The organism is Sulfitobacter guttiformis (assembly GCF_003610455.1).
GTDB classification, from domain to species: Bacteria; Pseudomonadota; Alphaproteobacteria; order Rhodobacterales; family Rhodobacteraceae; genus Sulfitobacter; species Sulfitobacter guttiformis.
Genome location: NZ_RAQK01000003.1, coordinates 1 through 56,909, shown reverse-complemented (window position 1 = coordinate 56,909; position 56,909 = coordinate 1). Strand labels below are relative to the sequence as shown.

Sequence of the window (56,909 nt, the reverse complement as noted above, 5' to 3'; positions counted from 1 at the left end):
CGGGTCGCTTTGCAGAATAAATGTATAGGCGGTACACCGCCGAGCAGTTATTATATTGAAAGCGCACAAAAACCGGCTGCCAACGAACGGTTTAGTCGTTGTTCATGGACGAACGACCCTGCAACGCGATCAATCTGCATTTGCGAAACGAAGTTCCGACCTGCGGTATTGGCAGGCCTGAAGTTTCCCCCTAGTCTACCGTGAAAGAGAGTCGCAACCCGACATATTCGGGCACGCGAGCCTGTTCGACTTGGGAGGGTCACCATGAAAAACGTTTGTTACCTGAGAAGGTGCGCAGCATGACAGGCATGACACAAGAAGCCGCTGCCGCGCATGTGATCGCGACCAATCCGACATTCGCTGTTGCCCCTACGGTGGTGCGCGGCGTGACATTCAAGGCCTTCCAGAATATTCCGGCGACGGTTCCAGCATTGATGGCTGCGGGAATGGCGCAGCATGCGGACGGTACGGCAGATTATTTGCTCTACGAGGGCGAGCGGTGGACCTTTGGCGCGTTCTGCGACGAGGTGCGGCGTGTGGCCAACGTGCTGCACACCAAGTTTGGCGTTGCAAAAGGTGACCGGGTTGCAATCGCAATGCGTAATTATCCCGAGTTGATGACGCTAGTACTGGCAATCTCTGCAACAGGGGCCACAGTCGTTTTTGTAAACGCCTGGTGGACCACCGAAGAGCTTGACTACGCCCTTGGTGACAGCGGTGCAAAGCTGGTTTTTGCAGATGGCCCGCGAATTGAGAGGTTGTTGCCGCTGGTTGACGACATGTCGCTGTCTCTGGTCGGTGTGCGGGATGGTGAAGGGATGGTTGATCTGTCCTATAGCGCGCTTCAAACATCCGCATCCGACACACCACTGGATGTGGTGATCGACACCGATGATGATTTCGCGGTGATGTATTCCTCCGGAACCACGGGCCACCCCAAGGGTGTTGTGCAAACCCACCGCAGCGCGGTGAGCGCGGTATTCAGCTGGCTCATGCAGGCAGTGATGGCGCCATTGGTTACGCCTCCCGCGCCGGGCGCACCTGCCCCCCTACGCCCTTCCGCACTTGTAGCGACGCCACTGTTCCACGTTACTGCAACGCATCCGTTGTTTTTACTCAGCCTGCCGGCGGGCGCGCACATCACTCTGATGCGCAAATGGGATGCGGCAGATGCGGTGCGCCTGATTCAGGAAGAGAAGATTACGCGGTTTCTCGGCGTTCCGACTCAATCGGCGGAACTGATGATGGCGGCGCGCGATGCGGGGGTGACGCTCGATACCCTCGATTATCTCGGCTCTGGCGGTGCCAAACGTCCCGCTGCCCAAGTAGCACAACTCGCCGATACATTTCCAAACGCGGGCATTGCCACCGGTTGGGGCATGACGGAAACAAACGCTCTTGGCATTGGAATGATCGGGGATGATTACGTGAACCGCCCCGAAAGTGCCGGTAAGCTTCACCCGCCGTTGCAGGAGCTTCGACTGCTAGATGATGCGGGCAATGACGTACCCCTTGGCGCTTTGGGCGAAATTACGGTCAAAAGTCCCGCCAATATGCGCTGTTATCTCAACAAACCCGAAGCGACAGCAGAGACGCTTCAGGACGGCTGGCTGCGTACCGGTGACCTCGCGGTGATGGATGCCGAAGGCTACGTTACCATTCTGGATCGTAAGAAAAATATTATCATTCGTGGTGGCGAAAACATCGCCTGTCTAGATGTCGAAGGCGCCTTGCACCGTTTGCCAGACGTGATCGAAGCCTGCGCGTTTTCGGTACCGGATGACCGTCTGGGCGAGGTTGTGGGCGCTTGCGTGCAACTACGTACCGGTGCAAGCCTAAGCGATGCCGAGATGGCCGCCGCCCTTGACGGGCATCTGGCCAAATTCAAAATACCTGTGCATTTGTGGACGCAACACACTGCCCTTTTGCGCGGTGCAACCGATAAACTTGACCGACGCGGTGTGCGCGCGGCCTGTCTGGAAAAAATAGAGGCAACAACATGACACCAACAATTCAGGAAACAAGCGATTATATCGCAGCGGCGGGAAAAGCGGCATGGCATGTGCCGGGCCTTGAGGCGAATGCACCAAAGCGCGAGATCAAGACCGTTGGCATCATCGGCGCAGGCACCATGGGCGGCGGGATCGCGATGAATTTCGCGACTGCCGGTTACAACGTCAAAATCGTCGAGACGACTCAGGAAGCGCTTGACCGTGGCCTCAAGGTCGTGCGTGGAAATTATCAGCGCTCTGCGGATAAGGGGCGGTTCCCGCAAGATGAGGTCGAGGCGCGGATGGACCGTTTTGACGGGCGACTGGAACTGGCCGATCTGGCCGACTGTGATCTGGTGATCGAGGCAGTGTTTGAAGACATGGACCTCAAGCGTAAGATTTTCACCGAGCTGGACCGCGTCTGCAAAGAGGGTGCAATATTGGCCACTAACACCTCGGCGCTGGACATCAATGAGATCGCAGCGATGACGCGTAGACCGCAAGACGTGATCGGCCTGCACTTTTTCTCCCCTGCCAATGTGATGAAACTGCTCGAGATCGTTCGCGCGGCCCATACCGCTGATGACGTTGTGGCGACATCCATGGATCTGGCGCAAAAGATCAACAAGATTGCCGCCCTTGTCGGGGTCTGCCCGGGCTTTGTGGGCAACCGCATTTTGTTCGCACGTCAAATTCAGGCGAATAAGCTGCTCGCCAAGGGTCTTATGCCTTGGGATGTAGACGCCGCACTTAACTCATTCGGCTTCAAAATGGGGCCATTCCAGATGAGCGATCTTGCCGGCCTTGATATCGGTTGGTCCAAAGGCGCGACAACCGAAAACCCGATCCGCGACATGCTGTGCGAAATGGACCGCCGCGGCCAGAAAACCCAAGCAGGCTACTATGACTATGACGAAAACCGTCGCCCCGTGCCGTCTGATGTGACGGCGGGCATTATCAAGAACGTGACAGGTGCCGAAGCTTCAAGCATGAGCGCCGACGAAATTATCGAGATCTGTATTTATCCGATGATCAATGAAGCGGTTAAGATTTTGGAAGAGAACAAAGCCCAGCGTCCGTCGGACATCGATGTGGTCTGGCTCAACGGCTATGGCTGGCCTGCAGATAAGGGCGGGCCAATGTTCTATGCTGATATGGTCGGTGCGCAGGCCATATTAGACCGTATGGAGGAATTAGGGGCAGATGATCCTGCTTTTAGTCCTGCCGAGACATTGCGCAAGCTGGCAGCTACAGGCGGCAAATTTACCGAGATTGATACCGGAGGGCTGAAGGTATGAGCTACGACTATATTACGACCGAAAAAAAGGGCCATATCCTGATTGTGACAATGAACCGCCCTGACGTTTACAACGCGGTACACATCGACATGCACAACGAGATGGCCGCCTGCTGGGATGCGTTTGCCGCCGACCAGGATCTGTGGGTTGCGATCCTGACAGGTGCCGGGGACAAGGCATTCTGTGCAGGCAATGACCTCAAGGCGACAGCAGCAGGCGGTGCACGGGCGACTATGACACCTACAGGTTTTGCCGGGCTGTCCTCACGCTTCGATCTGGAAAAGCCTATCGTCGCAGCAGTCAACGGATTTGCTATGGGTGGCGGATTCGAGACCGCCCTGTCTTGCGATATTATCCTCGCCTCCGAGACGGCCAAATTTGCCCTTCCCGAAGTTAAGGTAGGGTTTTTCGCCGCAGCTTCCGGCGTGCAGCGCCTGTCGCGCTATATCGGGCGGCTGGCTGCTCAGGAATTGATGCTAACGGGCCGGACGATAATGGCGGACGAAGCGCTGGCGATGGGATGTGTCAATGCGGTGCATCCTGCGGACCAGTTGATGGCAAAAGCGATGGAAAAAGCTGAGCAGCTTTGCTCGGTCTCCCCCTCGGCGGTCAAAGCGACCAAGCGGGTGCTGAACGATATGTATGCCCGCGACGGCATGCAGGACAGTATCGCCTATTCCCGCGAGGTCATCGCAGACCTCAGCAAAACCGAAGATTTCAAAGAGGGCGTTAACGCCTTTGTCGAGAAACGCAAACCGGAGTGGGTGAACAAGTAATCCCCCGGACGCAAACCAAATCAAAAGGAGACATCGTATGTCTGATACACCAATGGAAATGAACAATCTGGCAATGTCCGAAAAGGCAAAGCCGCTTCTGGCAGCAGTGATTAAGCACATCCGCGAAAATGTGGACCCGATGACGGACGAGTTTTTCCGTCTCGGAGAGGGCCGTGCAGACCGCTGGTCCTATGCACCTGGTCAGCTGGAGCTGCTGGAGGAAGCCAAGCAAAAGGCGCGCGATGCCGGTCTTTGGAACTTCTTTTTGCCAAACGCCGAAACCGGTGAGGGTCTCAGCAACCTCGATTACGCCTATATCGCCGCAGAGCTCGGCAAGAGCCCGCTGGCACCAGAGACCCTGAATTGTAACGCTCCCGATACGGGTAACATGGAAGTGCTGGAGCGCATCGGCACCCCAGAGCAGAAAGAACAGTGGCTCAAGCCGCTCCTCGCAGGCAAAATCCGCTCTGCTTTCGCAATGACAGAGCCTGATATGGCGTCCTCGGATGCCAAGAATATCTCGACCTCCGCGGTACTCGAGAATGGTGAGTGGGTCATCAACGGCGAGAAATACTATATTTCCGGTGCCGGCGATCCGCGCTGCAAGATCATGATCACCATGGTAAAAACATCTCCCGATGCAGAGCCGTTTCGCCAGCAATCCCAGATCCTTGTCCCTATCGACACCCCCGGCGTGGAGATTGTAGGGCCGATGCACGTATTCGGCCATGACGATGCGCCACACGGCCACATGCACATCAAATTCACCAACGTACGCGTACCGGAGGCGAACATTCTGTGGGGTGAGGGCAAGGGCTTCGAAATTTCCCAAGTCCGCCTTGGACCTGGCCGTATTCACCACTGCATGCGCTCAATCGGGGCTGCGGAAAAAGCGCTTGATCTGATGATTGAGCGTGGCTTGTCGCGCGAAGCGTTCGGCAAGAAGGTCATTGATCTGGGCAAGAACATGGAAACAATTTCCCGCGCCAAGATCGAGATCGAATCCATGCGTTTGCTGGTCCTCAAAGCAGCCAAAGCGATGGATGTGCTGGGGAACAAAGAGGCGCGTATCTGGGTCTCGATGATCAAGGCAAAAGTGCCGGAGCAGGTCTGTGACATTATTGATCAGGCGATGCAGGTGCACGGTGCAACGGGCATTTCCCAATGGTCGCCCCTGTCCGGCATGTATACAGCACAGCGCACCCTGCGCTATGCGGATGGTCCTGATGAAGTGCACCACCACGTGATCGCCCGTGCAGAAGTGAAGGATTACAAAGAAAGCAATTCCCGCACCCACGCTGCACGGAACGAGATTGCTACCGGCCGCTCGCGGAGCGGCGTATGAGTGAGCTGTTTGATCTGACCGGAAAGGTAGCACTTCTCACAGGCGCATCCAAAGGGATGGGCCTGGCGATGGCCACCGCATTGGCAGAACACGGTGCGACCGTCGTAATATCCGCGCGCAAGCAGGAACAACTGGACGAAGCCGCCAAGGGTATTAACGCCCTTGGCAAAGGCCGCGCCCATGCGGTTGCGTGTAATGTTGGATACAAAGAGCAGCTGCAACTGCTGGTCGACACCACGCATGATCTCGCAGGTCCTATCGATTGCGTGATCGGGAATGCGGGGGTTAACCCCTATTACGGGAAAACCTCCGAAATCCCCGATGAGGCCTATACGAAAACGATGGATGCGAATGTGCGCTCGAACCTTTGGCTTGCACAGATGGTAGCACCTGACATGGTGGCATCGGGCGGTGGCTCAATGGCGTTTACCTCTTCGATCGGAGCGTTCAAACCCTCGGTGATGCTGGGCACTTATGGCATGTCAAAGCTGGCGCTGATCGGTCTGGTACGTAACCTCGCCGCCGAGTTCGGACCAAATGGCATCCGCTTTAACGCGATCTGTCCCGGTCTGGTCAAGACAGAGTTTGCCCGCGAACTTTGGGATAATCCCGAAGTCGCAAATCGGATCGAGAACGAGATCCCTCTGCGTCGTTTGGGCGATCCTGAAGACTTTGCAGGGCTTGCCGTATTCCTCGCATCAGATGCGAGCAAATATATGACCGGTCAGGCGCTCACCGTCTGTGGCGGCTCGAATATGTGGACCTGAACGATGGAACTCAAAGATAAAATTATCGTCGTAACAGGAGCAGCATCGGGCATAGGGCGGGCGATGTGCCTGCGCTATGCCGAAGAAGGTGCCAAACATATCGCATGCGTTGACCGCGATATGGCTGGTGCCGAAGAAACAGCCAAAATGATGGGCGGGAAGGCCTATCATGTTGATGTTTCGGTCAAGGACCAGATTACCGACATGATCGACGCGGTCGAAGCAGATCTGGGTCCCATCGACCTTTTTTGCTCGAACGCAGGCATTTCGGTCGCAGGCGGCGTCGAGGTCGAGGATGATGCATGGCAGCGGATTTGGGAGATCAACGTGATGTCCCACGTTTGGGCTGCACGTCACCTCGTACCACTGATGTCCGCGCGCGGCGGTGGCTATCTTCTCAACACCGCATCAGCTGCGGGTTTGCTCAACCAGATCGGCAGCGCGCCATATGGCGTGACAAAACATGCGGCTGTTGGCTTGGCAGAATGGCTCGCACTCAGCTATGGCGACCTTGGCATCAAGGTGTCAGTGCTTTGCCCTCAGGCTGTGCGCACAGAAATGACGCGGGGCCATGAGGAACATGTAGCTGCGATTGACGGCATGATGGAGCCGGGCCCTGTTGCAGAGGCCTGCGTACAAACCATCCGCGCGGAATCGTTTCTTGTGCTCCCACACAAAGAAGTCGAGACCTACATGCGTAACAAAACAGACAACTATGACCGCTGGATCGGCGGCATGCGCAAACTCAACCGCCGCTTTGGCAGCTTTGACGATTAGGACCATAAGATGATTGGCTATACCACCATCGGCGTGAGCGACATGGAGCGCGCCAAAAAATTCTACTGCGATCTGTTTGCAGACAAAGGGGCGAAAGTCGTGATCGACGCGGGGCGGATCGCGTTTATCGGTACTAAACGCGGCGAGCCAATGCTGGCCGTTTGCGAACCGTACGACGGTGAAGCCTGCAATCCTGGCAATGGCGTTATGATCGCTTTCCCAATCGCGGAAAAAGAGGAAGCCGACCGCCTGCATGCCCGCGCGCTGGAGTTGGGCGCCACTTGTGACGGACCTCCGGGCCAGCGCATACCTGACCGGTTTTACGGCTCATACGTGCGGGACCCAGACGGCAACAAGCTGTGCTTCTTTATGTTTGGATAAATTCAATTCGCCGCATAGGTTGTGCGATCAATTGAGTTTACAGTAAAAATGAAGAATGAGCCGTCTATAGGGGCGGCTTATTTTTTCTTGAGGGGGCGCACGAGGCCTTCTTGGGCGACACTCGCAACCAAAGTACCATCAGCACTGTAGATCGAACCACGGTTGAAACCACGGGCCTTTCCAGTCCAAGGTGCATCCAGATCGTAAAGATGCCAATCACTGAATTGGATGGGGCCATGGAACCACATGGCATGATCAAGGCTGGCACTCATGACATTACCCTGAAACCATGTCAGCCCATGCGGGCGCAGGGACGAGCCAAGAAGGTTCATATCCGAGGCATAGGCGAGCAAGCAATGTTGCATTTGTGGCCCCTGCCCTTTGGCCGCCTCCATCCTAAACCACAAGTGATTACGATCAGACGCTTTTTCAGGCGTAAAAAAATCGCGGGGAGCTACTTCACGTAGTTCGATAGGGCGCTCGCGCATAAAATCATCGCGAAACCTCTCTGGGATCTTGTCAACATGGGCCTCCCGCAACTCGTCTCGGTTCGGCCATTCTTCGGGCGTGCCTACCTGCGGCATCTTATGCTGGAAGTCCCAGCCCTCTTCATCAATGTGGAATGATGCCGAGAGGTTGAAAATCTGTTTCCCATGCTGGATCGCGACGACACGGCGGGTGGTAAAACTTCCGCCATCACGAGCACGATCAACCTGATAAATCACTGGTATTTTCGGATCGCCAGGGCGTATGAAATACGCATGCAAACTGTGGCACAAACGGTCGGGAACCGTGCGGTACGCAGCCATCAATGCTTGGGCAATGACGTGCCCACCAAAGATGCGGGTCGTCGTCTCGCCGCCGTTGCCCATACCCCGAAACAGATCGACCTCCAGCTGTTCAATATCCAGAAGTTCCAGCAGTTGATCGGCGGCGGTGCTCATATCGGGGGCTTTCAGGTCGTGGCCCGTGCATCCGCATAGGCGATAAAAAAGTCAAAGCTGTCGGGGTTTGCCATGCTGTCACGGTTCACCACAGTTGCGGGGTCCCCTCCCAACAACAGCTTTTTTACCGGAACCTCAAGCTTTTTACCTGACAACGTTCGCGGAATTTGCACAACTTCGACGATTTCATTCGGGATAAAGCGGGCAGAAACACCTTTGCGGATCGCATCATTAATTTTTTGTTTAAGGGTTTCGTCAAAGCATATCCCTGACGCAGGGACCACAAACAGGGGCATGAAACTCTCACGGCCCAGAAACTCCAGATCGACAACGAGACTGTCCAGGATCTCATCAAGTCCCTCTACCGCCTGATAGATCTCGGCAGAGCCCAGACGCAGCCCCTTCCGGTTTATCGTAGCATCCGAGCGGCCATAAATTACGCTGGCGCCAGTTGCATCAATGCTGATCCAGTCACCGTGGCGCCAGATACCGGGATAGGTATCGTAGTAGCTCTCAAACAAACGAGTGCCGTCATCATCGCCCCAGAAATAGAGCGGCATGGAAGGCAACGGTTCAGTGCAAACCAGCTCTCCCACTTCGCCAATAAGTTCCTGTCCGAATGGATCATAGGCGCGCACGGCATTGCCCAAGGCGCGGCACTGCATTTCGCCTGCGCGCACGGGCATGCCAGGGTGGCCAAGAACAAACGCGCCAGCCAAATCGGTACCGCCTGAAATGGGCGCAAGCCAAACGTCGGCCTTCACGTCACGGTAAATCCAGTCATAGGCATCAGCGCTGAGCGGTGATCCGGTTGAGCCAAGTGAGCGCAGATGCGACAGATCGACGGCATCACGAGGTGTGATACCAGCCTTAAGACATCCCGCAAAAAATGCGGCACCTGCCCCAAGATAAGTCAGTTTTTCCTCGGCGGCAAAACGCCAGAGTGCCAACATGTCAGGATGGTTCGGCGCGCCGTCAAAAAGGCAAACGGTCGCCCCCTGACCCAGTGCCATCCATTGTGCATTCCACATGATCCAGCCAGACGACGTAAGCCAGCAAAAGCGGTCATCGCGGGTTATATCATGGTGGAGCGACTGCTTCGCGGCTTCTAGCACCACGCCGCCATGGCCATGTACGATTGGTTTTGGATTGCCCGTTGTGCCGGACGAATAGACGATCCAAAGCGGTTGGTCGAAAGGCACCTGCGTAGGAGTAAAACTTACGTCCTCGTGCAACAGACTGTCCCACTCAGCATGGCCTTCGGGCAGATTGCCCATAACCGGAAGGGTTACAAACTGCACCACGCTCGGCAGACCAGCGGTAATCTCGGCCAGCACCTCGCGGCGATCTACAGTTTTACCCAAATGGGTATAACCATCCTGCGAGATGAACACCTTTGGCGCAATCTGTTTGAACCGGTCGAGGATCGCAACATGACCCATATCCGGCGCACAAAGCGACCACGCCGCGCCAATGCTTGCAGTGGCGAGGAATGCAATAAGTGCAATTTCTGTATTGGGCAGTACCGCCACTACGCGGTCGCCCTGCGTGACACCCATCGCTTTCAGGTTATGTGCGACAGATGCGACTTGCGAGCGCAGTTCGCCCCATGAAAGCTCTTTGCGCCCCAACGTCTCGGACATACTTACGAGGGCGGGATGGTCCTCGCGCCCTTCGGCATGGCGCAGGATATTTTCAGCGTAATTGAGCATCGCACCGGGGCACCACTGCGCCCCGGGCATACTGCGTGAACCGAGGATTTTATCATACGAGACGCTCGCGCGGACGTTGAAAAAATCCCAGATCGACGCCCAAAAAGCATCGAGGTCTGTAACGCTCCACTCCCACATCTCGTTATAATCGGAAAATGTAAGGCCGCGGGTGTCGCGCACAAACCGCTCGAACGCCGCCATGGTCGATGCCTCGGCGCGCTCTGCCGTCGGTGTCCACAGAACACGGTTCACGTCAGCGCTCCGTGGATCAACGCTCTAAGCTGGGGGCGTGCGGGATAGGAACTACTCGGGATAAGCTGGGTGAAGAAAATCACCGACAGCTCGTTGACCGGATCAATCCAGAACGCGGTAGACGCCATGCCCCCCCAGCTAAAATCACCAATACTGCCCGGTGCACGGGCGCGACCTGGGTCCAGCATGATAGCGCCGCCAAGGCCAAAGCCCGTCCCCTCCATAGGTTGTTCAGCAAAGCTGCGCGGACCCATTGACGCAATATCGCCGCCCAGATGGTTGCGCATCATGAACGCCAGCGTTTTGGGACCGATAATACCGGCACCGCCTGTGCGCATCATCTCGGTGAACTTCAAATAATCATCGATTGTACCGACAAGACCACCGCCGCCAGACTGAATTTGCGGGTGCAAGAACGGAGATTTAGCGGACCCGTCCAATTCACGCAATGTCTCGGCACTTTTATCGACTTTACCAACAGAAAACGCGCTTCCAGCCAGCGGTGTATAGCAGGCGGCGAAACGGTCATGGGCATGCGCAGGTACCTTGAAACGTGTGTCGTTCATACCCAGCGGATCGAATATCTCGTCGATGAAAACCTGTTCGAGCGCTTTACCGGTAATGACCTCAATCACGCGGCCAAGGATATCGGTAGCAACCGAATATTCCCAACGCGTGCCCGGTGCAAAGGCCAGCGGCAGTACAGAGAGGCGGTCAGCCATCTCGGCCATCGTGCCTTTTGTACCACGAAACTCGATCTGCTGTTCTGCCATCGCCTTCCCCAAAACGCCGGGGTTGAACCCATAGCTAAGGCCGGAAGTATGGGTCAGAAGCTGGTGCAGTGTCGGCGTCTCACAGGCCTCGGTCTGGTCGATCGATGTGGCACCTGCACGCAAACAATGCATGTCTTTGAACGAAGGGATGAAATCCGATAAAGGCGCATCGAGGTGGATTAATCCACGCTCCGCCAGCATCATTAAAGCCACAGAAGTGACCGGCTTTGTCATGGAGTAAATGCGTGCAACCGTATCACGCTGCCATGGCAAGCCAGAGGCCACATCACGCAGGCCACAGTCATGGTAATACGCCTCGCGCCCACCTTGCGCGACAAGCACGGAGGCACCTGCAAAGCGGCGGTCATCCACATAGGATTGCATCCATCCAGCGATGCGGTTCAGGCGGTCCTTATCAAAGCCCGGCATTAGACTTCCAACCACTCCTTGCGCACGTCTTCACGTGCCTTCAGCTCTTTTGGCGTTCCCTCAAATACAACCTGACCGTGGCCCATAACATAAACGCGGTCCGCAATATCCATCGCGATCGACAGTTTTTGCTCCACCAGCAGGGTCGATATCCCCTTTTCGGCAATTGCTTTGAGAACTTCCGCGACCTTCTGCACCATTTGCGGGCTGAGACCTTCTGTCGGCTCGTCGATCATTACAAAATCCGGATCGCCCATCAGTGTGCGACACATGGTCAGCATTTGTTGCTCACCGCCCGACAGCACGCTTGCCTCGACGTCGGCACGGCGGTCAAGGTTTTCAAACATTTCGAACATCATTTGCATTGACCAGCGGCCTGCGCCGTCTTTTTGACCCGGTTTAAGGCCCAGTGTCAGGTTCTGGCGGGTTGTCAGGCCAGGAAAGATATCGCGGTTTTCCGGCACATAACCGATGCCCATATTCGCAATCTCATAGGCCTTCTTACCGGCAATCTCCTGCCCGCGAAACTTGACCGATCCCTTTGGTTGGACCTCGCCCATGATCGCTTTGCAGGTGGTGGAACGGCCCACCCCGTTGCGCCCCAGAAGGGCGACAATCTCGCCTTCCTGAACGTTCAGGTTCACACCCTGAAGGATGTGTGATTTGCCATAATAGGCGTGCATATCGGTGACTTCGATCATTAGTGCTCTGCCTCCAGTGCTGCGCCGAGATAGGCTTCTTGAACTTTTGCATCCGCGCGCACATCCGCTGGTGCGCCTGTGGCCAGAATCTCCCCGTAAACCAAAACGCTGATACGGTCGGCAAGGCCGAACACCACGCCCATGTCGTGCTCGACCATCACAAGGGTTTTGCCCGCGGTCACGCGCATTATGAGGTCCATGATGTAATCAGTTTCAGTGTTGGACATCCCCGCTGTCGGCTCGTCGAGCATGATGACATCGGCGCCGCCGGCAATCGTGATCCCGATTTCCAGCGCGCGCTGTTCGGCATAGCTAAGGGTACCTGCGGGCAGATTACGGCGGCCAAGGAGGTTGATCTCATCCAGAATGGCCTCGGCGCCCTCGGTCAGTTCCCGCTGGCGGTTCACCAAGTTCCAGAAGCTGTATTTATAACCCTGAGACCACAGTAAGGCGCAGCGAACATTCTCAAACACCGTCATATTCGCAAAAATATTGGTGATCTGGAACGATCGGCTCAACCCCTTCCGGTTGATCTGGTATGGCTCAAGTCCGGCAAGGTTTTCGCCATGTAATTTCACAGAACCCGATGTGGGCGCAAACCGTGCAGTGATCAAGTTGAAGAGCGTTGATTTACCTGCACCGTTAGGTCCGATAATCGCATGACGCTCGGCTTTGCCGATCGACAGGTCGATACCGCGAATAATCTCGGCTTTGCCAAAACTCTTTTTAAGGCCGATAAGTTCAAGGGCGGGTGTACTCATGACTGCGCCTTTCTTGCGGTATTCGCTTCGTTCCATGCATCTTTCAACGCAGGTGCTGTGGCGCGGGCTATGCCAAAGCCGATCAATGTGATTGCTCCAGCAATGATCCATGGCAACAGTGTGTGATTGTCAAAGGTCGTCCAGAATAACGTCATCTCATGATCGCCAACCGCTGCGTGCCGGTAATGGAACGTCATCTCGACCAGCGCGGCCAGCCCCAAAATCCCGATCGCTCCGGGCACCAGAGTTTTGATATACGGCACAACCAGCAGTCCCAGCTTTCCCAACCGCAGAGCAGGCAGGTGCATCATAATCAGCCCCGCAAGTCCGCCCGGAAAGAACATCACCGTCAGGACAAATAGCGTACCGGCATAAAATGCCCAAAGTTCTGTCGAAAGGCTCAGCACAGTTTGTAAAAGGGTGAAGGTAATTGCCCCAATAATCGGCCCGAAAAAGAACCCGACACCTCCGAGGAAGGTCACCAACAAAATGATACCCGATGAAACAGCATTTAGGTTCTCTTCGGTCAGGATCTCGTAGTTGATAGCGAAAAGGCCACCCGACACACCCGCAAAAAACCCTGATGCGACAAAGCTGTAATAGCGGACCCATCGTGCGGAATACCCCAAAAACTCTGCTCGTTCTGGATTGTCGCGCACGGCATTCGCCATCCGGCCTACCGGCGTGCGGCTCCATAGATACATTGATGCAGCAGATATAAGAACCCAAGCTGCGGTAAGGTAATAGACCTGCTCTTGCTGCAAGAACTGCTCACCAAAGAACGGCAGCGCGTCTGTACGATCACCCGATATACCGCCCTCACCCCCAAAGAATGCGACGAAGATCAGCGACGAGGCGGCAATCAGCTCGCCCAATCCCAGCGTGATCATAGCAAAGGTCGTACCCGCTGTGCGCGTCGAAAAGCTACCGATCAGTGCCGCGAACGCCATGCCGAACAATCCGCCAAAGAACGGCAGGATCACCAGCGGGATGGATGAGAAAAACTCGGAGGTGTTCATGATATGCATGCAGGCAAAACCGCCGACACCCGCATAGACCGCATGCCCGAAGGAGAGCATGCCACCCTGCCCCAGAAGCATGTTATACGCCAACGCAAACACAATTGTGATCGACATCTGGTTCATGATGGTCAGTGCGGAGTTATTGGAGAACACCTGCGGCAAGACGGCCAGCAACAGTGCTGCGAGTATCCAAGGCAGCACAGCAAACAGTACAGAGCCTGTAGGCGCCGACTGGGCAGTTTTGGACGGGTTTGTTTTTGTCTGACCGGTCATTGTGTACGCTTTCCGAACAGGCCTGCAGGGCGGAAGATAAGGATCAACACCATCAGGATATAGGGGAGGATATCTGCGATTTGCGGACTGGTCATACTCCAGAAATCACGAAACAGGCTTTCATCCATATTCTCCGGTCTGCTCAGACCGATGAAATTAAGGATACTCGATAGCTCGATGTTGTAGGCCTTGGCGAATGTCGTCATCCAACCGATCAGCAATGAGGCCGCAAGCGCACCCCAAAGCGAACCCAGCCCCCCAATCACGATCGTCACAAAGACAATCGGACCCAGAACAAAGGCCATACCGGGGAATGTACCCAACACCGGCCCCGCAATTACACCTGCGACACCTGCCAGCGCCGTACCCACGCCGAACACACCCATAAATATGAGCGGTACATTGTGGCCCAACGCCTCAACCGTGCGCGGATAACTCAGGGCGGCCTGAATGATCATGCCGACGCGGGTTTTGGTAAGGACATAAAGGAGACCGATGAAAATTCCGACCGAGATAAAGATCATAAATATCTTGTAGGCGGGAATGAAATTTCCGGAGATCGAGAAAGCCGTGAAATTGAGAATCTCTGGGATCGAATAGGGCAACTGGTTCTTACCCCAGACAAACTGCACCAACTCCTCGATCAGAAGGGCAAGGCCGAAGGTAAATATCAGCTCTGGCACGTGACCGTATTGGTGCACACGCCGCAACCCATACCGTTCTACCCCCGCACCCAAAACGCCTACAACCAGTGGTGCGATCAGGAGACCCATCCAAAAACCCAGCGCCATGCTGATCTGGTAGCCAAAATATGCACCAAGCATATAAAAGCTGGCATGGGCAAAGTTCAGAACGCCCATCATCGAGAAAATAAGGGTCAGGCCGGCAGATAGCATAAACAACAGCAGTCCAGTTACCAGCCCGTCGATCAGATTGACGAGAATGAGGTCCATGGGGCCCCTCCGAAACAAAAAGGATTAAGAGTTAATCGGCCCGTCCGCACAGTTGAACGGACGGGCCGGAAAAGCAGCGCTTATGGGCGCTTCATTTCACAGGTGCTCGCGATGTCAGCCGATGCCATTTCAACAGTCGACTCTACCAGAACGCCATATTCGGAGTTATCGAAGGTGTATGTGATGCCTTCGTTGGTGTGCGCAGCAATGTGCATATCTTGGATCAGCTGGTGATCGTCGGGACGCATCATCAGTTTACCACCCCACATGCTGTCATACTCCATCCCTTCCAGTGCATTCGCAACGGCAACAACATCGTCGGCGGTGCCTGCTTTTGTAATAGCAGCGGCAAGCATACCGATAGTGTTGGAGATACGCGTCTGGTCAATGTTGCCATCAGGGTACTTCACCTTGAACGCATCGTAATAGGCAGCCGCCTCTGGCGATGGCGGCGGGTTCACCTGACCTTCGGAGATAAGACGGATCACGCCTTTGCCGGATTCGCCAAACGCCGCAGTGATGCCTGAACCAGCTGCGTAGTAGGTATAGATCGGACCCGTAAAGCCGTTGTCGATGATCGACTTGCCCAGCCCGAGCATGTCCGAACCCCAGTTGCCGGTGATTACGGCATCTGCGCCAGAAGCAACGATTTTACGTGAATAGGGGGTGAAATCCTTTACCTTGCCGATTGGGTGCAGTTCGTTGCCGACGATTTCGATATCGGAACGCTTTTCGCCCAGCATCGAGACGGCTGCATCGCCTACGGCCTTACCGAAGGAATAGTCCTGACCAATGATGTAGACTTTTTTGATGTCATCATTTTCGGCGATCACGTCAGTGAGTGCGTCCATCTTGATGTCGGCGTTCGCGTCAAAACGGAAGTGCCAGAAGTTACACTTTTCGTTTGTCAGAACCGGGTCAACGGCGGCGTAGTTGAGGAACAGTACGCGGCTATCGGGGTTGCGGCTGTTGTGTTTCTCAATGGCCTCGGTCAGCGCGATTGCAACACCAGAGGAGTTACCCTGAACGATATAGCGCACACCTTGGTCAATCGCGACCTGCAACTGGATCAGCGATTCTTTCGGGCTGACTTTGTTGTCGAAACCGAGGACTTCCATCTGCGCGCCGTCAAGAAGACCACCCTTTTGGTTGACCATGTAGTCGGCAGCGAATTCGAACTGGTGCAGACCGTTTGTTCCGGTGCTGGCAAAGGGGCCGGACAACGGATCGATAAACGCGACCTTGATGTTTTCCGCAAACGCAGCGCTGGCGCCGACAATGAGTGACAGCGCGGAGACCGCACCGAGTTTTGTGATATTTTTCATTTTAATCCTCCCTAGGAAAGCCCGCCGCTGTTTTGCGATCATTATCTAAAAGGGCTACAAAGCGAGAGTTACATACCCCCTGTGTAAGTCAAGCACTCACATTGCGACAGACCAGCGGTTTTTCCCCGTTGACGTTAGGGAATCCCACTAGATTCCCTATCGACACCTGAGAGTGTCTCTGCCGGATCATTCTTAGGCTAATGTTTTTAAACATCAATTATCAGAACGCCGACTTGTCACTGCATTCTACCCATGGAAAAAAAATTCGCATAGTCATTGCCAGAATTACGAGGCAAAACTCTAAATCTACCCCATTCCAATGAAGAGCTGTCGAGAAATCAACCCGCTTAGTTCCGCTGTGCGGAATAGCTGCCCGTCAGAGCGAGCGGGATGAAAAAGCTGGCGACGACCCGCGAATCCGCGGTTATTCGTTAATGCTCAGCGAGGCCGCGACTTTTAGCAAGCGCTCAGCGTAAACCGCTTCAAGCTGCTTTGGTTTCACGCGGTAAGACGGGCCGCCAACGTTAAGACCGTAAATCCGTCCGTCACTCAGCGAATGCACAGGGACCGCAATTCCGTTCACATCGGGACGCCAGTTTCCATATCCAAGGCAGTAACCGTAGGTGGCATATTCGCTCACAGCTTCCTTATACCGCTCACGTGCCGCCACTTCGATCTCCGGTCCCTCCGCACGGGCAAATCCAAAAATCTGTTCGCACCGGTCCTCAGGGGTCACGGCGAGGATTGCCTTGCCGATTGCAGAGCGAAACAGCGGCAGACGTGTGCCAACCCGAACCATCAACGTGACTTCCTCGGTCGAGCATTCTGTCGCCAGATAAATTACTTCCGTCCTGTGCTGCTCACCCAGTGAAACCGTAACAAAGGGGTTTGGCCCCTCCATCCGCAAGGCGTGCATTTCGTGCTTGGCACGGTCGCGCATGTCCATTGCTGCAAGACGGCTAAAGCCTAGTCGCAGCACGCCTGCGCTTAGCCGATAGGTACCAACACGCGCATCTGCCACCAGATAATCCAACTCGCACAAAGTATGGGTCAGACGTGAAATTGTGGCTTTTGGCAGGCCCGTCCTTTCGGAAAAATCGCTGTTGGTAAGGGTCAGATCCCCACGCCGGAAACAGCGCAAAATCTCTAGACCGCGTGCAAGGGCGGTCACAAAATTACGGTCTTTGCTCTCCAGCTCGGGATCAAACTCCATACTTCAGCCTCGCTTGAGGGCGTCGAGCCCATGCTGGGCGAACACCGGCACAAATGCCCCCACCTTCATCGCACGCTCGGGGTTCGATGCGTTTCCGTCCAGCGCCCTCTTGAGTACACCCTGAATGATTGCCGCCATCCGGAAAAAGGTGAAGGCAAGGTAGTAGCCGAAGTGGTCGATGCCTTTAAGGCCACGCCTCTGGCAATATTCCGCAATGAAATCCTCATCGCTCGGCAGACCAAGGGCAGCACGGTCAAGACCGCCCATCCCACGGCCTTCACTACCGGCAGGCAACTGCCATTGCATAATTACCGCTGCCAGATCGGCAAAAGGATGGCCGATTGTAGACAGCTCCCAATCCAATATTGCGCGACAGTCAGTCGTGTTTGCATCAAAAATCATATTGTCGAGGCGGTAATCTCCGTGGACCAACGTGCGCTGGCCGTCATCCTCCGGGCGTTCGCCCACGAGCGCGTCCATCAGTTGGTCCATCGCAGGGATCTTGGTTGTCTCGGAGGCGCGGTATTGTTTGGACCAGCGACCGACCTGACGCTCGAAGTAATTGCCTTCGGGACCATAATCGGTAAGCCCGACCGCGTTAATATCGACAGTATGTAGCGCGGCAAGAACCCGGTTCATCTCGGAAGTGATTTTACCACGGTCCCCGTTCGATAAGTCCGGCATAGCAGGTTCGTTGAAGTTGCGGCCAGCAACATGATCCATAATATAGAACATGGAGCCGATCACACTATCGTCCTCGCACAAAAGATGCATTTTGGACACCGGCACATCCGTCCCGTGAAGGGCCTTTTGCACGCGAAACTCTCTATCCACCGCATGCGCGGATTTAAGCAATACGCCTGGCGGCTTGCGGCGCAAAACATAAGAATGCGATGGCGTTTTGAGCATAAAAGTCGGATTCGACTGGCCGCCCTGAAATTTGGTAACTTCCATCGGACCGGTGTAGCCCGGCAGGTTTTCGGTCAGGTAAGCGTGCACCGCCGCTTCATCGAGGGTTTGTGTATCGGTCATGTGGCTTCCCTAACTATAACTCATCAAGTTCGCGCCCTCAGGCGTGGCATAATGCGGGGTAGAATTAAATTCGTTCAATGAAAACAAACTACCCGAAAACATAAACCGCGTCATGGCCGCATTTTTAATTTGGAGGTTGAGGTTCATCATGTGCTCTGCCGGTGCTTGCAGAGAGGCGGCGACCATCTGTCCAATCACTCCGCCGGAACTGACAACCAGTACGCGTTTTGCTGTGGTGTCGAGGGCAAAGGCCCGCGCCGCTTCTACGCGAGTGGCGAATTGCTCCCAGCTCTCATAGGGGTTGTCGATTTCACCGCGCTGCCACGCGAATACGGTTTCGCGCAGCGTGCGGAAATGTACTTTGCGGTCCGCATTCACCAACTCTGGCAACCCTTCTGGAAACCTCGCCTCCAGCAGGTTTCCAAAATCATATTCGTTCAGGCCCGGGTGCTGTTCCGGTACCGGGTCAAATCCCATCTCGCTGGCGGTATCAATCTGGCGCTCCAGCGTCCCTGTCACAATCCGGTCGGGATGCCATTGAGCGCGGCGCAGCCACTCTCCCGCTGCCCGTGACTGCGCACGGCCCAGATCAGACAGTACATCATAGTTTTCTGCGCCAAAAGATGCCTGCCCATGACGAATAACGATCAGCTCAGCCACATCAAACCTTTCCTGACCAGGCACGCAGGCGAAATGCATGGTGCCAGGTTCATTGTGAAGGTGTAGAGGCTCGTGCGGCGCATCAAGAAAACTCTGCCGCCAGCTTCTTACCGGCCGCGAAGTATTCCTTTGCCATGCGGTCCACGATCGCGCTTGCGGGTCCGACAGATTTGATCGCGCCGATACCTTGCCCGGAACCCCAGATGGTTTTCCATGCCTTGGGTTTTTCGCGATCGGTACCAAAATTCATCGAGCAAGCATCGGCAGTGGGCAGATTGTCAGGGTCCATACCGGCATTCTTGACCGATCCCTTGAGGTAATTGCCCCAAACGCCGGTAAAGAGAGACGAATAAACGATATCTTCGGCGGTACTGTCCACGATCATGTCCTTGTAGGCCTGATCGGCATTGGCCTCGTCCGTCGCAATAAAAGGTGATCCCGTATAGCCAAGGTCAGCCCCCATTGCCCGCGCCGCAAGCAAGCTTTCGCCTGTAGCGATTGAGCCGGAAAGGGCGATTGGCCCATCATACCATTCGCGGATTTCGCGAACCAGCGCGAAGGGCGATTGCTGCCCAGCATGACCTCCTGCACCGGCGGCTACAGCAACAAGGCCGTCTGCGCCTTTTTCAACGGCTTTGCGCGCAAATTTATTATTGATAATGTCGTGCAGGACGATGCCACCACAGCTGTGTGCAGCCTCGTTAACCTCAACACGGGCGCCCAGAGACGTAATCCATATCGGTACTTCATGCTTGGCGGCGATTTCGAGGTCCCGCTCAAGCCGTGTGTTGGAGCGGTGCACAATCTGGTTAATCGCGTAGGGTGCCGCAGGCTTGTCAGGATTAGCCTGATTATACCGGTCCAATTCCTCTTTTATCTCTGTCAGCCATGCATCCAGCATCGGTGGCTCACCCTCTGCCTCACGCGCGTTGAGCGCAGGGAACGAACCCACGATGCCCGCTTTACACTGGGCAATCACCAGCTTTGGCACCGAAATGATGAAAAGCGGCGAAGCAATCAGCGGAATACGCAGCCCTTGCAGGGCTTTCGGCAGGTGGGTATCGGAACGGGCCATAATGCCTCCAGATTTCATATTGATGGTGAGGGGGCGGCTGAAACCGCCCCGCTTGTTCGCGAAGTGCAAAGGTTACAGAACCTCGAAAAGGCCTGCAGCACCCATACCGCCGCCCACGCACATGGTGCAGACAACGTATTTCGCGCCGCGACGCTTGCCTTCGATCAGCGCGTGACCGACCATCCGTGCACCTGACATGCCGTAAGGGTGCCCGATAGAGATCGCACCGCCGTTAACGTTTAGCAACTCGTCAGGAATGCCCAGAACATCACGTGACTGTATGACCTGCACAGCAAATGCTTCGTTCAGTTCCCACAAACCGATATCCTCAATCTTGAGGCCGTGCGCCTTGAGCAGTGGTGGCACGGCGTAGATCGGGCCAATACCCATCTCGTCCGGCTCACAGCCCGCAGCCATCACACCCATGTAACGGCCTAAAGGGGCGAGGCCCATCTGCTCGGCTTTTTTCGCTTCCATGATGACGGTTGCAGAAGCACCGTCTGACAGCTGCGAAGCGTTGCCTGCTGTAATGAACTTGCCTTCTTTAATCGTCATACCGTCCTTGAAAACGGGGCTAAGACCCGCCAACATTTCGGCAGAAGTTCCCGGGCGATTGCCCTCGTCCTTGGACAGGGTCACCTCATGTTCGGTGATCTCCTTGGTCTCTTTGTTCTGGACCATCATCATCGTGGTCATCGGAACGATTTCGTCGTCAAACTTGCCCGCCTCTTGACCCATGTGGGTGTTGTGCTGGCTGCGCGCGGCGTATTCGTCCTGCCGCTCGCGGCTTACGTTATAACGCTCGGCCACTGTCTCGGCTGTCTCAAGCATGGACATATAGATCGCGGGCTTGTGCTCTTTTAGCCATGGATCCGCCTTCACGCGCATCTCGGGCGTCTGCACCATAGAGATACTCTCGACACCGCCGCCGATCACAACATCCATACCGTCTGTGATGACCTGCTTGGCTGCTGTGGCAATCGCCATCATGCCCGAGGCGCACTGACGGTCGAGCGACATCCCAGCAACAGTCACGGGGAGGCCCGCACGGATTGCTGCCTGACGTGCAATGTTGCCGCCGGAATGGCCCTGCTGCAGCGCCGCACCCATGATGCAATCCTGAATGCTCGCCGGATCAATGCCCGCACGCTTTACGGCGTTCTCGATGGCGTGCGCTGCCAGCGCCTGTGGTGTCGTGTTGTTAAACGCACCGCGATAGGCTTTGCCGATCGGGGTACGGGCTGTTGATACGATTACTGCGTCACGCATAGGTAGTCTCCTTGATTTACCAGTCGAGCTTCAGGCCTTTGGCCGATGCTGCATTGAGGGCGTATTTCTTGGTCTGGCCGAAGGCATCGCCCAGTTGTCGTTGGTCTGTATCGTCGCGGATCTTGTCGAACTGCGCGGCAACTGCTTCGGGGGTGTTGTCGTCCCCGATCAGCGTGATACCTTGTGTCTCGTACACGCGCGTTTCAGCATAGCTACCGGCACCGGCCCCCAGAATAACTTGGGAAGGGGCATCTTCACTCACCAGATAAAGCAGGCCAGGGGTGATAGTCTCGGGCGCGAGTAATTCCTGTGCTTCTGCAGGCAGCAAATCGGCGGTCATACGAGTGGCTGCCGTAGGGGCCAACGTATTTACGCGGATATTATCGCGCGCACCTTCCATGTGCAGTACGTTCATCAGGCCCAGCATCGCCGCCTTCGCCGCGCCATAGTTGGACTGCCCAAAGTTTCCATAAAGGCCGGACGCGCTCGAGGTCAGCACGATACGCCCGTATTTTTGCTCCCGCATGATTGGCCAGCAGGCATGCGCCACGTTCGCAGACCCAATCAGATGCACGTCAACGACCTTGCGAAACGCGGCCATTTCCATTTTGGCAAAGGTCTTATCCATCAGGATGCCTGCGTTGTTCACGCAGATATCAATGCGTCCCCAAGCATCCATCGCCTGCGCGATCATATCCTTGACCGCATCCTCGTCGCTGACGTCGGCACCGTGGCTCATGGCATCGCCGCCCATCGCTTTGATTTCTGCGACGACACTCTCGGCCGCATCAGAGGAACGTCCGGTGCCGTCGCGCGACACACCCAGATCGTTCACGACAACCTTTGCACCGCGTGCCGCGAGCCCCAGCGCGTGGGCTCGACCAAGGCCGACCCCCGCGCCTGTAACAATCGCCACGCGGTTGTCGAAACGAATATCCATCAGTGCAGCGCCTGTTCGAAAATGTTCGGGCCCGACATGACATTGATCCCGCCAGACACCGGAATGACAGCGCCGGTAATGTAGGCCCCGCCACGTCCACACAAAAACAGCACACAGCCGCCGATATCCTCGTCACGGCCGACGCGTTTAAGAGGGACATCTTTTCCGACCTTTTCGCGCATGTCGACATCGTGGGTAGCAAAGGCGGTCATCCGGCTCACAAACGGTCCAGGCGCCAGCGCGTTCACTGTGATCGCATCACCGGCCAGCTCTTTCGCCAGAATCTTGCTCAGATGAATAACGGCAGCCTTGGACGCGGAATAGCTATAGGCACCATCGCCCATCTCGCGCTCACCCATTACAGAGCCTACATTGATTACGCGCGCAGGGTCATCGACCGAACCTGAGGCCCGCAGCATCGGCAACAGTTTTTGCGTCAGATCGAACAGACCCGCCACATTCACATCCATTACTTTCGACCACGCCTTGAACGGGAAATCGCCCATCGGCGCCCCCCACGTAATACCTGCGTTGTTCATCAGAATATCAAGCGTGTCGGTATGCGCCTTTACCGCCTGAACCAGTGCATCAACACCGGCTTCCGTGCCAACATCACCGGCAAACCCGATAACCTTGCCACTGGCACCCAGCGCGTTCAACTCCTTCGCCACCGCCTCGCAGGCATCGCCCTTGCGCGAAGCGATAAGAACTGTCGCACCCGCCCGCATCAGGCTTTCCGCTGCCATCCGGCCAATGCCGGTAGCACCACCAGTGACCAAGGCCACTTTTCCATCCAGTCCAAAAAGCGTCTGAATATCCATGCTCAAAATCCTCTCAATGCGGCGACACGTTCCGCGTGATAGCTGTAGTCACCCAGCCATTCCGAACTGACACGCGCCCGTTTCATGTAAAAGCCCATATCATAGGCATCGGTCATGCCGATCCCGCCGTGCATTTGCACGCCCTCTTGCACCGCCAGCGTTGCTGTCGAAGTCGCCTTTGCCTTGGCCAGTGACACGGCCAACTCGGCGTTTTGCGGATCATCATCGAGCATACGACCCGCGTTGAGAATCGCGGAAGCTGTCACTTCTGTCTCGCACCACAGATGTGCGGCCCGATGCTGAAGCGCTTGGAACCGACCGATCTCTGTCCCGAATTGCTTGCGTTCTTTGAGGTAGCCCACGGTCATTTCAAACGCACCCGCTGAAAGGCCCGCCATTTCTGCGGCCAATGCTGCCTGCCCTGCCTGCAATGCAGGGCGCAAGACGGTCATAGCGCTGTGGACTTGTCCCAAAACGTCTTCGCCAGTGGCCTCGACATTTTCGAAATCAATCTTGGCCGCATCCCGGGCGTCGATCATGTTGGATTTGTCACGGGTGATGCCTGCACGGTCACTTGGAATATCAAACAGCGTCAAACCGTCCGCAGTGCGCGCAAGGACCAGCAGCCGATCAGCCATCGCCCCATCCACCACAAATGTCTTTTTGCCCGTGAGGCGGAACCCGTTTCCATCCGCACGCGCTTCCATCATCGTGGCTTCGGGATCATGCTTGATGCCCTCGTCAATCGCCAACGCATAGGTAACGTCACCGCTGGCGATCTTTGCCAAAGCGTCGGACGCCCGCGCATCGCTCACCTGCCGCAGGGCAGTCGCAGCCATTACCGCGGTGCTCAAAAACGGCGATACCACCAGCGTTTTACCCATCTCCCGCGCGATTACGTTTGCTGCAGCAAAGCCCATGTCGGAGCCGCCCGCATCTTCCGGCACCAGCACACCGGCCCAGCCCATTTCCGCCATCTGCTTCCACAGCTTGGCGTCATGGGTGCGGCCTTCATCGCGCATTTTGCGAAACGCGCTGACAGGGGCAGCCCCATCCAAAAAGCCACGCGCCATATCAGCCAGCATCGATTCTTCTTCGGTCAAAACAAGTTTGCTCATGCTGGTAACCCCAATACACGCCGCGATACGATCGACAGCATCACTTCGGATGTGCCTCCTTCGATGCTGTTCGCCTTGGTCCGCAGCCAGTCGCCCGCACGGTTTCCCACATCACCGTCCCACTCAAGAGCGGCAGATCCGCCCGCGGTCATCATCAGCTCATGTCGCTGTTTGTTCAACTCTGTACCCATATACTTAAGCATGGCCGAAGCATCGCCTGCGCCCTGCCCCGCCTCTGCCTGATCCTTGTACCGCTCCAGCGTGAGGCCGATTGCCAACGCATCAATCTCGCAGCGCATCGCGTCGGCGCGCAAGGTCGCATCGAGCTGGTCAAGCGTATCGGTTAGCACAGCGCCGAGGGCGCGACCACCACCCGCAAGCCCCCCACCGCCGCCTGATATCATTTCCCGTTCATGGGTGAGCAGATATTTCGCCACATCCCAGCCACGGTTTTCCTCGCCCACGATCCGGTCTTTGGCAACTTTAACATCGGTGAAGAACGTTTCGCAGAATGGCGAGATGCCGCTGATCATTTTGATCGGGCGCGTCTCGACTCCTGCATCGTCCATATCAATCAACAGAAACGAGATGCCCTTATGCTTGGGCGCATCGCGATCGGTCCGAACCAGCGCAAAGATCTGGTCGGCCTTATCCGCATAGGAGGTCCAGATCTTCTGGCCATTTACGAGCCAATAATCACCCTGATCGGCGCCATGTGTCTGGACATTTGCCAGATCGGACCCTGCGCCCGGCTCTGAATAGCCTTGGCACCAACGGACTTCACCCCGTGCGATAGGTGGCAGATACTCAAGCTTTTGGTCGTGAGAGCCAAAGTGCAGCAGCGCGGGCCCCAACATCCAGATGCCAAAACTCTGAAGAGGGCTTCGCGCGTCGATGCGCCCCATCTCTTCATGGAAAATTTTCTCTTGCTCGCGGGTCAGACCCGCACCGCCGTATTCGACAGGCCATGTGGGTACGGTGTAGCCTTTGGCGGCACAGCGCTCCAACCATGTTTTTTGGGCGTCAGAGGTAAAGACCCAGTCTTTGCCCCCCCAGCAAATCGCGTTTTCTATAGCGCCGCCATCACGCATCTCGGCGGGGCAGTTTGCCTCCAGCCATTCGCGTAATCCGGCGCGGAAATCTGTTGCGGCTTGTGCCTCGGCCATAGGTAACCCTCCCGTTAAATGCGCGGTGCCTCTTGCGGGCCACCATTCCGCACAGCAGAATTGCATTTCGAAATTCGATTGACAAGCAAGAGTTGCGCTGGCCCATTACGGGCAAATTCACACAGAGGAGATGCCACGATGAAAGCGATGTTGAGCCATGAGCCGGGCGGACCGGAGACGCTGAAGCTGACGGAAATGGAGGCCCCTGCACCAGGCAAAAAGCAAGTGCGGATTCGCATCCGTGCTGCCGGCCTGAACTTCCCCGACACGCTTATTATCAGGGATATGTACCAGATGAAGCCACCGCGCCCCTTTGCGCCAGGTGGTGAAATCGCAGGCGAAATCGAAGCCGTGGGCGAGGCCGTGACCACATTCAAAGTAGGCGACCGCGTGCTGGGCATGTCGGGTTTCGGCGGCTTTGCGACCCACATTGTGATGGACGCAGAACGGGTCATGAAAATCCCAGACGCGATGCCATTTGACGAAGCGTCATGTTTGGTGCTCACCTATGGCACCTCGCATCACGCATTGAAAAACCGCGCTGAAATCAAAGCTGGCGAATCGCTGCTGATCCTCGGCGCTGCAGGCGGTGTCGGGGCCGCCGCAATCGAGCTGGGCAAGGCTGCGGGCGCACGCGTGATCGCCGCTGTATCCTCTGAAGACAAAGCGCAGTTCTGCCGCGATCTGGGGGCAGACGAGACGATAATCTATACCCGCGACATGGATGACCGCGACGCGCAAAAAGCGTTCTCCACAAAGATAAAAGAGCTGGCAGGCGGTGACGGCGTCGATGTTGTCTACGATGCTGTGGGCGGCGCCTATGCCGAGCCTGCGGTGCGGGCACTCGCGTGGAAAGGCCGCTACCTCGTCGTAGGCTTTCCCGCCGGCATTCCGAAAATTCCGCTCAACCTGACGTTACTTAAAGGCAGTCAGATCGTTGGGGTATTCTGGGGCGCGCACACCCTGCGCGAGCCGGATCTGCACGCTGAAAACATGGGCGATCTGTTTCGCATGTATGCCGCCGGCGAGATCAAGCCGCGGATTTCCGCCCGCTTCCCACTTGAGAACGCCGCCGATGCCCTCACCCTGATGATGGACCGCAAGGTGCAGGGTAAAGTCGTGTTGGATGTTGATTAGGCTCTATGGCCTGCTCTGATCCGCATAAGACGTGGCGCGCCTTACAGGTGCGCCACGTCGTTAAATCCGCGCAGGATCATCTGCTCGCCGTTGATTACAATGCGGCTGATCGAGCCATTATCGGCCCCGTTAAAGCCAAAGTTACGCGACCCCGTTACCGCAGCAAGTGCGGCCCCCACAACACCACCGTGGACCACAACCGCAACCAGTCGATCAGGGTGCGCCGCAGCGATCCGTCTGAGGCCGCGCATCACACGGGTTTGAAGCTCGGCAAACGTCTCGGCGCCCGGCAATTCTCCCCAACATTCATTCTCCCGCGCCCGCAGGTAGGCAGGATCATTTTCGGCGGCGCGAAACCGGAATTCTCCGCCGTCCCAGTCACCCAAAAAGACCTCCCGCAAATCTGCTTCGACCTGCGGCGTAATTCCCAGCGCCGCCGCCAGCGGAGCTGCGGTCTGGTGGGTACGCTGCATCGTAGTGACGTAAATCGCGTCAATCGGCTCGTGCTTCAACCGCTCGCCCACCGCAATCGCCTGCGTCCGGCCTTCTGGCCGCAGAGCGGGATCGCCCTGACCACCAACCATCGGAAACATCTCGCCACGCTTGGCCGCTTGGGTTTCGCCGTGACGGATCAACAGGAGGTCGCAGGCCCCCTGCGGAGGTGTGAACCTGTGTTGCCGCGCTTCGTTACTCATAATCCATCCTTTTCAAAGCATCTTTCCAACTAAGGACCAAAACATGACAAACCGCCAGATCGTCGTCGCCGAATTGCCAAAAGGTGAGCTGACGCCCGCCAATTTTAAAATGACGGAGATCCCGATGCCGGAGCCTGCCGAGGGCGAAGTGCTGCTGCGCGTAATCCTGATGTCTATCGACGCCGCCAATCGCAGCTGGATGCAGGGTGCCACCTACCGTGCCGCTGTCAAGGCTGGCGATGCGATGCCGACGTATGCGATCTGTGAAGTGACTGCATCCAACTCTTCCCGCCTCAAAGCCGGTGATGTTGTCGCGGCAGAGGCAACATGGTCCGATTACGTCACGATGCCCGCGCATAAAGTAGAAAAACTACCCAAGGTGCCGACCCTGTCGAACCTGATGAGCGTCTTCGGCATCGCCGGCAAAACCGCATATCACGGCCTTATGTCTGTTGGTCAGCCACAGCCGGGAGAGACTGTTCTGGTTTCTGCGGCTGCCGGTTCTGTCGGCGGCTATGTCGGGCAAATCGCCAAATCTTTGGGGTGCCGTGTTGTCGGAATCGCGGGTGGTCAGGAAAAATGCGACTGGGTCATGGAGCAATTCGGCTTTGACGCTTGCATCGATTACCGTGCCGACGGGCTGTTCAAAGCTTTGCGCGCAGCCTGCCCTGAAGGTGTTGATGTTTATTTCGACAATGTGGGTGGTGTGATCCTTGAAACTGCGCTCAACCTGATGAACGAACGCGGTCGCGTTGTCTGCTGTGGCGCGATCAGCCAGTATCAGAGCACCGCCCCCGTCGGCCCGCGCAACCTGCCCGGTGCGATTGTCGTAAAACGCCTGCGCATGGAAGGGTTCATCGTCATGGACTGGGCGCATAATGACGCCACAGCGATCCGCGCCATGCGTGGCATGATGGAGCGCGGCCAACTCAAAGTTACCGAAGACATCGTTGAGGGGCTGGAGAATGCGCCCGCTGCCCTCATCGGTTTGCTTGGTGGCGACAATAAGGGCAAGCGCATGGTGCGCGTGTCCGCTGATCCATCCTGAAGGAGAACACGAAATGTCAGCACGCGATACAGCCCTTGCCGCATCAGAAAAACTCATCGGGACCGAAGTGGGTGTTTCAAACTGGATACTGGTCGATCAGGCAATGATTGACCAATTCGCCAAAACCACCCACGACGAGCAGTGGATACATGTAGATCCCGAGCGCGCCGCCGCCGAAACCCCGTTCGGTGGAACCATCGCCCACGGCTTCCTGACACTCTCGCTTGCCAGCCGGTTCGCCTACGACTGTTTTAACATGCTCCCTGGTCAGGTGATGGGGATCAACTATGGCATGAATAAATTACGGTTTCTGAAACCTGTACTGGCGGGCAGCCGTTTGCGCGGGCGTTTTACCTTGCAAAAGGTGACATCCAAAGGCCCCGTAAACCTGCTGCGCGAAAACCTGCTGACCATCGAGATAGAGGGCGAGAAAACTCCCGCCCTCATCGCGGAATGGCTCGGCATGGCCGTGTTCAAGGATTAAAAATTACGGCGTGGCGTTGAAGGTAAACAATGTCTCGCCGTTGATCGCATAACCGTTGATCAGCTCAGCAGCGCGCGGGCTGGTCAGCCACCCTTCCAGCTTTTCCGCCAGACCGCCTTTTACGTGAGGATGACGTTCCACACTAACCGGCAAATAGGCGTACTGGTTGAAAAGCACGGGGTCACCGGAAAATAAAAGCTCGAGCGTTCCCTTGTTTCCGAAGTTGAGCCAGCTTGCGCGGTCTGACAAGATATAGGCGTCGAGGCCTGCTGCCGTATTAAGCGCCGCGCCCATGCCGGCACCAACCGCCTTGTACCAAGCCCCGAAATCAACAGGATCCAGCGCCGCCGATTTCCATAAATCAAGCTCGGTTTTATGTGTGCCGCTGTCATCACCACGACTCACAAACGTGGCCTGCTTGTCCGAGATGGACTGCAAAGCAGTGGCAGCCGTCTGCGTCCCGCGCAAATTTGCAGGATCCTCGGATGGTCCAATGAGGACGAAATCATTGTACATAATCTCGCGCCGGTGCGGCCCGTATCCGGCCTTCACAAATGCCTCCTCTGCGCTGCGGCTGTGGACAAGAATAGCGTCGACGTCTCCCGCCTCTCCCAGCTTGAGTGCTTGACCCGTGCCGACCACGACAAGCTGCACTTCGATCCCCAGATCATCCGCAACCGCCGGCAGCAATATCTCTGCCAAACCGGAGCTTTGGAACGAGGTCGTGACCGCCATCCGCATCACATCCTGGGCGAACGCCGCGCCGCCCCAAACCGCCATAAACGCGGCAAAAACCAGATGTCTCATTCCACAATATCTCCTCTAAGAAAGGCCCGTGCCTGAAGGCTTTTTGGGGCGTCAAAAAAATTTCGTGCGGTGCTGTGTTCGTGCACCCGACCGTGCAGCATAAATACGACCTCATCCGCCAGCCGTTTGGCCTGACCCAAATCATGGGTAGATAGGATCAGTTGCATCCCCGATGCTTTTGCCGCGTGCAGTACCGCCTCAATCTCCCGCGTGGCACGCCCATCAAGCGCGGCCGTAGGCTCGTCCAGAAACAGCACCTGCGGCTGGGTGATCATAGCGCGCGCAAGGGCCAGCTTTTGTTGCTCGCCTCCTGACAGATGAGGCGCTGCACGGTCCAGCAAATCGGCCAAACCGACCCGCTCCCCCCATTCGCGCGCCTGCAATTGTGCATCGGCTTTCCCCACGCCGCGCATACGGAGGGGGTACATGAGATTCTCCAGCACTGTGCGCCGCAACATCACCGGACGCTGGAACACAAATCCCTGCTGCGTGCGGGCATATCCTTCGTCGCTGGCCCATTTAATCTGCCCCGCCGTCAGCCGCGCCGCACCGTGCAACAACCGCAGCAATGTTGTCTTACCCGACCCGTTCGGGCCCATCACCACAGTGGCACCGGCACCGGTCAGATCAAGGTCGACAGGGCCCACCAAAACGCGCCCGCGCCGCACAGTCTGCGCACCACGCACTGTCAAAGGAAACAGAGTCACCAGCGGCCCTCCGCTTCGGTCCGGCTGAGCCAGTGGATGGCAAGATTGACGGTAATGGCGAGACCGATCAGGATGATACCAAGGCCAAGTGCCAAAGCAAAATCCCCCTTACCCGTCTCGAGTGCGATTGCAGTTGTCAGCACGCGGGTGGCGTGGTCGATGTTGCCACCCACAATCATGATCGCGCCCACCTCGCCAATCGCACGTCCGAAACCCGCCAGCGATGCGGTAAGAAGGGCGCGGCGTGCATCCCACAGCAGCGTTCGTATTTTCTGGCTTTGCGTGACATTCATCGAGATCAGGAGGTCGTGATATTCAGACCACAGGTCGCGCAATGACTGGTGCGCGACGCTCGCAATCAGCGGGACAATAATGATTACCTGCGCAATGATCATGGCCGTAGGCGTGAACAGCAGGCCCAAGACCCCCAGCGGGCCAGAACGCGACAAAAGCACGTAAACGACCAACCCCACCACAACCGGTGGCAGCCCCATCAGCGCATTGAGCACTGCGATTACGCCACGCCGGAACCGGAACCGCCGCACCGCCAGCATCGCCGCAACCGGCAGTGCGATGGCAGATCCGATCACTAGCGCAGAGAGCGTAACCTGAAGCGACCGCAGGGTAATCTCCACTAGATCGCGGTCCAGCGTGACAAGCAGCCGGAACGCCTCTGTTAAACCTGCCCACAGATCGCCCATGCCTGCTCCTTTATCCCGCCTGTGGTAGGTTGATCGTTCAAATGACGCAAGCCCATCCATAGCCGCGGCACGGGGAGATAACTCAAGCAAGTCCGGCAATGCTTTACGCCCAAACTAACTGGACGGCGGGGCGCAAGTTGTGCCTGACAGATCTCGAAGAGTTAAGTTTCGGTGCCAACAACCAGATCAGAAGCATTTGTTGGCCCGAGGGGCAGGAATACGCCAATTCGCAAACATGCGAATTGGCAGATCAGACGAATAAATAGGGGCTATCGCTTTAATCGACCCAATACCCGTCCCGTTCCTTCCGCAGCCGTCCAGAACAATATGATTCTCAGTCGTTTCCACGCTTCAGGACACCTGATGTGTCAACGACACCTGAGGGCAGTCAAACCGCTTCAAGGCAGCGAGTGGCGACTGTCGGTTTGTGATCTTTAAACAACAAAACCCTGCCAGATGTCCAATCACTGCTCGATCGTGACGCTTACCAGCCCTGCGCAAAGTTTTCTCATGTACTTAACGCCACAATCCTCCTAATTTGATGTTTAATGTTATCAGGTCGGTGATCGGCTGCTGTTGTTATTGGATCTTTTTGTATGCGCGTTATTTCTGCTGCCATCGTCACGTCTGTTGCACTCGCGGCTCCTGCCGTAGCGCAAGAGCGTTCTTTCAATTTCTCCTTGGGGACGTCTGTCGGTGCAGCCCCCGAATATATGGGCTCTGACAGCTATGGCGGCGTTGTCACGCCATCCTTCAAATTCGGGTCGCTGAAATGGGGATCGGTTGATACCGGAAATGGCGTGCGCGGCATTCCTGCAAACGGCCTATCGGTCAAGGGCGCCTTCAAAATTCTCGGTGAGCGCACCGTAGAAGACAGCCCTGAACTTGCCGGTCTTGAAGACATCGACCTTGCTGTCGAGCTTGGTTTCGGCCTCACCTACCAGCAGACCAACTGGATGGCGTTTGGTGAGGTTCGCAAGGGCGTAACAGGCCACAGCGGCGTTACCGGTACCCTTGGCGCAGATTGGATCATGCGCCCGAATGACCGTTGGCTGTTTACCGCAGGACCACGCGTCAATTTCGGCAACGATGAATACGCAAACACCTATTTTGGTGTCTCAGGCGCAACGAACTTTGCCGATTACACTGCCTCCGGTGGTGCGCTGAGCGCTGGCATCGCAATGAGCGGTACCTATTTCATCGACGACAAATGGGCGCTCGAGGGCACCGTAAGCTATGAAAAACTGATGAACGACGCTGCCGACAGCCCGCTCACGCTGAACGGATCAGAGGACCAGTGGCGCATTGGTCTGGGCGTCAGCCGCGTTTTTACGCTCAACTTCTAAAACAGGAATATCTTCATGCAGCTTGATGAGGCAATGCAAGGCCGGCGCAGTATCCGCGGCTTTCAGGACAAACCCGTGCCGCGTGCGCTGATCGAGGAGGTAATCGCACTGGCGAACCGTGCGCCGTCTTCTATGAATACCCAGCCATGGCATCTTCATGTGCTGACCGGTGATCCGTTGGAAAAGGTGCGCGAGGGCAACTCGACCCGCATGCTCAACGGCACACCGCCCGTGCGCGAAATCGTCGATCACGGCGCGTATGAGGGGCCGCATCGGGATCGTCAGGTTGGCATTGCAAAGCAGTTGTTTGCCGCCATGGGCATTGCCCGTGATGACAAAGAAATGCGTCAGGATTGGGTCATGCGCGGCTTTCGCCAGTTCGATGCGCCGGTGTCGATTGTAGTGACCTTCGACAAATCGCTGGACGGCGGCACAATTGCCCATTTCGATCTCGGTGCTGTAACCTATGGCCTGACCCTTGCGGCATGGTCGCGCGGATTGGGCTGCGTGATCAACGGACAGGGGATCATGCAATCACCCGTGGTGCGCGAACACGCACAAATTCCGGATGATCAGGTGATCATGACCTGCGTTGCAATGGGTTGGCCGGATGAAGAGTTTTCGGCCAATGCCGTGGTATCAGAACGCCGCGAAGTGGCTGAAGTAGCCACATTCATAGGCTTCAGCAGCTAATCAGATTTTGTAATAGCTGCGATACCATTCAACGAACTGTGCCACGCCATCAGAAATGTCTGTGCGCGGCACATACCCTGTAAGCGCCCTGAGCAGACTTGCATCAGCCCAGGTTGCCGGCACATCGCCCGGCTGCATCGGCATCAGGTTTTTCTCTGCAACAATGCCCGTTGCATCCTCGATGGCCTTGATGAAATTCAACAAAGGCACGGTATCAGAATTACCGATGTTCACGACACGGTAAGGGGCTACAGGTGATAGGCTGTCGCCATCGTATTGACCCTGCTGGGTCAGGTGGTCCGGTACGGCATCAATCAACAATAATATCGCCTGCACCAGATCCGTCACGTAAGTGAAATCGCGCCGCATATCACCATAGTTATAGACGTCGATGGGCCGCCGCTCGAGAATACGGGAGGTAAATTTATGCGGCGCCATATCGGGCCGCCCCCATGGGCCGTAAACCGTGAAAAACCGGAACATCGTAATCGGCAGCGCAAACAGATGCGCATAGCTATGGGCGATATTTTCAGACGATTTCTTCGTCGCCGCATAGAGCGACATTTGATGATCGGCCTGCATATTTTCGTTATAGGGCATTTGCGTATTCGCCCCGTAAGCAGACGAACTGGAAGCCATCAATATATGCTTTGGCGGATGCGCGCGCGCCGCCTCGAGCAGTTGCAACGTACCGCCAAGGTTGGTCTGGAAATAGGACTGGGGGTTCTCCAGCGAATACCGCACGCCCGCCTGAGCGGCCAGATGAACCACGATTTCCGGCTTATGCTCTGCAAACAGCGCCAGCAGCACGCCTTGCTTTTGGACTTCGTCACGCAGGTTCACAAACCCTTCGTGCGCCAACAAACGGTTCAGTCGCGCCTGCTTGAGGCTGACATCATAATAGTCGCTCATCGAGTCGATGCCGATGACACGCCATCCTTGCATCAACAGAGCCTCGGCCACAAAGTAGCCGATAAAGCCGGAAGAACCTGTCACAAGTGCTGTTTTCATCTGATCATCCTTTGCGCTGCACGGCGGGGCGTCAAGCGCGCTTACACCCGCAGAGGCAACAGCCTCAACCGCAATAGCGGCTTTTCCCGCTTCACCCTGATCACATTGACGGTATGGTGGCCCCAATCTGTCAATGGAGTATCACATGAAGCTTGCCCGCATAAAGACGACGACTGGTATTCACCCTGCCCTGATCGGCACTGATGGACGCGCACATGATATCTCCGCTGTGGTCGGTGACATTACCGCGCAGACCGTCACACCCGAAGGCATGGCACAAATGCGCAGTATTGATCCCTCAGACCATCCGGTGATCCAGGGCGAGTATGCCCCTGTGCTGGATGACATCCGTCGCATTTTTTGTATCGGCTTAAACTATTCCGATCATGCAGAGGAGGCCGGAATGCCGATACCCTCTGAGCCGATCCTGTTCATGAAATCCTGCCCTGCCACCGGCGCCAACGACGATGTAATCCTGCCGCGCGGCTCGGAAAAGACCGATTGGGAGGTCGAGCTTGGCGTAGTCATCGGCACCCGCGCCCATCATGTCGACGAGCGCGATGCCTTGGCTCATGTTGCAGGCTACTGCATCGTAAACGACCTTTCCGAACGCGCCTACCAGACCGAACGAGGCGGCCAGTGGACAAAAGGGAAATCCTGCGACAGCTTCGCCCCGGTTGGCCCATGGCTGGTGGATGCCGCTGACGTGCCGGACCCCCAATCCCTCCCGATGTATCTGGATGTGAACAGCGCACGCAGGCAAACTGGCACCACCGCGACAATGATTTTCGGCGTAGCGCATATTATCTCTTACCTGAGCCGTTTTGTGACGCTGATGCCGGGCGATCTGATCACCACCGGCACACCACCCGGTGTGGGCATGGGAATGAAACCGCCGCAATACCTCAAGGCAGGCGATGTGATGGAGTTGGGGATTGAAGGCCTCGGCGTGCAGCGGCAGCCGGTCGTCGCCTACCGGCCCTGAGCGGCAGCGCAAGACCCTTCCTTCCCTTGCAGCATTGCGCGCCTGCGCGTACATCCTGACACAGCCCTGAAATCCCTGCGAAAGAACAGCAATGTCCGATCAGACCAAGATACTGGCCACCGCGGCGCAAGTTCTCGAGCATGAGGGTCAGGCGCTTGTGCGGATGGCACAAAATCTGCCCGCCGATTTCGTGAGTACGGTCGAGCGTATTCTCAAAATCAAAGGTCGGATCATTTTGTCAGGCATCGGCAAATCGGGCCATATTGCCCGCAAGATCGCCTCGACCCTCGCCTCGACGGGTACACCTTCGTATTTTGTGCATCCCGCTGAGGCGAGCCATGGGGATCTGGGCATGATTACACACGATGACCTGTGCATTTTGCTCTCTAATTCCGGAGAAACATCCGAGTTGGGGGATCTGATCAACCACACGCGGCGGTTTTCGATTCCTCTGGTAGGCATGAGCAGTAAGGAAGACAGCACCCTGATGCGCGCCGCCGATTTTCGCCTTACCCTCCCCCAAGAGCCCGAGGCAGGCAGCGGCATTGCACCCACAACCTCTACCACGATGGCACTGGCGCTGGGGGATGCACTGGCGATGGCATTGATGGAGCAACGTGGGTTTTTATCTGAGCATTTTCGCACCTATCATCCGGGGGGCAAGCTCGGCGCGCAACTCGCACTTGTGCACCAACTGATGCACGGCCCCGAAGCGATGGCCGTAGTCGCACCCGACACTGCGATGCAGGATACCCTTCTCAAGATGAGCGAAAAAGGCTTTGGCATCGCTTGCGTAGTAGATCACGGAAAGCTGGTCGGCGTGATCTCGGACGGAGATTTGCGCCGCAACAGCGAGCATCTGGGCAGCAGGACAGCGCAAGAAGTCGCTACCAAATCCCCCAAGACCGTACCGCCGGATATGATGGCAGTCCAAGCCTTGGCTGTGATGAATGAAAATAAGATCACCGTGCTGGTTGTTGTGGACACGGCAGGCGCACCCGTAGGTCTGCTGCGCATCCATGATTGTCTGCGTGCAGGAGTTGCATGATGAAAACTGTAATCGTAATCCCCGCACGCTATGCTTCTACCCGCTATCCGGGCAAACCACTTGTCACTTTACGCGGCGCTGACGGGATTGAAAAATCCCTGATCCAGCGCAGCTGGGAGGCGGCAATGGCTGTTAGCGGCATCGCAGCCGTTTATGTCGCGACTGACGATGACCGGATCAAAAACGCAGCCGAAGCATTCGGCGCACATGTCATAATGACATCCGACACCTGTGAAAACGGGACCGCCCGCTGTGCGCAAGCAGCAACAAGCGGGGTGTTCGAGGCCGATCTGGTGGTCAATCTGCAGGGCGATGCCCCCCTCACGCCGGCGTGGTTTGTCGAAGACCTGATCGCCGCAATGGCCGCACATCCCGAGGCATCTGTGGCAACGCCTGTTGTGCTGTGTGATGCACAAACCTACGCACATTTCCGCGCCGACCGTGCCGCAGGGCTGGTCGGTGGCACAACCGCAGTCTTTGACCGCAATCACCGCGCACTTTATTTCAGTAAGGAAGTGCTGCCCTATATCGCACCTGCGAAAGCTGCAGAGGCCGAAGGCGATGTATTCCATCACGTAGGCCTGTACGCCTATCGTCCGGCGGCACTAGCTCAGTATGAAAGCTGGCCTGAAGGACGGCTTGAGCGGCACGAAGGACTTGAGCAATTGCGTTTTCTCGAGAATGGCACTGATATTCTGTGTGTCGAAGTCGAGGGACGTGGACGTGTTTTCTGGGAGTTGAACAATCCTGGTGATGTCCCGCGGATCGAATCCATCCTCAAAAGCGATGGCATCTAAGGCAGCCTGCACTGCCGCATCAGTGTTTCCCCACGTATGCGCCTTCAAGGCATGCCGATCAAATGACGCTGTTCCCTCTCCGCAATACGCTAATTGGGAGAGGATGCCTTCTATCCCGAAAAGTAAGCTTTCCTAGTCCGGAATAAAAGACAGCTTTAGATCAGTCCGCTCCAGCCGTCGCCTATCGGTGGCAGACACCTAAAGATACATGAAACCTACAAAGGTCTCCGTCCACACTGAAGTCCAGCAACACTACGGATGCTTAAGTGCCAGACTTGAGCAGATCATATTTGCGCAGCTTGACATAAAGAGACTGCCGCGAAAGGCCCAGCATTTCTGCCGCAGCGACACGGTTGTTCGAGGTCAGCTCGACAGCTGTCTCGATACACATCTTCTCAACAACATCCGTAGTCTTGGCCACAATATCGCGGAGGGACTGGCTACCGATCAACTCAATCACCGATTGCATGTCAACCTCGCCAAGCTGCTTTGTCTCGGTGCGGGTGTTATCTACACGGCTGATGTCCCGCAGGATCAACGCAAACACTGCTTCCGCACCCGTTTGCACATGGGTAGTGGACACTTCAACAGCGCGCTCGGCCCCGAACTCTCCGGTAACACGCGTCGTATAGGCCCGCATCATTCCGCTGCGCGCGGCATTCTCGATCATCACGTTCAGATCTACCGATCCACGGCCTAGAAAATCAACAATCGACCGACCCTTGAGCGCCTTGCCATGGGTTACGTCAGCCAGATTGAGAAACGCCTCGTTGGCGCTCAGAATGGTGCCTGCCGTATCGACAAACACTATTGCATCTGCGCCGCGCTCGTACAGCCCTGTCAGGTTACTTTGCAAACTGTCTGACTTGAGCGCCTCGGGCGCTGTGGTCACAATCCTGCACAGCATTGCCTGATCACCGCCATTGCGAAACAAGACAGGTCGCAGCGACACGATCCGCGAGGGCGTGCGGGACTTTATCGTGATTTGGGTCGCCGCATTCTCGTTGGCCAAACCGACCAGCCTGTCAACCAGCGCGCCCTTACTCTTGTCTTTATGCTCGAGCAATTGGTCAAGGGAGACTCCCACCAGATCACCGCCCTGCTTGCCCAGCAAAACCCGCGCCGCAGGATTACAATCCTTTACCGTACCATCCGGCAACGAGACAAAAATCATTGCATCATCAATCGAGGCCATTAGCACGCGGAACTGCATGTCATGCTCGCGCCGCGCCTCGTAATCCTTTTCAAGCGTCAGCTGCGCCGCGACCAGCTGCTGCTGCATCTCTGCGATTGAGCGCAAATCGCGGCCCATCATCAAAATCTTGCCGCTCTCGCCGATCTCGTGAAAGCTATAGCGCACGGGAAAACCGTCGTGCCCGTCTTCGCCCTTGTGATTAAGTTCGACCGAGCGTGCAGGCTCTGGTTTGGTCAGGAAATCATTCAGCCGCGCATCAAATTTTGCGATACTTTCGTTGGCGAATGTATCACGTAATTGCCGCCCTTCGTAGCGCGCCAGAACATCCTTGCGCCGAAATGACTGACTCGCGAAAACGCCAAGTACCTTTCCGTCGCGCGACATCACAATACCCAGATCGGCAACCCGCCCGATAATATCGGTAAAGCTTTCTGCACCAATCAGCGGGATCAACCCGCTTGTCCATGTATCGTCCATTTTCGACATCTAAGGCTGTACTCTTTGCGCGCAAAAACTAAGTGCGGCCTGCCAATCGTTCATTGCATGATCCGCGCCGATCAATGCGCTGACATCACATTCGAGTTCCAGAATATTGCCGCCAACCAGAACCGGCGCCCAAGGATTTCCTTGACGGATCTTTTTTACCACTGCCTTGAGAAAATCAAGCGGTTCCCAAAGGGAAGCAGAAAGCATCACGCCAACGGTTGCTGGCGAGCTTACAAATTGGGCGATTCTTTCCAACGCGATGTCGGCACCCAGATGCACGTCATATCCCGCCCGCCGCATCTGGCCCGCAAGAATGCTTGATCCCAGCGAATGCTGGACGCCCTGCGGTACGATAATACAAATTTCACCGAGCGTTCCAAAAGGAGCCCGCTCAGGCATGCACCAGCTTGAATCAAGCGTGCGGAGCATCGTCTGCAGATTCGCCATCCCGACGGTCACCTGGGTGAATTCCATATCATCCGATACCCATCCCTCACCCAGACGCCGCGCCACCACTGGAATATAAAAGTCTGCAATATCAGCGTCTCTAATGCCAGAACGGCGCATATCATTGAGCAGCTTCGTGATATTCTTCGGGTTTGGCTGGGTCAGCGCGGCCTGCATCTCGTCCAGATACCGGACCAGCGCACGCGCCGGCATATCGGGGTAGATAAGGCGCAACTCACTGGACAGAACAGACAATATCTGACGCGCTACGCCCCCCACCACGAGGGAGGGAACTGCCGGTCCGATTGTTGTGTCTTTTAGCATCAGTCCTCCGAAGGGGCGCACGAAAAGCTGGAAAACCGAATGTTTCTAGCATGATCGCTGTCTATCGTCTGCTCACCCTATGCCATTGTCAATTATTATTGACATGCAAATCACTGCACACTTTTTTATCGTTATTTTACAATGAGTAGCGGATTACTACTTAAAACACACCAAATCTCAAATGTGTAAATCAAAGTTGACACATGCCCGATTAACTGTCAGTTTTAAACCTAGGATAAAGCCAAAGGACGACTACATGGGACGCCCGCAACCTCGCAGCGCAAAGCACCAACCGCTCTATACACCCGCTCAACGTGCCCGGCGTGACGGCACGGTTTGGACCCTCGTTCAGGGAATTCTCGCGCCCGTTCAGTTCCTGATTTTTCTGATCTCACTGGCACTGGTCCTGCGCTATCTCGGCACCGGCGAAGGCTACGCAATCGCGACCGCGTCGGTTTTGCTCAAAACTGCAGCCCTGTACCTCATCATGATAACCGGTGCGATCTGGGAGAAGGTTGTCTTCGGCCAGTACCTTTTTGCGCCTGGGTTCTTTTGGGAAGATGTCTTTAGCTTTGGTGTAATCGCCCTTCATACCCTTTATTTATACGGGCTTTTTGCAGGCACGATGCCGCCGAAAACTCTCATGATTATCGCACTGGCTGCCTATGCGGCCTACGTCATCAATGCAGGGCAATTCCTGTGGAAACTGCGCGTTGCGCGCCTGCAATCGGAGCTTCCCGCATGAATGACCTGACACCCCCACCACCGGCGCTCGGCTGTCGCACATCCCCTGTGTTGAAACAGCGTGGCCAACGTGAAGTATTCTGTGGTCTGACGGGCATCATCTGGCTGCACCGCAAAATTCAGGACGCATTCTTTCTTGTCGTTGGCTCGCGCACTTGCGCGCATCTGCTGCAGTCTGCTGCCGGGGTAATGATTTTTGCTGAACCACGATTCGGCACCGCGATTCTAGAGGAAGGCGATCTGGCCGGCCTAAATGACGCGCACAAGGAGCTTGATCGCGAAGTTGCACGCCTGCTGTCGCGCCGCCCTGACATTCGCCAACTGTTCCTAGTAGGATCTTGCCCATCCGAGGTGATCAAGCTCGACCTGAGCCGCGCCGCAGAACGCCTCACCAAAGAATTCGCACCCAAGGTGCGTGTGCTGGAATATTCGGGCTCCGGCATCGAGACAACATTCACCCAAGGCGAGGATGCCTGCCTTGCTTCCATGGTGCCCGTACTGCCTGAGACAGATGCACGCGAGTTGCTGGTCGTCGGTGCGCTGCCCGATGTGGTCGAGGATCAAATGCTGGGTCTGCTGGATGACATGGGCATCGGACCCGTCCGTGTTCTGCCTGCACGCAACATCGACGCTGAAATGGGTATCGGTAAAAATACTGTTTATGCACTGACCCAGCCATTCCTGAGCGATACACATGCAGCGCTCGAACGCCGCGGTGCAAAACATATTCAGGCTCCCTTCCCCCTTGGCGAAGAAGGCACAACAGCATGGCTTGCAGCTGTGGCGAAAGAATTCGGGGTGGACCGTGCCCTGTTCGACCGCGTCACCGAAGCCCCACGCCGCCGTGCCCGGCAAGCTGTTGCTGCCGCCGCCGAGACGCTGAACGGCAAGACGGTTTTCTTCTTTCCCGACAGCCAGCTTGAAATACCTCTCGCGCGCTTTCTTGCGCGTGAATGCGGGATGACCCCGCTCGAAGTAGGCTCTCCCTATATCCATGATGCGCTGCATGGTCCCGATCTTGACCTGCTGCCCGAAGGCCCGCAAATCTCGGAAGGTCAGGATGTGGACCTCCAGCTCGAGCGTTGCCGCGAACTTCGCCCAGATCTTACGGTCTGCGGCCTTGGCCTTGCCAACCCGCTCGAGGCAGAAGGCCTCAGCACCAAATGGGCCATCGAGCTGGTTTTTACGCCTGTGCATTTCTATGAGCAAGCAGGTGATCTGGCCGCTCTTTTCGCCCGCCCGATCCGCCGCAAATCGACCCTGAACCATGGCGAGAGCTCGTCCGATCCGCTCTTTGCGGAGGCACGCGCATGAAGCTTACTGTCTGGACCTATGAAGGGCCTCCCCATGTGGGTGCTATGCGCGTCGCGACGGGTATGAAGGGCTTGCACTATGTCCTGCATGCCCCGCAGGGTGACACCTACGCCGATCTGCTGTTTACCATGATTGAGCGCCGCGATCACCGCCCGCCGGTCACATATACGACATTTCAAGCCCGCGATCTCGGCTCTGACACAGCAGGCTTGTTCAAGCAGGCCTGTCAGGATGCCTATGACCGCTTTAAACCACAGGCGATCATCGTCGGAGCATCTTGTACTGCCGAGCTTATCCAGGACGATCCCGCCGGCCTGGCCGAAACTATGGGCCTGCCTGTTCCCGTGATCCCGCTGGAGTTGCCCAGCTACCAACGCAAAGAAAACTTTGGCGCGGACGAAACATTCCTACAGATCGTGCGACATCTCGCAAAGCCGATGGAAAAAACCGCACGCATTTCGTGCAACATCATCGGGCCTACAGCGCTGGGGTTTCGTCACCGCGACGATGTGCAGGAAATCACAAATCTGCTTTATGAAATGGGGATCGAGGTTAACGTTACCGCGCCCATGGGATCTACCCCTGCAGATATTGCAACCATGGGTCAGGCACACTTCAACGTTCTGCTCTATCCCGAAACGGGCGAAAGCGCGGCGCGGTATTGCGAAAAAACCTTTGGCCAACCCTATACAAAAGTTGTGCCTATTGGTGTTGGCGCGACCCACGACTTTATTGCGGAGGTCCGCGCGCTGTCAGGTTCCACAACGGAAATCGACATGAGCGGATCACGCCAGAAGTGGTGGAGCCGTTCTGTCGACAGCACCTACCTGACCGGCAAGCGCGTCTTTATCTTTGGCGATGGCACTCATGTTGCAGCCGCCGCACGCTTCGCTCGGGACGAGATGGGTTTCGAAGTCGCTGGCATGGGTTGCTACAACCGTGAATTTGCGCGCCCGATCCGCGCATTGGCCAAAGATTACGGTCTTGAGGCTCTGATTACCGATGATTACCTCGAAGTCGAAGCCGCCATAGAGGCGCTGCAACCCGAGATGATCCTCGGCACCCAGATGGAGCGGCACATCGGCAAGCGTTTGGGCATTCCCTGCGCAGTGATCTCCGCGCCCGTACATGTACAGGATTTCCCCGCCCGCTATTCCCCCCAGATGGGGTTCGAGGGCGCGAATGTACTCTTCGATACATGGGTGCATCCGTTGGTCATGGGGCTGGAGGAGCACCTCCTGCACATGTTCCGCGAGGATTTTGAGTTCAACGATGCGGCAGGCCCAAGCCACCATGGCGGTCACGCTCCAGCCTCCAAAACCTCACAGAAAGAAGCGCCTGAGCAGCCACGCCTTACCCCCGAAGTACAAATTTCTGGTGAAGTGATCTGGCTCCCCTTGGCGGAAAAAGAACTTAAAAAAATTCCGTTCTTTGTACGGGGCAAGGCGCGACGGAATACCGAAGCGTTCGCTGCTGAAAAAGGGTTGGCCGAAATCTCGGTCGACACCCTCTATGATGCAAAGGCCCATTATGCGCGATGAATTTTCCGTTCCGACCTATAACTTTGTAATCATCACCCTAGACCGGCATGCTGCTGGCCCTGCTGCCCGTGTGGCGCCGATGCTTGCAATGGATTTCCCCGGCTTGAACGTCAAAATTCATGCGGCGGCCGAGTGGGAAAAGAGTCCCGCCGCTTTGCAAGACGCGCTTGCTGACATTGAAACAGCCAACATCGTTGTGAACTGCGTCCTGTTCCTTGAGGATCATGTGCGTGCCATTCTGCCTGCGCTGAAAGAGCGCCGTGACGCACTTGATGCGTTGGTCGGTGTCGTATCGGATCAGGAAATCACCCAGCTCACGCGCATGGGCGATCTGGACATGTCCCGCCCTGCCAGCGGCGCGATGGGCCTGCTGAAAAAGCTCAAGCCATCAAAATCATCCGGCAAATCTGGCGCGGGTCAAATGAAAATGCTGCGCCGCATCCCCAAAATTCTCAAACTGATCCCCGGCAAAAGCCAAGACTTGCGCGCGTGGTTTTTGTCCATGCAGTACTGGCTCGGTGGTTCCGACGCCAATATCGAAAACATGATCCGGTTCTTGATCGGGCGCTATACATCCGTCTCTGAATGGCGCGGGATTAAAGCCCCCGAGCCCGTGGAATACCCTGAATGTGGTCTCTATCATCCTGACCTTCCGGGAATGCACATCACCACCGATCTAGCGAAATTGCCGATAAAAGGAGACGGCCCTACAATCGGCATCCTGATGTTACGCAGCTATATCCTTGCGGCGGATACCGCGCATTACGATCACGTCATTCGCACGTTCGAGGCACGCGGTTGCCGCGTGATTGCCGGCTTTGCGGGTGGTCTGGACGGTCGCCCTGCAATGGATGCGTACCACTTGGGCCGCGTTGACGCGCTTGTCTCGTTGACCGGCTTCTCGCTTGTCGGTGGGCCTGCTTATAACGACAGCGAAGCAGCTGTTATCGCGCTCAAAACACTGGACGTCCCATATCTCAACGCGCAGCCACTGGAATTTCAAACGCTGGCGCAATGGGCCGCTGGCGGTCAGGGCCTCAGCCCTATCGAGACCACAATGCTGATTGCACTGCCCGAGTTGGACGGCGCAACAAATCCGACCGTTTTTGCGGGCCGTCACGGTGCAGACGGGTGTGACGGTTGCGCCGTGCAATGCAACGCAATCGGTGCCGTCAAAGCCATGGCCCCCTGCCCCGAGCGGATCGACGCGCTGGTAGACAAGGCCATGCGCCTCGGGCTTCTGCGCCGCCAACGCAACGCTGATAAAACCGCCGCGATTGTACTGTTTGGTTTTCCTCCAAATGCCGGCGCTGCGGGCACTGCTGCCTATCTGTCGGTATTCGAAAGCCTCCATAATACCCTGCACGAGATGAGGCGCAGCGGATATGACGTGAGCCCCCCCGCCACAGTAGAAGAGTTGCGCGAGGTTGTTCTTCACGGCAACCGCGAGATTTACGGCCAAGAGGCCAATGTTGCCACTACTGTGAGCGCTGACCAACTCGTAAAACGCACGCCATGGCTGTCAGAAATCGAAGCCGTGTGGGGCCCTGCGCCTGGCAAAATTCAGGCAAATGGCCGCGAAGTATTTATCCTCGGCGCACATTTCGGCAAAGTGTTTGTCGGCATCCAGCCAACCTTCGGCTATGAGGGCGATCCAATGCGCCTGTTGTTCGAGCGCGGCTTTGCCCCGACCCATTCGTTCAACGCCTTCTATCAATACGTCAAACATGACCTGAAAGCAGATGTTGTTCTACATTTCGGAATGCACGGCGCGCTGGAGTTTATGCCCGGCAAGCAGAACGGCGTCGGCGCAAAATGCTGGCCCGACCGGATGATGGGCAACCTGCCGAACATCTATCTTTACGCCGCCAACAACCCCTCCGAGGCGACACTGGCCAAGCGCCGCATTGGCGCCACAACAGTCACCTACCTCACACCACCACTTCAAAATGCGGGTCTGTATAAGGGTCTGACATCCCTAAAGGAGTCGTTAAACCAGTGGCGTAGCACTGCCCCCGGAACAGACCGGAGCGACCTTGAAGAACTTATTTCCGCACAGGCCGAAGCAGTGGATATGGACGCCAGCAACATCAATGCCATGTGGCTGACGTTGCTGGAAACCGAGGCGAGCCTGATTCCCGAGGGTCTACACATCGTTGGCCGCACCGGCACGCCCGAGAATATCGAAACGACCCTGAACCAGATGAGCTTTTCCAACGCCGAAGAGCGTAAGGCAGCGAAGCGCCATTTGAGTGAGGATGCAGAATTACCCGCACTTATGCGAGCTCTTAACGCTCAGTACATCGCGCCTGTGCACGGTGGCGATGTGATCCGCGCGCCGGACATCCTGCCAACGGGCCGCAACATCCACGCGTTTGATCCTTTCCGCATGCCAACTGCCGAAGCGATGATGAGCGGCAAAAAGCAGGCCGACGAGCTATTGCGCACCCATAATTGCATGCCGCGCACCGTGGCATTGGTCCTGTGGGGCAGCGACAATATCAAATCGAATGGCGGACCGATCGCACAAGCGCTGAGTCTGATGGGTTGCACCGCACGGTTCGATGCACATGGTCGCCTATGTGGCGCCAACCTTGTACCTTTGGCAGAGCTTGGCCGCCCGCGCATTGACGTGATTATGACCTTGTCGGGCATCTTTCGTGATCTGCTGCCACTCCAGACCAAACTGCTGGCCGATGCAGCCTACCAATGTGCGATGGCTGACGAGCCGCATGAATATAACCCGATCCGCGCCCACGCGCTGGCGTTTATGGAAACGAACGGCTGCGATATGAAAACCGCCGCTTTGCGCGTCTTCTCAAATGCCGAAGGTGCCTATGGCTCCAACGTGAACCAGCTTGTTGACAGCTCGGCCTTCGAGGACGAGAGCGAGTTGGCCGATGCCTACCAAGCGCGCAAGAGTTTCGCGTATGGCACCGATGGCGAGGCGAGCCAGCAAACCGCACTCCTTGAAGATACCCTCAAGCAAGTTGATCTGGCCTATCAGAACCTTGAATCGGTCGAGTTGGGAGTGACGTCTGTCGATCATTATTTCGACACGCTGGGCGGCATCGCCACAGCTGTCAAACGCGCTCAGGGCGGCAAGGAACTGCCCGTCTATATCGGCGACCAGACAACTGGCGGCACCAAGGTTCGGACCCTGCGCGATCAAGTCTCGCTCGAGACACGCGCGCGCAATCTGAACCCCGCATTCTACGAGCCGCTGCTCAAGCACGGCCATGAAGGTGTGCGTATCCTTGAGGCAAACATCACCAATACCGTTGGCTGGTCCGCCACCACAGGCAAGGTCGATCCATGGATTTACCAGCGCCTGAGCGAGACATTCGTACTCGATGAGGCGATGCGAAAACGCCTGTCGGATCTTAACCCGCAGGCATCCATGCGTATGGCCAACCGCCTGCTGGAAGCATCCGATCGCAAATACTGGACACCTGACGACGCCACACTCGCCGCGCTGCAAAACGCAGCCGACGCAATAGAAGACCAACTCGAGGGCATTGCAGCCGAATGACCTCACCGATTTTGAATTTAGGGAGACCAACATGAGCCCACTTGATAAAGGCATTCCGCAACTACGCGGTCAGGACGGAGAAGGCTCTGTTCAGGTACAGCTTGATACCGCCGACCAGATCGAAGGCGCGAAGGTTTTTGCCGTTTACGGCAAGGGCGGTATCGGGAAGTCCACGACTTCCTCAAATCTCTCGGCCGCGTTTTCGAAGATGGGCAAACGCGTGCTGCAAATCGGGTGTGATCCCAAACATGACAGCACTTTCACGCTGACGGGTCGCTTGATTCCCACGGTGATCGACATCCTTAAAGAGGTAGATTTCCACCCCGAAGAGTTGCGCGCCGAGGATTTCGTATTTGAGGGCTACGGCGGCGTGAAATGCGTCGAGGCCGGCGGCCCGCCCGCCGGTACAGGTTGCGGCGGCTATGTAGTCGGCCAGACCGTGAAACTGCTCAAGCAGCACCACCTGCTCGAAGATACTGATGTGGTGATTTTCGATGTGCTCGGAGATGTGGTGTGTGGTGGTTTTGCAGCACCCTTGCAGCACGCAGACCGTGCGCTCATTGTCACCGCCAATGATTTCGACAGCATCTATGCAATGAACCGCATCATCGCGGCAGTCGAGGCAAAGTCCTCCAATTACAAGGTCCGGCTGGCAGGATGTGTCGCCAACCGCTCCAAGGACACCAACGAGGTCGACCGCTATTGCGAAACTGTCGGCTTCAACCGTCTGGCGCACTTGCCCGATCTTGATGCCATCCGTCGTTCCCGCCTCAAGAAGAAAACCTTGTTCGAGATGGATCTGGACGACGATATCGCCGCCGTTCAGGCCGAGTATATCCGTCTGGCGCAGACCTTGTGGGCAGGTACCGATCCTTTGGCGCCAAAATCCCTACCCGATCGCGAAATCTTTGATCTGCTTGGATTTGATTGATGACCTACGAGGCCACCAGAGCACGCGTCGAGACTTACTTTGACCGTACCGCAACCCAGACATGGGAGCGTCTGACATCTGACGCCCCCGTGTCGGGCATCCGTGCGACGGTGCGCAAAGGGCGCGACCAGATGCGTGCAAACATCATCGCAGCCCTACCAAGCGATCTGCGCGGTGCACGCATTCTTGATGCGGGCTGTGGCACAGGCGCGCTGGCGTTTGAACTTGCCGCCCGAGGCGCCGATGTGACCGGCGTTGATATTTCCCCCCAACTTGTTGATATCGCGAACAATCGCACGCCTACCGCAGTCGCGTCAAAGGTCAACTTTTCCGCCGGCGACATGCTTAATCCGGCGTTGGGGTCGTTCGATCATGTCGTCGCGATGGACAGCATGATCTATTACACAGCCGAAGATATTTCCGACATCTTGGCAGGTATAGCGCCCCGCCTGTCGGGAAAGATGATCTTTACCGTGGCTCCGCGCACACCACTGCTGATGCTTATGTGGCGCGCAGGCAAACTTTTTCCTCGTGCCGATCGCTCTCCTACGATGGTGCCGCACACGCCCGCCTCCATCGCGAGCAAGCTCAAGCGCGGAAAGCTGCGCGATCTGGGCCGGGTTACCTCCGGCTTCTACATCTCTAACGCACTGGAATTCAGATCATGATGATCCCGACCAAGAAAGGTTTGAAGGCTCTCTCACTGCGCTCGCTGCCTTTTGCGGACGCGATAAGTGATGATTTGCCACTGGGTCAATTGATGCGCATGTCGCTGTTTCAGGTCTCGGTCGGGATGGCCTCGGTGATGCTGCTCGGCACGCTCAACCGCGTGATGATCGTCGAGTTGGGCGTGATGGCATGGATTGTGGCGATCATGATCGCCATTCCCGTTCTGGTCGCCCCGTTTCGCGCCCTTCTCGGATTTCGTTCTGACACTTACCGCTCTGCCATCGGTTGGAAGCGTATCCCCTATCTCTGGTTCGGCTCACTCTGGCAGTTCGGCGGTTTTGCGATCATGCCTTTTGGCCTGTTGCTTTTGAACGGCGAACAAGCTGCCGGTCCAGCATGGGCAGGTGAAGTTGGTGCAGCCCTCGCCTTCCTGCTTACCGGACTGGGCATGCACATGACGCAAACCGCAGGTCTGGCACTGGCGGCGGATCGTGCAACGGACGAGACGCGGCCCCAGGTTGTTGCCCTTTTGTATGTAATGCTGCTGGTCGGCATGGCAGTCTCTGCCATCATTATCGGCACCTTGCTGAGCGATTTCAGCCAGCTACGCCTCATTCAGGTTGTACAGGGCACTGCTGTTGTCACCGTCATTCTCAATGTCGTAGCCCTGTGGAAGCAGGAACGAATGAACCCGATGACAAAGGCCGAGCGCGAAGCTGTCAAGCCTACATTCGGCGAGGCCTGGCGTGATCTGACCTCCAACAACAACGCAAAGCGGCTGTTGGTCGCCGTCTTTCTTGGCACGCTCGCGTTCAATATGCAGGATGTCCTGCTGGAGCCTTATGGCGGTGAAGTATTGGGGCTTTCAGTCTCGGCTACCACCTTGCTCACTGCAATGTGGGCGTTTGGCGCGCTAATCGGTTTCGGTTTCGCTGCGCGGTGGCTCAAGGCAGGCATGGACACTTACATGATGTCTGCACGGGGTCTTTTGATCGGGATCGTGGCGTTTTGCGGTGTAGTTTTTGCAGCTCCGCTAGATAGCAGTACATTGTTTTTTGCAGGGGCTTTTGGCATCGGTCTCGGCTCCGGCCTGTTTGCTATCTCGACACTCACCGCCGCCATGACCCTGGAAACAGGCAGTCTCGCCGGTAAGGGGCTTGCCCTTGGGGCATGGGGTGCAGCGCAGGCCACGGCCGCCGGCTTATCGATCTTTATCGGCGGGGCGCTGCGCGATGTAGTCAACTCTGCCGCGATGGCAGGCACCTTCGGCCCAGGCATGCAAAACGCCACGACCGGCTATTCGGTGGTCTATCACATCGAAATCGGCCTTCTTTTTGCGACACTCATTGCGGTGGGTCCATTGGTTCGGACACGGCGCAACACGACATCACAGGCAGGGCGCGTTGGCCTTGCCGATTTCCCCACGTAACGACAATCCCAACACGGAGGACCCCCTAATGGTTGGCACAGAATTTTTTGGAAACTTCGATCTGGCAAGCGCCGCAATCTGGCTCTTTTGGATCTTCTTTGCGGGGCTGGTATACTATCTCCAGACCGAAAACATGCGCGAAGGCTATCCTTTGCAAACCGACGATGGACAGATCGCGCCCAATCAGGGACCTTTCCCTGTACCATCGGACAAGACGTTCCATCTGCGCGACGGGCGCGGTGAATTGACACTGCCCTCGGGCCAGCGCGGCGACCGCGACAATCTGGCGCTGGAGCAAACATCACAGGCTGCGGGCTCCCCTTATGAGCCGACCGGCAATCCGATGATCGACGGCGTTGGCCCCGCCTCGTGGGCGCCGCGCAAAGACTGGCCCGAACTCGATGCACATGGCCACAACAAAATCCAGCCGATGAGTATGCTGGAAGAATTCACCGTTTCCGCAGGCACTGACCCGCGTGGTAAACCTGTTGTTGCAGGTGACGGCGAAGTTGTGGGCCGCGTGACTGATATGTGGATCGACGTCCCCGAGCAGTACGTACGCTTCCTCACAGTTGATCTGAATCCGGAAGGCACTGGCAAAACCTGCCTGATCCCGTTCAACTTTGCCCGCGTCAAATCCAACCGCGTTGTTGTCCGGTCGCTCTACGGTGCGAACTTTGACACCGTACCCGGCATCAAGGGCACTGATAGCATCACCCTGCTCGAAGAAGAAAAAATCATGGCCTACTACGGCGGCGGCACACTCTACGCCGATCCAAAGCGCCTTGAACCACAACTGTAAATAACAGCTTTCGGGCTGGGATAGCCACCAGCCCGATCATACCATTAGGGGACAACAAAATGCATCACGATGACTTCAAATTCGAACCTGTTCACGGCCTTCCCGAAGCATTGCCAGAAGGCGAACATATCCTTTGGCAAGGGGCGCCCGCACCATTGCGCCTTGCCAAAGAAGCGTGGAAAATGAACTGGATTATGGGCTACTTCATCGTGCTCGCGATCTGGCGTGCGGTGGTGTCATCCGCCACCGTCCCGCTGCCCACTGCGATGGGTCACGGCATCCCGCTGCTGATTGCCGGCGCAGTTGCCTGTCTGGTTGTCTATGTAATGGCCTATGTTCAGGCCAAATCGACAGTCTACACTCTCACTAACAAGCGGGTCGGCATGCGCATCGGTGCAGCACTCACCATGACGTTGAACCTGCCGTATGTCTGCATTGGCAATGCCGCACTTAAAACATTAAAGAACGGTCACGGCACCATCAGTTTCGAGCTGATTGGCGAAACGCGGTTCAGCTATTTGATGACATGGCCACATGTGCGCCCGTGGAACATTGCCCGTGCACAACCTTCGTTCCGTGCGATCCCCGATGCCGCCCGCGTTGCAGCGATCTTTTCAGAAGCCGCCGAGACGCGGGTTTTCGCGCCGAAAATTGAAAAAATTGATTCACATCAAGGTGCCACCGGCGCCTTAGCAGCAGAGTGACCGCTATGAACCTGAGCCGCACAGCATCCCTTGCCAACCAGATGAAAGAGCGCGACCGCGACATGGTCCCGCGTTTTCTGGTGATCGCCATGTTCAGCCTGATGGCTGCTTCGCTGGCCCTCGTCGCCTTTGCCAAGCTGACGGGCATGCCGCCCACGGCGATAGCGTCCCTGCCGGAAATCGTTGCAGAACGTACTGTTACCTTTGCAGGCGACCGCAGTAGTGGTATCGTTTTATTGGATGAAGCCGGCACAGAAATTGCCACTTCAACGGAGGATAAAGCGGGCTTTATCGACGTGGTCTGGGTTGCAGTTATGCGCGAGCGTAAGGTCCAGCAGACAGATCCCAATGCCCCGATCCGCATCGTGCGCCGTGATGGCGGCCGCGTGGATGTGATCGACGACAGTACCGGCTGGCAGCTCGAGCTGATCGGATACGGAAAAGACAATGTCGCAGCCTTTGCCCGGCTGATCGGCTGATACGCAACCATTATTCAAGGGACTGAATATCATGGGACTACTGACAAGAACAAAAGAACAAGCGCCCTGCGAGGTCACGATCTCGCACCGGTTTGAAGAGCTTTCCGCACATGTAAAATTCCTCAACGGAGCTGTGGTAAATCCCGGCGATTCCGTGCTGGTTCATGGCGCTGAAATTATGGCGCCATACGGTGAACTGGTTGTGGAAGAACGCATTGCGACCATCACCCGCGCAAGCAAACTCGAACAGATGTGGACCCGGGCCACCGGTGATTTCGAATTTATGGAACTGTGCGAATTCTCCTTCTCCGACGAGGTGATGTCATGAATGTACAAACTAAAACTCCGTCTCATTCTGCCTATGCCGACACGGCAGAAGAAGCGATTGCAGCGCAGGATGCTCTCGATTCCACGATGATCACATCCGATGAGGCAACTCAGGTTGCGATGCAGAACACGCTTCTGACACCGCGTTTCTACACTACCGATTTTGCAGAAATGGACGCGCTTGACGTGACGCCCGTTCGAGAGGATTGGGATGCGCTGATTGCTGAAATGCAATCTGACCCCAATAAAGGCCATTTCAAAAAAACTGATAAATGGCAGGCAGACTGGGAGGGGATGGAGCCAAAACTGAAGGCGGAATTCATCGACTTCCTGATCTCGTCATGTACTGCTGAATTCTCGGGCTGTGTCCTTTACAAAGAGATGAAGCGCCGCGGGTCAAACTCCGACATCACGACACTGTTCCAACTGATGGCGCGCGACGAAGCACGACACGCAGGTTTCATCAATGATGCGCTGCGCGAGGCAGGCATTCGCGTGAACCTGGGGTTCTTGACACAGCAAAAGAAGTACACCTACTTCCGTCCCAAATTCATCTACTACGCAACCTATCTGAGCGAGAAGATCGGCTATGCCCGCTACATCACCATCTATCGCCACCTTGAAGAGCATCCCGACAAAGTATTCCACCCGATTTTCCAGTGGTTCCGCGAATGGTGCAATGACGAGTTCCGCCACGGTGAAGCATTCGCCCTATTGATCAAGACCGAGCCAAAGCTGACCGAGACGTTCGTGAACAAACTCTGGATCAAGTTCTTCCTCACCGCTGTCTACTCCACCATGTGGGTACGCGACCACCAGCGGCCCGTATTCCATGAGGCACTCGGCGTTGATGTGACGTGGTACGGGCAGGAAGTGTTCCGCAAAACCTCCGAAGGTACACGTCAGATTTTTCCGTTTGTCCTCGATATTGACCACGCCCGCTGGCGTCCGAACCTTGACCGGATGGAGCTGGCCTCGCGTCAGGTCGCGGCAGGCAAAGCACGTGGCGGCATTGGTGGCACGCTCACCCGCTTGGGCGGCATGGCAAAGGCGGCTTATGCTTTCATCGCGCTGTTCACGATCCCCGCGATCAAGAACGACGTTCCTGCCAGCACCGTTATGAAGCCGACGTACTGATGACAAACGCATGGTCCGCAGCGGTAATAGCATTGTTCGCCTGGTGGTTTTTCACCGGTGCGATCCTGTTGATTGTGCGGCGGGCCGACGCAGGCGATCTGGTGGCGCACGGGCGTAATGTGTTTTTGTCAGTCCCGCTTTTTGCGCTGGGGTTTGCCGGTCTTTGGATAAGCGCGCAGGTGATGACAGTCGCCAATGCCTACATCGCGTTTTTCTCGGTCCTTTTAATCTGGGGATGGATCGAACTGGCATTTTTGTCGGGTATAATCACGGGACCCGAAACACGCCCCTGCCCGGAGACCCTGACCGGATATGCGCGCTTTGCCCGCGCGTGGGATACGATTTCGCGCCATGAATTACTGCTGGTCGCGTCTCTGCTGGCTGTCGCGATGATCGCCGCGCATGCAGAAAATACTGTGGGCTTCTGGACATATGTCATCCTGTTTGTCGCTCGCATCTCGGCCAAGCTGAACCTGTTTTTCGGCGTGCCCCGCATCAACACCGAATTCGTGCCTACCCCTCTGGACCATATCAAATCATACTTCCGCCGCGGACCCATTACGATGGCTTTTCCGATTGGCGTTACATTCCTCAGCGTGACAGCAGCGATCTTTGCCGAACGCCTGATTTCTTCCGAAACTCACGCCACAACGGTCGGGTTTTCTTTGCTAACAGCACTCGCGGTTCTGGCCGCACTTGAACATTGGTTGATGGTGGTACCCCTGCCCGATGCCAAGCTCTGGCGCTGGATGCTCCCCTCGACCCCGACGTCAAGACAGGACCAAACCAATGAACTTTGACACTCTTTTCAACGAACAGATCGACCAGCTGAAATCCGATGGCAACTACCGCTATTTTGCGGAGCTTGAACGCAAGGCTGGCAAGTTCCCGCACGCCTCCAATCATGTTAAGGGCGAGAAGCGTGATGTGACAGTTTGGTGTTCTAATGATTATCTGGGTATGGGACAGAACCCTCTGACAATTGCGGCCATGTGCGAAGCTGTGCAGCGCACCGGCACCGGTGCCGGCGGCACACGCAACATTTCGGGCACCAATCACGACCACCTGCTGCTCGAGGCCGAACTGGCCGATTTACACGGCAAGGACGCGGCGTTGCTGTTCACCTCAGGGTATGTATCGAACTGGGCCGCGCTTTCGTGTCTTGGATCGCGCCTTGAGAATTGTGTTATCCTCAGCGACAGCGGCAACCACGCCAGCATGATCGAAGGTATCCGACATTCAAAAGCGAAAAAAGTGATCTGGCGCCACAACGATGTAAAAGACCTCGAAGCAAAGCTGAAAGAACTGCCCGCGAACGTCCCGAAAATAGTCGCCTTCGAGAGCGTCTATTCAATGGACGGTGATATCTGCCCGATGCGCGAAATCGTTGAAGTTTGCGAAAAATATGGCGCAATGAGTTATCTCGATGAAGTGCACGCCGTTGGCCTTTACGGCCCCCGCGGCGGTGGCATCTCGGAGCGCGAAGGCCTTGCAGATCGCATCACATTGATCGAGGGCACACTGGGCAAAGCCTACGGTGTCGTGGGCGGCTACATCACCGGCTCCACTGCGCTGTGCGATTTTATCCGCAGTTTTGCTTCCGGGTTTATCTTCACCACCGCCCTGCCCCCGGCTGTTGCGGCCGCTGCGCGCGCATCAATCATGCACCTCAAAACATCCCAGGACGAGCGGATGCGCCATCAGGAACAAGTGGCAAAGCTGCGCGCCCGTCTTGACCGTGCAGGAATCCCGCACCTTATGAACGACAGTCACATCATTCCTGTGATGATCAAGGATCCGGTCAAAACCCGCATGCTCGCTGATTATCTAATGAACGAATGGGATATTTACGTTCAGCCCATCAACTATCCCACCGTGCCTAAGGGAACCGAGCGGTTGCGCTTTACCCCCTCGCCACTGCACACGGATGCGGACATTGAACATCTTGTGAATGCCCTTAGCCATCTGTGGAAGCAGTGCGCCGTGAGCCACGCAGTCGCCTGAACGCAAAAGGCCCGCAATTTGCGGGCCGTCATTCCGGTTTATGAACACGCGCCGTTTCTCACCGAACCGGCGCTTTTTTTATCGCCAATCGAAGAAATCGGGACCTGCCTGCGACAGCAAATTTTTCGCCATCTCGGCACCTGCTTTGGCGCCATCCTCAATCGGGCAGCTGATCGCATCACTCAACGCCTCTGACCCGTCGGGGCGCAAAACTTCACCGCGCAGATGCAACGTCCCGCCCTCAAGCTCGGCCAGACCGGCGATAGGCGTTTCGCATGACCCGTCAAGCTCCAGCAGGAACGATCGTTCCGCCGCGAGGCGATGGCCTGTTGGAATGTGGTGAATCGCTTCGAGCATTTCTGCCACATTGAGATCGTCAACACGTCGCTCAATCCCGATCGCACCCTGCGCCACCGCAGGCAGCATCACATCGGTCTCTATCGCAGTATGCGGAACATCATCCATTTTGAGGCGGCGCAGGCCCGCCATCGCGAGGAACGTTGCTGCCGCCACTCCTTGCTCCAACTTCATCAAACGAGTTTGAAGGTTACCGCGGAATTCCACAACTTCGAGATCCGAACGCTTGAGCATCAATTGCGCACGCCTGCGCAGGCTGGAAGTACCCACAACAGTGCCAGCAGGCAGGTCGGCAAGAGATTTCGCTGTAGGGGAGATAAACGCATCGCGCACATCTTCGCGCGGCAAGTAGGTCTCGAGAATCAACCCCTCAGGCTGGAGCGTCGGCATGTCCTTCATCGAATGCACCGCAATATCGATTTTGTTGGTGATCAGATCCGCCTCGATCTCGCGGGTGAAAAGACCCTTACCGCCAATCTCCTTTAGCGGACGGTCGATGATCTTGTCCCCTGTAGTTTTGATCACGACGATCGTGAAGGCCTCGAACGGCAGATCAAAAGCTTTTGCCAAACGCTCCCGTGTCTCATGCGCCTGCGCAAGGGCAAGCGGCGATCCACGGGTGCCGATCATCAGCGGTTGGGCGGGGGTGGGTAATTTCAATGTCATAATCAATCTCTAACGGTGTAAACCAAACCTGACAACTCTTGTATCCCGCATGGTTTTTGACGCAAGGTAGGACAACAAAAATTCAAAGATAGAGACGCTGTATGACCTCCCAGAAAACGATCCTTCGCGCCCTTGCCGGTGAAACCCTTCCAACACCGCCAATCTGGATGATGCGTCAAGCCGGCCGCTATCTACCCGAGTATCGCGCCACCCGCGCGCAGGCCGGTGATTTCTTGAAATTATGCTACAATCCCGAGTTGGCCGCCGAGGTGACACTGCAACCGATCCGCCGCTATGGATTCGATGCGGCGATTTTGTTCGCCGATATCCTTCTTGTACCTCAGGCATTGGGCGCTGACCTTTGGTTTGTAACCGGTGAAGGCCCGCGCCTGTCGACTATCACGACACAGGCGGAGCTGGACAAACTTGTGCCTGCCGATGCAATCCACGATCACCTCTCGCCTGTTTATGAAACCGTGAAAATCCTGTCCAAGGAACTGCCCGCCGAAACAACCCTCATCGGCTTCGCGGGTGCACCTTGGACGGTTGCAACCTATATGATCGCTGGTCAGGGCACGCCGGATCAGG

General features: G+C 56.4%; 55 protein-coding genes. 30 read left to right on the top strand and 25 right to left on the bottom strand.

Annotation, left to right across the window (positions count from 1 at the left end; translation table 11 throughout):
• Window positions 1–299: 299 nt before the first annotated feature.
• The 7 genes from C8N30_RS18675 to C8N30_RS18645 are packed head-to-tail and all read left to right on the top strand — an operon-like array spanning window position 300 to window position 7,335.
• Window positions 300–2,003: a class I adenylate-forming enzyme family protein gene (locus tag C8N30_RS18675; protein WP_015063254.1), complete on the top strand. Its 1,704-nt coding sequence runs from the start codon at window positions 300–302 to the stop codon at window positions 2,001–2,003.
• A complete protein-coding gene (locus C8N30_RS18670; protein WP_015063253.1) occupies window positions 2,000–3,289 on the top strand; it encodes a 3-hydroxyacyl-CoA dehydrogenase in 1,290 nt (429 codons plus the stop codon). Before C8N30_RS18675 ends, C8N30_RS18670 begins: the two co-directional genes overlap by 4 nt.
• The gene (locus tag C8N30_RS18665; protein ID WP_015063252.1) at window positions 3,286–4,065 is read left to right on the top strand and encodes an enoyl-CoA hydratase-related protein; all 780 of its coding nucleotides are present in this window, start codon (window positions 3,286–3,288) and stop codon (window positions 4,063–4,065) included. Before C8N30_RS18670 ends, C8N30_RS18665 begins: the two co-directional genes overlap by 4 nt.
• Window positions 4,066–4,123: 58 nt before the next feature.
• The gene (locus C8N30_RS18660; RefSeq protein ID WP_015063251.1) at window positions 4,124–5,410 is read left to right on the top strand and encodes an acyl-CoA dehydrogenase family protein; all 1,287 of its coding nucleotides are present in this window, start codon (window positions 4,124–4,126) and stop codon (window positions 5,408–5,410) included.
• On the top strand, window positions 5,407–6,177 hold the full coding sequence (locus C8N30_RS18655; RefSeq protein WP_015063250.1) for an SDR family NAD(P)-dependent oxidoreductase: 771 nt from the start codon (window positions 5,407–5,409) through the stop codon (window positions 6,175–6,177). Before C8N30_RS18660 ends, C8N30_RS18655 begins: the two co-directional genes overlap by 4 nt.
• Before the next feature lie 3 nt (window positions 6,178–6,180).
• Entirely contained in the window at window positions 6,181–6,954 is a 774-nt protein-coding gene (locus C8N30_RS18650) for an SDR family oxidoreductase (protein ID WP_015063249.1), read from the top strand.
• Window positions 6,955–6,963: 9 nt separating this feature from the next.
• Complete coding sequence (locus tag C8N30_RS18645) at window positions 6,964–7,335, top strand: VOC family protein (RefSeq protein WP_015063248.1); 372 nt, start codon at window positions 6,964–6,966, stop codon at window positions 7,333–7,335.
• A gap of 77 nt (window positions 7,336–7,412) precedes the next feature.
• On the opposite strand, the gene C8N30_RS18640 is transcribed toward C8N30_RS18645, so the two are convergent.
• The 17 genes from C8N30_RS18640 to C8N30_RS18560 form a co-directional block, all read right to left on the bottom strand.
• Window positions 7,413–8,279 carry an acyl-CoA thioesterase gene (locus C8N30_RS18640; protein WP_015063247.1) on the bottom strand — a complete coding sequence of 289 codons (867 nt, stop codon included), beginning with the start codon at window positions 8,277–8,279 and terminating at the stop codon, window positions 7,413–7,415.
• An 11-nt stretch (window positions 8,280–8,290) separates the two neighbouring features.
• Window positions 8,291–10,243 carry an acetoacetate--CoA ligase gene (locus C8N30_RS18635; RefSeq protein WP_015063246.1) on the bottom strand — a complete coding sequence of 651 codons (1,953 nt, stop codon included), beginning with the start codon at window positions 10,241–10,243 and terminating at the stop codon, window positions 8,291–8,293.
• Entirely contained in the window at window positions 10,240–11,445 is a 1,206-nt protein-coding gene (locus tag C8N30_RS18630) for a serine hydrolase domain-containing protein (RefSeq protein ID WP_015063245.1), read from the bottom strand. Before C8N30_RS18630 ends, C8N30_RS18635 begins: the two co-directional genes overlap by 4 nt.
• Window positions 11,445–12,146, bottom strand: coding sequence for an ABC transporter ATP-binding protein (locus tag C8N30_RS18625; RefSeq protein ID WP_015063244.1), 702 nt, complete (start codon window positions 12,144–12,146; stop codon window positions 11,445–11,447). Before C8N30_RS18625 ends, C8N30_RS18630 begins: the two co-directional genes overlap by 1 nt.
• Window positions 12,146–12,907, bottom strand: coding sequence for an ABC transporter ATP-binding protein (locus C8N30_RS18620; protein WP_015063243.1), 762 nt, complete (start codon window positions 12,905–12,907; stop codon window positions 12,146–12,148). The genes C8N30_RS18625 and C8N30_RS18620 overlap by 1 nt, the downstream gene beginning before the upstream one ends.
• Complete coding sequence (locus C8N30_RS18615; protein WP_015063242.1) at window positions 12,904–14,202, bottom strand: branched-chain amino acid ABC transporter permease; 1,299 nt, start codon at window positions 14,200–14,202, stop codon at window positions 12,904–12,906. The genes C8N30_RS18620 and C8N30_RS18615 overlap by 4 nt, the downstream gene beginning before the upstream one ends.
• On the bottom strand, window positions 14,199–15,155 hold the full coding sequence (locus tag C8N30_RS18610; RefSeq protein ID WP_015063241.1) for a branched-chain amino acid ABC transporter permease: 957 nt from the start codon (window positions 15,153–15,155) through the stop codon (window positions 14,199–14,201). The genes C8N30_RS18615 and C8N30_RS18610 overlap by 4 nt, the downstream gene beginning before the upstream one ends.
• 80 nt (window positions 15,156–15,235) lie before the next feature.
• Complete coding sequence (locus C8N30_RS18605; RefSeq protein WP_015063240.1) at window positions 15,236–16,480, bottom strand: branched-chain amino acid ABC transporter substrate-binding protein; 1,245 nt, start codon at window positions 16,478–16,480, stop codon at window positions 15,236–15,238.
• A 424-nt stretch (window positions 16,481–16,904) separates the two neighbouring features.
• Window positions 16,905–17,693 (bottom strand): IclR family transcriptional regulator, encoded by a 789-nt coding sequence (locus tag C8N30_RS18600; protein WP_015063239.1) that lies wholly within the window; start codon window positions 17,691–17,693, stop codon window positions 16,905–16,907.
• A gap of 3 nt (window positions 17,694–17,696) precedes the next feature.
• A complete protein-coding gene (locus C8N30_RS18595; protein WP_015063238.1) occupies window positions 17,697–18,725 on the bottom strand; it encodes a phosphotransferase family protein in 1,029 nt (342 codons plus the stop codon).
• A 9-nt stretch (window positions 18,726–18,734) separates the two neighbouring features.
• Entirely contained in the window at window positions 18,735–19,385 is a 651-nt protein-coding gene (locus C8N30_RS18590) for a histidine phosphatase family protein (protein ID WP_015063237.1), read from the bottom strand.
• A gap of 82 nt (window positions 19,386–19,467) precedes the next feature.
• Window positions 19,468–20,460 carry an NAD(P)H-dependent flavin oxidoreductase gene (locus C8N30_RS18585; RefSeq protein WP_015063236.1) on the bottom strand — a complete coding sequence of 331 codons (993 nt, stop codon included), beginning with the start codon at window positions 20,458–20,460 and terminating at the stop codon, window positions 19,468–19,470.
• 72 nt (window positions 20,461–20,532) lie between these two features.
• A complete protein-coding gene (locus C8N30_RS18580) occupies window positions 20,533–21,729 on the bottom strand; it encodes an acetyl-CoA C-acyltransferase (protein WP_015063235.1) in 1,197 nt (398 codons plus the stop codon).
• 16 nt (window positions 21,730–21,745) lie between these two features.
• Window positions 21,746–22,669, bottom strand: a complete 924-nt coding sequence (locus tag C8N30_RS18575) for an SDR family NAD(P)-dependent oxidoreductase (protein ID WP_015063234.1) — start codon at window positions 22,667–22,669, stop codon at window positions 21,746–21,748.
• Window positions 22,669–23,490, bottom strand: a complete 822-nt coding sequence (locus tag C8N30_RS18570; protein WP_015063233.1) for an SDR family oxidoreductase — start codon at window positions 23,488–23,490, stop codon at window positions 22,669–22,671. Before C8N30_RS18570 ends, C8N30_RS18575 begins: the two co-directional genes overlap by 1 nt.
• Window positions 23,491–23,492: 2 nt before the next feature.
• A complete protein-coding gene (locus tag C8N30_RS18565) occupies window positions 23,493–24,608 on the bottom strand; it encodes an acyl-CoA dehydrogenase family protein (RefSeq protein WP_015063232.1) in 1,116 nt (371 codons plus the stop codon).
• Window positions 24,605–25,774 (bottom strand): acyl-CoA dehydrogenase family protein, encoded by a 1,170-nt coding sequence (locus C8N30_RS18560; RefSeq protein ID WP_015063231.1) that lies wholly within the window; start codon window positions 25,772–25,774, stop codon window positions 24,605–24,607. Before C8N30_RS18560 ends, C8N30_RS18565 begins: the two co-directional genes overlap by 4 nt.
• Before the next feature lie 138 nt (window positions 25,775–25,912).
• Here C8N30_RS18560 and C8N30_RS18555 point away from each other — a divergent pair, with 138 nt between their 5' ends.
• Window positions 25,913–26,911 carry an NADPH:quinone oxidoreductase family protein gene (locus tag C8N30_RS18555; protein WP_015063230.1) on the top strand — a complete coding sequence of 333 codons (999 nt, stop codon included), beginning with the start codon at window positions 25,913–25,915 and terminating at the stop codon, window positions 26,909–26,911.
• A 41-nt stretch (window positions 26,912–26,952) separates the two neighbouring features.
• Here the strand turns inward: C8N30_RS18555 and C8N30_RS18550 are convergent, their stop codons facing one another.
• The gene (locus C8N30_RS18550) at window positions 26,953–27,606 is read right to left on the bottom strand and encodes a histidine phosphatase family protein (RefSeq protein WP_015063229.1); all 654 of its coding nucleotides are present in this window, start codon (window positions 27,604–27,606) and stop codon (window positions 26,953–26,955) included.
• Between the two features lie 43 nt (window positions 27,607–27,649).
• Between C8N30_RS18550 and C8N30_RS18545 the strand changes: the two genes are divergently transcribed.
• Window positions 27,650–28,654: an NADP-dependent oxidoreductase gene (locus C8N30_RS18545; protein ID WP_015063228.1), complete on the top strand. Its 1,005-nt coding sequence runs from the start codon at window positions 27,650–27,652 to the stop codon at window positions 28,652–28,654.
• 13 nt (window positions 28,655–28,667) lie between these two features.
• Window positions 28,668–29,138, top strand: a complete 471-nt coding sequence (locus tag C8N30_RS18540; RefSeq protein WP_015063227.1) for a MaoC family dehydratase — start codon at window positions 28,668–28,670, stop codon at window positions 29,136–29,138.
• 3 nt (window positions 29,139–29,141) lie between these two features.
• Here C8N30_RS18540 and C8N30_RS18535 read toward each other — a convergent pair whose 3' ends face one another.
• The 3 genes from C8N30_RS18535 to C8N30_RS18525 are packed head-to-tail and all read right to left on the bottom strand — an operon-like array spanning window position 29,142 to window position 31,353.
• A complete protein-coding gene (locus tag C8N30_RS18535) occupies window positions 29,142–29,945 on the bottom strand; it encodes an ABC transporter substrate-binding protein (protein WP_015063226.1) in 804 nt (267 codons plus the stop codon).
• Entirely contained in the window at window positions 29,942–30,655 is a 714-nt protein-coding gene (locus tag C8N30_RS18530; RefSeq protein ID WP_172684607.1) for an ATP-binding cassette domain-containing protein, read from the bottom strand. Before C8N30_RS18530 ends, C8N30_RS18535 begins: the two co-directional genes overlap by 4 nt.
• On the bottom strand, window positions 30,649–31,353 hold the full coding sequence (locus C8N30_RS18525) for an ABC transporter permease (RefSeq protein ID WP_015063224.1): 705 nt from the start codon (window positions 31,351–31,353) through the stop codon (window positions 30,649–30,651). Before C8N30_RS18525 ends, C8N30_RS18530 begins: the two co-directional genes overlap by 7 nt.
• A gap of 596 nt (window positions 31,354–31,949) precedes the next feature.
• Here C8N30_RS18525 and C8N30_RS18520 point away from each other — a divergent pair.
• Window positions 31,950–32,699 carry a MipA/OmpV family protein gene (locus tag C8N30_RS18520; protein WP_015063223.1) on the top strand — a complete coding sequence of 250 codons (750 nt, stop codon included), beginning with the start codon at window positions 31,950–31,952 and terminating at the stop codon, window positions 32,697–32,699.
• Window positions 32,700–32,714: 15 nt separating this feature from the next.
• A complete protein-coding gene (locus C8N30_RS18515) occupies window positions 32,715–33,392 on the top strand; it encodes a nitroreductase (RefSeq protein WP_015063222.1) in 678 nt (225 codons plus the stop codon).
• Here C8N30_RS18515 and C8N30_RS18510 read toward each other — a convergent pair whose 3' ends face one another.
• A complete protein-coding gene (locus tag C8N30_RS18510; protein WP_015063221.1) occupies window positions 33,393–34,403 on the bottom strand; it encodes an NAD-dependent epimerase/dehydratase family protein in 1,011 nt (336 codons plus the stop codon).
• Window positions 34,404–34,548: 145 nt separating this feature from the next.
• Here C8N30_RS18510 and C8N30_RS18505 point away from each other — a divergent pair, with 145 nt between their 5' ends.
• From C8N30_RS18505 to C8N30_RS18495, 3 genes are all read left to right on the top strand, one after another.
• Window positions 34,549–35,388, top strand: a complete 840-nt coding sequence (locus tag C8N30_RS18505) for a fumarylacetoacetate hydrolase family protein (RefSeq protein ID WP_015063220.1) — start codon at window positions 34,549–34,551, stop codon at window positions 35,386–35,388.
• 91 nt (window positions 35,389–35,479) lie between these two features.
• Window positions 35,480–36,436 (top strand): KpsF/GutQ family sugar-phosphate isomerase, encoded by a 957-nt coding sequence (locus C8N30_RS18500; RefSeq protein ID WP_015063219.1) that lies wholly within the window; start codon window positions 35,480–35,482, stop codon window positions 36,434–36,436.
• Window positions 36,436–37,233 (top strand): 3-deoxy-manno-octulosonate cytidylyltransferase, encoded by a 798-nt coding sequence (locus C8N30_RS18495; protein ID WP_015063218.1) that lies wholly within the window; start codon window positions 36,436–36,438, stop codon window positions 37,231–37,233. Before C8N30_RS18500 ends, C8N30_RS18495 begins: the two co-directional genes overlap by 1 nt.
• A 262-nt stretch (window positions 37,234–37,495) precedes the next feature.
• Here C8N30_RS18495 and ppsR read toward each other — a convergent pair whose 3' ends face one another.
• Together ppsR and C8N30_RS18485 are read right to left on the bottom strand one after the other, a co-directional pair.
• Entirely contained in the window at window positions 37,496–38,905 is a 1,410-nt protein-coding gene (ppsR, locus tag C8N30_RS18490; protein ID WP_249038047.1) for a transcriptional regulator PpsR, read from the bottom strand.
• A 9-nt stretch (window positions 38,906–38,914) separates the two neighbouring features.
• Entirely contained in the window at window positions 38,915–39,685 is a 771-nt protein-coding gene (locus C8N30_RS18485) for a cobalamin B12-binding domain-containing protein (protein WP_015063216.1), read from the bottom strand.
• Window positions 39,686–39,941: 256 nt separating this feature from the next.
• Between C8N30_RS18485 and bchF the strand changes: the two genes are divergently transcribed.
• From bchF to hemA, 14 genes are read left to right on the top strand one after another with little or no spacing between them, the layout of a single operon-like run.
• Complete coding sequence (gene bchF / locus C8N30_RS18480) at window positions 39,942–40,430, top strand: 2-vinyl bacteriochlorophyllide hydratase (RefSeq protein ID WP_015063215.1); 489 nt, start codon at window positions 39,942–39,944, stop codon at window positions 40,428–40,430.
• Entirely contained in the window at window positions 40,427–41,743 is a 1,317-nt protein-coding gene (locus C8N30_RS18475) for a ferredoxin:protochlorophyllide reductase (ATP-dependent) subunit N (RefSeq protein WP_015063214.1), read from the top strand. Before bchF ends, C8N30_RS18475 begins: the two co-directional genes overlap by 4 nt.
• Window positions 41,740–43,284 (top strand): ferredoxin:protochlorophyllide reductase (ATP-dependent) subunit B, encoded by a 1,545-nt coding sequence (gene bchB, locus C8N30_RS18470; protein ID WP_015063213.1) that lies wholly within the window; start codon window positions 41,740–41,742, stop codon window positions 43,282–43,284. Before C8N30_RS18475 ends, bchB begins: the two co-directional genes overlap by 4 nt.
• Window positions 43,274–46,816 (top strand): cobaltochelatase subunit CobN, encoded by a 3,543-nt coding sequence (locus tag C8N30_RS18465; RefSeq protein WP_015063212.1) that lies wholly within the window; start codon window positions 43,274–43,276, stop codon window positions 46,814–46,816. The genes bchB and C8N30_RS18465 overlap by 11 nt, the downstream gene beginning before the upstream one ends.
• A 31-nt stretch (window positions 46,817–46,847) precedes the next feature.
• On the top strand, window positions 46,848–47,747 hold the full coding sequence (gene bchL / locus C8N30_RS18460; protein WP_015063211.1) for a ferredoxin:protochlorophyllide reductase (ATP-dependent) iron-sulfur ATP-binding protein: 900 nt from the start codon (window positions 46,848–46,850) through the stop codon (window positions 47,745–47,747).
• Window positions 47,747–48,415: a magnesium protoporphyrin IX methyltransferase gene (gene bchM / locus C8N30_RS18455; RefSeq protein ID WP_015063210.1), complete on the top strand. Its 669-nt coding sequence runs from the start codon at window positions 47,747–47,749 to the stop codon at window positions 48,413–48,415. The genes bchL and bchM overlap by 1 nt, the downstream gene beginning before the upstream one ends.
• Window positions 48,415–49,845: a PucC family protein gene (locus tag C8N30_RS18450; RefSeq protein ID WP_025060867.1), complete on the top strand. Its 1,431-nt coding sequence runs from the start codon at window positions 48,415–48,417 to the stop codon at window positions 49,843–49,845. Before bchM ends, C8N30_RS18450 begins: the two co-directional genes overlap by 1 nt.
• Window positions 49,846–49,873: 28 nt before the next feature.
• Complete coding sequence (gene puhA, locus C8N30_RS18445; protein WP_015063208.1) at window positions 49,874–50,647, top strand: photosynthetic reaction center subunit H; 774 nt, start codon at window positions 49,874–49,876, stop codon at window positions 50,645–50,647.
• A 59-nt stretch (window positions 50,648–50,706) separates the two neighbouring features.
• A complete protein-coding gene (puhB, locus tag C8N30_RS18440; protein ID WP_015063207.1) occupies window positions 50,707–51,351 on the top strand; it encodes a photosynthetic complex putative assembly protein PuhB in 645 nt (214 codons plus the stop codon).
• Window positions 51,352–51,356: 5 nt separating this feature from the next.
• On the top strand, window positions 51,357–51,830 hold the full coding sequence (gene puhC / locus C8N30_RS18435; protein WP_015063206.1) for a photosynthetic complex assembly protein PuhC: 474 nt from the start codon (window positions 51,357–51,359) through the stop codon (window positions 51,828–51,830).
• Window positions 51,831–51,861: 31 nt separating this feature from the next.
• A complete protein-coding gene (locus tag C8N30_RS18430; protein WP_015063205.1) occupies window positions 51,862–52,158 on the top strand; it encodes a hypothetical protein in 297 nt (98 codons plus the stop codon).
• Entirely contained in the window at window positions 52,155–53,294 is a 1,140-nt protein-coding gene (gene acsF, locus C8N30_RS18425) for a magnesium-protoporphyrin IX monomethyl ester (oxidative) cyclase (protein WP_015063204.1), read from the top strand. The genes C8N30_RS18430 and acsF overlap by 4 nt, the downstream gene beginning before the upstream one ends.
• The gene (gene puhE, locus C8N30_RS18420) at window positions 53,294–54,094 is read left to right on the top strand and encodes a putative photosynthetic complex assembly protein PuhE (RefSeq protein WP_015063203.1); all 801 of its coding nucleotides are present in this window, start codon (window positions 53,294–53,296) and stop codon (window positions 54,092–54,094) included. Before acsF ends, puhE begins: the two co-directional genes overlap by 1 nt.
• A complete protein-coding gene (hemA, locus tag C8N30_RS18415) occupies window positions 54,084–55,298 on the top strand; it encodes a 5-aminolevulinate synthase (RefSeq protein WP_015063202.1) in 1,215 nt (404 codons plus the stop codon). The genes puhE and hemA overlap by 11 nt, the downstream gene beginning before the upstream one ends.
• A 78-nt stretch (window positions 55,299–55,376) precedes the next feature.
• Here the strand turns inward: hemA and hemC are convergent, their stop codons facing one another.
• Entirely contained in the window at window positions 55,377–56,321 is a 945-nt protein-coding gene (hemC, locus tag C8N30_RS18410) for a hydroxymethylbilane synthase (RefSeq protein ID WP_015063201.1), read from the bottom strand.
• A 101-nt stretch (window positions 56,322–56,422) separates the two neighbouring features.
• Between hemC and C8N30_RS18405 the strand changes: the two genes are divergently transcribed.
• Window positions 56,423–56,909: uroporphyrinogen decarboxylase family protein (locus C8N30_RS18405; RefSeq protein WP_282957010.1), on the top strand; the 487-nt coding region annotated here is incomplete at its 3' end.

What these genes read in the sequence shown, in the direction of transcription:
- C8N30_RS18675 (WP_015063254.1), top strand. Translation starts at nt 300, where the DNA reads ATGACAGGCATGACACAAGAAGCCGCTGCCGCGCATGTGATCGCGACC.
- C8N30_RS18670 (WP_015063253.1), top strand. Translation starts at nt 2,000, where the DNA reads ATGACACCAACAATTCAGGAAACAAGCGATTATATCGCAGCGGCGGGA.
- C8N30_RS18665 (WP_015063252.1), top strand. Translation starts at nt 3,286, where the DNA reads ATGAGCTACGACTATATTACGACCGAAAAAAAGGGCCATATCCTGATT.
- C8N30_RS18660 (WP_015063251.1), top strand. Translation starts at nt 4,124, where the DNA reads ATGAACAATCTGGCAATGTCCGAAAAGGCAAAGCCGCTTCTGGCAGCA.
- C8N30_RS18655 (WP_015063250.1), top strand. Translation starts at nt 5,407, where the DNA reads ATGAGTGAGCTGTTTGATCTGACCGGAAAGGTAGCACTTCTCACAGGC.
- C8N30_RS18650 (WP_015063249.1), top strand. Translation starts at nt 6,181, where the DNA reads ATGGAACTCAAAGATAAAATTATCGTCGTAACAGGAGCAGCATCGGGC.
- C8N30_RS18645 (WP_015063248.1), top strand. Translation starts at nt 6,964, where the DNA reads ATGATTGGCTATACCACCATCGGCGTGAGCGACATGGAGCGCGCCAAA.
- C8N30_RS18640 (WP_015063247.1), bottom strand. Translation starts at nt 8,279, where the DNA reads ATGAGCACCGCCGCCGATCAACTGCTGGAACTTCTGGATATTGAACAG.
- C8N30_RS18630 (WP_015063245.1), bottom strand. Translation starts at nt 11,445, where the DNA reads ATGCCGGGCTTTGATAAGGACCGCCTGAACCGCATCGCTGGATGGATG.
- C8N30_RS18625 (WP_015063244.1), bottom strand. Translation starts at nt 12,146, where the DNA reads ATGATCGAAGTCACCGATATGCACGCCTATTATGGCAAATCACACATC.
- C8N30_RS18620 (WP_015063243.1), bottom strand. Translation starts at nt 12,907, where the DNA reads ATGAGTACACCCGCCCTTGAACTTATCGGCCTTAAAAAGAGTTTTGGC.
- C8N30_RS18615 (WP_015063242.1), bottom strand. Translation starts at nt 14,202, where the DNA reads ATGACCGGTCAGACAAAAACAAACCCGTCCAAAACTGCCCAGTCGGCG.
- C8N30_RS18610 (WP_015063241.1), bottom strand. Translation starts at nt 15,155, where the DNA reads ATGGACCTCATTCTCGTCAATCTGATCGACGGGCTGGTAACTGGACTG.
- C8N30_RS18605 (WP_015063240.1), bottom strand. Translation starts at nt 16,480, where the DNA reads ATGAAAAATATCACAAAACTCGGTGCGGTCTCCGCGCTGTCACTCATT.
- C8N30_RS18600 (WP_015063239.1), bottom strand. Translation starts at nt 17,693, where the DNA reads ATGGAGTTTGATCCCGAGCTGGAGAGCAAAGACCGTAATTTTGTGACC.
- C8N30_RS18595 (WP_015063238.1), bottom strand. Translation starts at nt 18,725, where the DNA reads ATGACCGATACACAAACCCTCGATGAAGCGGCGGTGCACGCTTACCTG.
- C8N30_RS18585 (WP_015063236.1), bottom strand. Translation starts at nt 20,460, where the DNA reads ATGGCCCGTTCCGATACCCACCTGCCGAAAGCCCTGCAAGGGCTGCGT.
- C8N30_RS18580 (WP_015063235.1), bottom strand. Translation starts at nt 21,729, where the DNA reads ATGCGTGACGCAGTAATCGTATCAACAGCCCGTACCCCGATCGGCAAA.
- C8N30_RS18575 (WP_015063234.1), bottom strand. Translation starts at nt 22,669, where the DNA reads ATGGATATTCGTTTCGACAACCGCGTGGCGATTGTTACAGGCGCGGGG.
- C8N30_RS18570 (WP_015063233.1), bottom strand. Translation starts at nt 23,490, where the DNA reads ATGGATATTCAGACGCTTTTTGGACTGGATGGAAAAGTGGCCTTGGTC.
- C8N30_RS18565 (WP_015063232.1), bottom strand. Translation starts at nt 24,608, where the DNA reads ATGAGCAAACTTGTTTTGACCGAAGAAGAATCGATGCTGGCTGATATG.
- C8N30_RS18560 (WP_015063231.1), bottom strand. Translation starts at nt 25,774, where the DNA reads ATGGCCGAGGCACAAGCCGCAACAGATTTCCGCGCCGGATTACGCGAA.
- C8N30_RS18555 (WP_015063230.1), top strand. Translation starts at nt 25,913, where the DNA reads ATGAAAGCGATGTTGAGCCATGAGCCGGGCGGACCGGAGACGCTGAAG.
- C8N30_RS18550 (WP_015063229.1), bottom strand. Translation starts at nt 27,606, where the DNA reads ATGAGTAACGAAGCGCGGCAACACAGGTTCACACCTCCGCAGGGGGCC.
- C8N30_RS18545 (WP_015063228.1), top strand. Translation starts at nt 27,650, where the DNA reads ATGACAAACCGCCAGATCGTCGTCGCCGAATTGCCAAAAGGTGAGCTG.
- C8N30_RS18540 (WP_015063227.1), top strand. Translation starts at nt 28,668, where the DNA reads ATGTCAGCACGCGATACAGCCCTTGCCGCATCAGAAAAACTCATCGGG.
- C8N30_RS18535 (WP_015063226.1), bottom strand. Translation starts at nt 29,945, where the DNA reads ATGAGACATCTGGTTTTTGCCGCGTTTATGGCGGTTTGGGGCGGCGCG.
- C8N30_RS18525 (WP_015063224.1), bottom strand. Translation starts at nt 31,353, where the DNA reads ATGGGCGATCTGTGGGCAGGTTTAACAGAGGCGTTCCGGCTGCTTGTC.
- C8N30_RS18520 (WP_015063223.1), top strand. Translation starts at nt 31,950, where the DNA reads ATGCGCGTTATTTCTGCTGCCATCGTCACGTCTGTTGCACTCGCGGCT.
- C8N30_RS18515 (WP_015063222.1), top strand. Translation starts at nt 32,715, where the DNA reads ATGCAGCTTGATGAGGCAATGCAAGGCCGGCGCAGTATCCGCGGCTTT.
- C8N30_RS18510 (WP_015063221.1), bottom strand. Translation starts at nt 34,403, where the DNA reads ATGAAAACAGCACTTGTGACAGGTTCTTCCGGCTTTATCGGCTACTTT.
- C8N30_RS18505 (WP_015063220.1), top strand. Translation starts at nt 34,549, where the DNA reads ATGAAGCTTGCCCGCATAAAGACGACGACTGGTATTCACCCTGCCCTG.
- C8N30_RS18500 (WP_015063219.1), top strand. Translation starts at nt 35,480, where the DNA reads ATGTCCGATCAGACCAAGATACTGGCCACCGCGGCGCAAGTTCTCGAG.
- C8N30_RS18495 (WP_015063218.1), top strand. Translation starts at nt 36,436, where the DNA reads ATGAAAACTGTAATCGTAATCCCCGCACGCTATGCTTCTACCCGCTAT.
- ppsR (WP_249038047.1), bottom strand. Translation starts at nt 38,905, where the DNA reads ATGGACGATACATGGACAAGCGGGTTGATCCCGCTGATTGGTGCAGAA.
- C8N30_RS18485 (WP_015063216.1), bottom strand. Translation starts at nt 39,685, where the DNA reads ATGCTAAAAGACACAACAATCGGACCGGCAGTTCCCTCCCTCGTGGTG.
- bchF (WP_015063215.1), top strand. Translation starts at nt 39,942, where the DNA reads ATGGGACGCCCGCAACCTCGCAGCGCAAAGCACCAACCGCTCTATACA.
- C8N30_RS18475 (WP_015063214.1), top strand. Translation starts at nt 40,427, where the DNA reads ATGAATGACCTGACACCCCCACCACCGGCGCTCGGCTGTCGCACATCC.
- bchB (WP_015063213.1), top strand. Translation starts at nt 41,740, where the DNA reads ATGAAGCTTACTGTCTGGACCTATGAAGGGCCTCCCCATGTGGGTGCT.
- C8N30_RS18465 (WP_015063212.1), top strand. Translation starts at nt 43,274, where the DNA reads ATGCGCGATGAATTTTCCGTTCCGACCTATAACTTTGTAATCATCACC.
- bchL (WP_015063211.1), top strand. Translation starts at nt 46,848, where the DNA reads ATGAGCCCACTTGATAAAGGCATTCCGCAACTACGCGGTCAGGACGGA.
- bchM (WP_015063210.1), top strand. Translation starts at nt 47,747, where the DNA reads ATGACCTACGAGGCCACCAGAGCACGCGTCGAGACTTACTTTGACCGT.
- C8N30_RS18450 (WP_025060867.1), top strand. Translation starts at nt 48,415, where the DNA reads ATGATCCCGACCAAGAAAGGTTTGAAGGCTCTCTCACTGCGCTCGCTG.
- puhA (WP_015063208.1), top strand. Translation starts at nt 49,874, where the DNA reads ATGGTTGGCACAGAATTTTTTGGAAACTTCGATCTGGCAAGCGCCGCA.
- puhB (WP_015063207.1), top strand. Translation starts at nt 50,707, where the DNA reads ATGCATCACGATGACTTCAAATTCGAACCTGTTCACGGCCTTCCCGAA.
- puhC (WP_015063206.1), top strand. Translation starts at nt 51,357, where the DNA reads ATGAACCTGAGCCGCACAGCATCCCTTGCCAACCAGATGAAAGAGCGC.
- C8N30_RS18430 (WP_015063205.1), top strand. Translation starts at nt 51,862, where the DNA reads ATGGGACTACTGACAAGAACAAAAGAACAAGCGCCCTGCGAGGTCACG.
- acsF (WP_015063204.1), top strand. Translation starts at nt 52,155, where the DNA reads ATGAATGTACAAACTAAAACTCCGTCTCATTCTGCCTATGCCGACACG.
- puhE (WP_015063203.1), top strand. Translation starts at nt 53,294, where the DNA reads ATGACAAACGCATGGTCCGCAGCGGTAATAGCATTGTTCGCCTGGTGG.
- hemA (WP_015063202.1), top strand. Translation starts at nt 54,084, where the DNA reads ATGAACTTTGACACTCTTTTCAACGAACAGATCGACCAGCTGAAATCC.
- hemC (WP_015063201.1), bottom strand. Translation starts at nt 56,321, where the DNA reads ATGACATTGAAATTACCCACCCCCGCCCAACCGCTGATGATCGGCACC.